Source organism: Kitasatospora sp. NPDC005751 (assembly GCF_040630835.1).
Taxonomy (GTDB): Bacteria; Actinomycetota; Actinomycetes; order Streptomycetales; family Streptomycetaceae; genus Kitasatospora.
In genome coordinates this window covers 1-57,075 of sequence record NZ_JBEXYC010000043.1, presented here as the reverse complement: position 1 = coordinate 57,075, position 57,075 = coordinate 1, and the positions used below count along the sequence as shown (strand labels likewise).

The 57,075-nt window shown below is 75.0% G+C and carries 47 protein-coding genes and 2 pseudogenes; 24 read left to right on the top strand and 25 right to left on the bottom strand.

The window, feature by feature from the left end; all coding sequences use genetic code 11:
* The 3 genes from ABZ497_RS27820 to thrS all read left to right on the top strand — a co-directional run.
* A partial coding sequence (locus tag ABZ497_RS27820; RefSeq protein WP_359809112.1) for a PhzF family phenazine biosynthesis protein occupies window positions 1-441 on the top strand: 441 nt, incomplete at its 5' end.
* Between the two features lie 46 nt (window positions 442-487).
* Window positions 488-1,210 (top strand): leucine-rich repeat domain-containing protein, encoded by a 723-nt coding sequence (locus ABZ497_RS27815; RefSeq protein WP_329485806.1) that lies wholly within the window; start codon window positions 488-490, stop codon window positions 1,208-1,210.
* A 263-nt stretch (window positions 1,211-1,473) separates the two neighbouring features.
* Window positions 1,474-2,730: a threonine--tRNA ligase gene (thrS, locus tag ABZ497_RS27810; protein WP_359809110.1), complete on the top strand. Its 1,257-nt coding sequence runs from the start codon at window positions 1,474-1,476 to the stop codon at window positions 2,728-2,730.
* Here the strand turns inward: thrS and ABZ497_RS27805 are convergent.
* Window positions 2,724-3,131, bottom strand: a complete 408-nt coding sequence (locus tag ABZ497_RS27805; protein WP_359809108.1) for a VOC family protein — start codon at window positions 3,129-3,131, stop codon at window positions 2,724-2,726. The genes thrS and ABZ497_RS27805 overlap by 7 nt on opposite strands.
* Window positions 3,132-3,219: 88 nt before the next feature.
* Between ABZ497_RS27805 and ABZ497_RS27800 the strand changes: the two genes are divergently transcribed.
* Complete coding sequence (locus tag ABZ497_RS27800) at window positions 3,220-3,672, top strand: MarR family winged helix-turn-helix transcriptional regulator (RefSeq protein WP_359809106.1); 453 nt, start codon at window positions 3,220-3,222, stop codon at window positions 3,670-3,672.
* 36 nt (window positions 3,673-3,708) lie between these two features.
* On the opposite strand, the gene ABZ497_RS27795 is transcribed toward ABZ497_RS27800, so the two are convergent.
* Window positions 3,709-4,308, bottom strand: a complete 600-nt coding sequence (locus tag ABZ497_RS27795) for an NlpC/P60 family protein (protein WP_359809104.1) — start codon at window positions 4,306-4,308, stop codon at window positions 3,709-3,711.
* Window positions 4,309-4,504: 196 nt separating this feature from the next.
* Here ABZ497_RS27795 and ABZ497_RS27790 point away from each other — a divergent pair, with 196 nt between their 5' ends.
* On the top strand, window positions 4,505-4,909 hold the full coding sequence (locus ABZ497_RS27790; protein ID WP_359809103.1) for a RidA family protein: 405 nt from the start codon (window positions 4,505-4,507) through the stop codon (window positions 4,907-4,909).
* A gap of 32 nt (window positions 4,910-4,941) precedes the next feature.
* On the opposite strand, the gene ABZ497_RS27785 is transcribed toward ABZ497_RS27790, so the two are convergent.
* The 3 genes from ABZ497_RS27785 to ABZ497_RS27775 all read right to left on the bottom strand — a co-directional run bounded on the left by ABZ497_RS27785 (window position 4,942) and on the right by ABZ497_RS27775 (window position 6,596).
* Window positions 4,942-5,460, bottom strand: a complete 519-nt coding sequence (locus tag ABZ497_RS27785) for an SRPBCC family protein (protein ID WP_359809101.1) — start codon at window positions 5,458-5,460, stop codon at window positions 4,942-4,944.
* Complete coding sequence (locus ABZ497_RS27780) at window positions 5,457-5,873, bottom strand: metalloregulator ArsR/SmtB family transcription factor (RefSeq protein ID WP_359809099.1); 417 nt, start codon at window positions 5,871-5,873, stop codon at window positions 5,457-5,459. Before ABZ497_RS27780 ends, ABZ497_RS27785 begins: the two co-directional genes overlap by 4 nt.
* A gap of 165 nt (window positions 5,874-6,038) precedes the next feature.
* Window positions 6,039-6,596 carry a YceI family protein gene (locus tag ABZ497_RS27775; protein ID WP_359809097.1) on the bottom strand — a complete coding sequence of 186 codons (558 nt, stop codon included), beginning with the start codon at window positions 6,594-6,596 and terminating at the stop codon, window positions 6,039-6,041.
* 453 nt (window positions 6,597-7,049) lie between these two features.
* Between ABZ497_RS27775 and ABZ497_RS27770 the strand changes: the two genes are divergently transcribed.
* From ABZ497_RS27770 to ABZ497_RS27735, 8 genes are all read left to right on the top strand, one after another.
* Window positions 7,050-8,564, top strand: a complete 1,515-nt coding sequence (locus tag ABZ497_RS27770) for a hypothetical protein (protein ID WP_359809095.1) — start codon at window positions 7,050-7,052, stop codon at window positions 8,562-8,564.
* A gap of 232 nt (window positions 8,565-8,796) precedes the next feature.
* Complete coding sequence (locus ABZ497_RS27765) at window positions 8,797-9,432, top strand: ScbR family autoregulator-binding transcription factor (protein WP_359809093.1); 636 nt, start codon at window positions 8,797-8,799, stop codon at window positions 9,430-9,432.
* A 459-nt stretch (window positions 9,433-9,891) separates the two neighbouring features.
* On the top strand, window positions 9,892-10,530 hold the full coding sequence (locus ABZ497_RS27760; RefSeq protein WP_359809091.1) for a ScbR family autoregulator-binding transcription factor: 639 nt from the start codon (window positions 9,892-9,894) through the stop codon (window positions 10,528-10,530).
* A gap of 168 nt (window positions 10,531-10,698) precedes the next feature.
* A complete protein-coding gene (gene ligA / locus ABZ497_RS27755) occupies window positions 10,699-12,753 on the top strand; it encodes an NAD-dependent DNA ligase LigA (protein ID WP_359809089.1) in 2,055 nt (684 codons plus the stop codon).
* 569 nt (window positions 12,754-13,322) lie between these two features.
* Window positions 13,323-14,078: a putative protein N(5)-glutamine methyltransferase gene (locus tag ABZ497_RS27750; RefSeq protein ID WP_359809087.1), complete on the top strand. Its 756-nt coding sequence runs from the start codon at window positions 13,323-13,325 to the stop codon at window positions 14,076-14,078.
* Window positions 14,079-14,218: 140 nt separating this feature from the next.
* Window positions 14,219-15,034, top strand: a complete 816-nt coding sequence (locus ABZ497_RS27745; protein WP_359809086.1) for a GNAT family N-acetyltransferase — start codon at window positions 14,219-14,221, stop codon at window positions 15,032-15,034.
* 177 nt (window positions 15,035-15,211) lie between these two features.
* Window positions 15,212-16,792, top strand: a complete 1,581-nt coding sequence (locus ABZ497_RS27740) for an MFS transporter (RefSeq protein ID WP_359809085.1) — start codon at window positions 15,212-15,214, stop codon at window positions 16,790-16,792.
* Between the two features lie 181 nt (window positions 16,793-16,973).
* Window positions 16,974-17,330: a hypothetical protein gene (locus ABZ497_RS27735; protein ID WP_329485788.1), complete on the top strand. Its 357-nt coding sequence runs from the start codon at window positions 16,974-16,976 to the stop codon at window positions 17,328-17,330.
* Window positions 17,331-17,354: 24 nt separating this feature from the next.
* Here ABZ497_RS27735 and ABZ497_RS27730 read toward each other — a convergent pair whose 3' ends face one another.
* The 3 genes from ABZ497_RS27730 to ABZ497_RS27720 all read right to left on the bottom strand — a co-directional run bounded on the left by ABZ497_RS27730 (window position 17,355) and on the right by ABZ497_RS27720 (window position 20,054).
* Window positions 17,355-17,855 (bottom strand): anthrone oxygenase family protein, encoded by a 501-nt coding sequence (locus ABZ497_RS27730; RefSeq protein WP_359809084.1) that lies wholly within the window; start codon window positions 17,853-17,855, stop codon window positions 17,355-17,357.
* A gap of 247 nt (window positions 17,856-18,102) precedes the next feature.
* Complete coding sequence (locus ABZ497_RS27725) at window positions 18,103-19,614, bottom strand: FAD-binding protein (protein ID WP_359809083.1); 1,512 nt, start codon at window positions 19,612-19,614, stop codon at window positions 18,103-18,105.
* Window positions 19,615-19,733: 119 nt separating this feature from the next.
* Entirely contained in the window at window positions 19,734-20,054 is a 321-nt protein-coding gene (locus ABZ497_RS27720) for a cupin domain-containing protein (protein ID WP_359809082.1), read from the bottom strand.
* A gap of 155 nt (window positions 20,055-20,209) precedes the next feature.
* Between ABZ497_RS27720 and ABZ497_RS27715 the strand changes: the two genes are divergently transcribed.
* Together ABZ497_RS27715 and ABZ497_RS27710 are read left to right on the top strand one after the other, a co-directional pair.
* A complete protein-coding gene (locus ABZ497_RS27715) occupies window positions 20,210-20,509 on the top strand; it encodes a YciI family protein (protein WP_329485784.1) in 300 nt (99 codons plus the stop codon).
* Between the two features lie 92 nt (window positions 20,510-20,601).
* Entirely contained in the window at window positions 20,602-20,925 is a 324-nt protein-coding gene (locus ABZ497_RS27710) for an alpha/beta hydrolase (RefSeq protein WP_359809080.1), read from the top strand.
* A 56-nt stretch (window positions 20,926-20,981) separates the two neighbouring features.
* Here ABZ497_RS27710 and ABZ497_RS27705 read toward each other — a convergent pair whose 3' ends face one another.
* The 3 genes from ABZ497_RS27705 to ABZ497_RS27695 form a co-directional block, all read right to left on the bottom strand.
* Window positions 20,982-22,463, bottom strand: a complete 1,482-nt coding sequence (locus tag ABZ497_RS27705) for a condensation domain-containing protein (RefSeq protein ID WP_359809078.1) — start codon at window positions 22,461-22,463, stop codon at window positions 20,982-20,984.
* A gap of 5 nt (window positions 22,464-22,468) precedes the next feature.
* Window positions 22,469-35,695 (bottom strand): MupA/Atu3671 family FMN-dependent luciferase-like monooxygenase, encoded by a 13,227-nt coding sequence (locus ABZ497_RS27700; RefSeq protein WP_359809076.1) that lies wholly within the window; start codon window positions 35,693-35,695, stop codon window positions 22,469-22,471.
* A gap of 160 nt (window positions 35,696-35,855) precedes the next feature.
* A complete protein-coding gene (locus tag ABZ497_RS27695; RefSeq protein ID WP_359809075.1) occupies window positions 35,856-37,136 on the bottom strand; it encodes an MFS transporter in 1,281 nt (426 codons plus the stop codon).
* Window positions 37,137-37,462: 326 nt separating this feature from the next.
* Here ABZ497_RS27695 and ABZ497_RS27690 point away from each other — a divergent pair, with 326 nt between their 5' ends.
* On the top strand, window positions 37,463-38,962 hold the full coding sequence (locus ABZ497_RS27690; RefSeq protein ID WP_359809115.1) for a glutamate synthase subunit beta: 1,500 nt from the start codon (window positions 37,463-37,465) through the stop codon (window positions 38,960-38,962).
* 88 nt (window positions 38,963-39,050) lie between these two features.
* Here the strand turns inward: ABZ497_RS27690 and ABZ497_RS27685 are convergent, their stop codons facing one another.
* A complete protein-coding gene (locus ABZ497_RS27685) occupies window positions 39,051-40,058 on the bottom strand; it encodes an NADP-dependent oxidoreductase (protein WP_329485779.1) in 1,008 nt (335 codons plus the stop codon).
* Window positions 40,059-40,304: 246 nt separating this feature from the next.
* Here ABZ497_RS27685 and ABZ497_RS27680 point away from each other — a divergent pair, with 246 nt between their 5' ends.
* The 4 genes from ABZ497_RS27680 to ABZ497_RS27665 all read left to right on the top strand — a co-directional run bounded on the left by ABZ497_RS27680 (window position 40,305) and on the right by ABZ497_RS27665 (window position 44,288).
* Entirely contained in the window at window positions 40,305-41,621 is a 1,317-nt protein-coding gene (locus ABZ497_RS27680; RefSeq protein ID WP_359809073.1) for a DUF3533 domain-containing protein, read from the top strand.
* Window positions 41,622-41,685: 64 nt separating this feature from the next.
* Window positions 41,686-42,339, top strand: a complete 654-nt coding sequence (locus ABZ497_RS27675) for a TetR family transcriptional regulator (protein ID WP_329485777.1) — start codon at window positions 41,686-41,688, stop codon at window positions 42,337-42,339.
* A 38-nt stretch (window positions 42,340-42,377) separates the two neighbouring features.
* Window positions 42,378-43,154 (top strand): SDR family NAD(P)-dependent oxidoreductase, encoded by a 777-nt coding sequence (locus tag ABZ497_RS27670; RefSeq protein WP_359809071.1) that lies wholly within the window; start codon window positions 42,378-42,380, stop codon window positions 43,152-43,154.
* 93 nt (window positions 43,155-43,247) lie between these two features.
* Entirely contained in the window at window positions 43,248-44,288 is a 1,041-nt protein-coding gene (locus ABZ497_RS27665) for an NAD(P)-dependent alcohol dehydrogenase (protein ID WP_359809069.1), read from the top strand.
* 105 nt (window positions 44,289-44,393) lie between these two features.
* On the opposite strand, the gene ABZ497_RS27660 is transcribed toward ABZ497_RS27665, so the two are convergent.
* A complete protein-coding gene (locus tag ABZ497_RS27660) occupies window positions 44,394-45,626 on the bottom strand; it encodes a serine hydrolase domain-containing protein (RefSeq protein ID WP_359809068.1) in 1,233 nt (410 codons plus the stop codon).
* A 405-nt stretch (window positions 45,627-46,031) separates the two neighbouring features.
* On the opposite strand from ABZ497_RS27660, the gene ABZ497_RS27655 reads away from it, so the two are divergent.
* Complete coding sequence (locus tag ABZ497_RS27655) at window positions 46,032-46,688, top strand: GPP34 family phosphoprotein (protein ID WP_359809066.1); 657 nt, start codon at window positions 46,032-46,034, stop codon at window positions 46,686-46,688.
* Between the two features lie 300 nt (window positions 46,689-46,988).
* The gene (locus ABZ497_RS27650; RefSeq protein WP_329485772.1) at window positions 46,989-47,621 is read left to right on the top strand and encodes an NAD(P)H-dependent oxidoreductase; all 633 of its coding nucleotides are present in this window, start codon (window positions 46,989-46,991) and stop codon (window positions 47,619-47,621) included.
* A 109-nt stretch (window positions 47,622-47,730) separates the two neighbouring features.
* On the opposite strand, the gene ABZ497_RS27645 is transcribed toward ABZ497_RS27650, so the two are convergent.
* Window positions 47,731-48,399, bottom strand: coding sequence for a hypothetical protein (locus ABZ497_RS27645; RefSeq protein WP_359809064.1), 669 nt, complete (start codon window positions 48,397-48,399; stop codon window positions 47,731-47,733).
* Between the two features lie 199 nt (window positions 48,400-48,598).
* Window positions 48,599-48,715, bottom strand: coding sequence for a dienelactone hydrolase family protein (locus ABZ497_RS27640; RefSeq protein WP_359809062.1), 117 nt, complete (start codon window positions 48,713-48,715; stop codon window positions 48,599-48,601).
* A gap of 331 nt (window positions 48,716-49,046) precedes the next feature.
* Between ABZ497_RS27640 and ABZ497_RS27635 the strand changes: the two are divergent.
* Window positions 49,047-49,613: pseudogene (locus ABZ497_RS27635) on the top strand (aminoglycoside phosphotransferase family protein); the annotation flags it as partial.
* Between the two features lie 18 nt (window positions 49,614-49,631).
* Here ABZ497_RS27635 and ABZ497_RS27630 read toward each other — a convergent pair.
* From ABZ497_RS27630 to ABZ497_RS27595, 8 genes are all read right to left on the bottom strand, one after another.
* Window positions 49,632-51,065, bottom strand: a complete 1,434-nt coding sequence (locus ABZ497_RS27630; protein WP_359809114.1) for an MFS transporter — start codon at window positions 51,063-51,065, stop codon at window positions 49,632-49,634.
* Window positions 51,066-51,109: 44 nt separating this feature from the next.
* The gene (locus ABZ497_RS27625; RefSeq protein WP_359809061.1) at window positions 51,110-53,077 is read right to left on the bottom strand and encodes a glycoside hydrolase family 15 protein; all 1,968 of its coding nucleotides are present in this window, start codon (window positions 53,075-53,077) and stop codon (window positions 51,110-51,112) included.
* Window positions 53,078-53,130: 53 nt separating this feature from the next.
* A complete protein-coding gene (locus ABZ497_RS27620) occupies window positions 53,131-53,331 on the bottom strand; it encodes a hypothetical protein (protein ID WP_359809059.1) in 201 nt (66 codons plus the stop codon).
* Window positions 53,332-53,563: 232 nt separating this feature from the next.
* Window positions 53,564-54,016, bottom strand: a complete 453-nt coding sequence (locus ABZ497_RS27615; protein WP_359809057.1) for a VOC family protein — start codon at window positions 54,014-54,016, stop codon at window positions 53,564-53,566.
* A 121-nt stretch (window positions 54,017-54,137) separates the two neighbouring features.
* Complete coding sequence (locus ABZ497_RS27610; protein ID WP_359809055.1) at window positions 54,138-54,548, bottom strand: VOC family protein; 411 nt, start codon at window positions 54,546-54,548, stop codon at window positions 54,138-54,140.
* Window positions 54,549-54,701: 153 nt separating this feature from the next.
* Entirely contained in the window at window positions 54,702-54,929 is a 228-nt protein-coding gene (locus ABZ497_RS27605; protein ID WP_359809054.1) for a DUF6296 family protein, read from the bottom strand.
* A complete protein-coding gene (locus tag ABZ497_RS27600; protein WP_359809052.1) occupies window positions 54,926-55,099 on the bottom strand; it encodes a hypothetical protein in 174 nt (57 codons plus the stop codon). Before ABZ497_RS27600 ends, ABZ497_RS27605 begins: the two co-directional genes overlap by 4 nt.
* Window positions 55,096-55,632, bottom strand: a complete 537-nt coding sequence (locus tag ABZ497_RS27595) for an STAS domain-containing protein (RefSeq protein WP_359809050.1) — start codon at window positions 55,630-55,632, stop codon at window positions 55,096-55,098. The genes ABZ497_RS27600 and ABZ497_RS27595 overlap by 4 nt, the downstream gene beginning before the upstream one ends.
* Window positions 55,633-55,767: 135 nt before the next feature.
* On the opposite strand from ABZ497_RS27595, the gene ABZ497_RS27590 reads away from it, so the two are divergent.
* Window positions 55,768-56,151, top strand: coding sequence for a helix-turn-helix domain-containing protein (locus ABZ497_RS27590; protein ID WP_359809049.1), 384 nt, complete (start codon window positions 55,768-55,770; stop codon window positions 56,149-56,151).
* A 95-nt stretch (window positions 56,152-56,246) separates the two neighbouring features.
* On the opposite strand, the gene ABZ497_RS27585 is transcribed toward ABZ497_RS27590, so the two are convergent.
* Both ABZ497_RS27585 and ABZ497_RS27580 read right to left on the bottom strand, forming a co-directional pair.
* The gene (locus tag ABZ497_RS27585; protein WP_329485761.1) at window positions 56,247-56,819 is read right to left on the bottom strand and encodes a dihydrofolate reductase family protein; all 573 of its coding nucleotides are present in this window, start codon (window positions 56,817-56,819) and stop codon (window positions 56,247-56,249) included.
* Window positions 56,807-57,075 (bottom strand): annotated as a pseudogene (locus ABZ497_RS27580) (hypothetical protein); the annotation flags it as partial. The pseudogene ABZ497_RS27580 and the gene ABZ497_RS27585, both read right to left, overlap by 13 nt.

Here is a 57,075-nt window from a genome sequence, read left to right as displayed (position 1 = left end):
TCCGCCGCCACCCTCTTCCCCCCCCCCCCGCTCGCCGCCGCGCGGGGGGGCCCCCCCCCCCCCCCGCCCGGCACCGGGCCAGGACGAGGCCGCCGTGCGCGACCTGACGCCCCGGCTGGACGCGCCGACCGCCCGACGCTCCGCGACGACCTGCGCGGCGTCATCGTCACGGCGCCCGCGGCCCGCGGCGACGCCGGGTACGACTTCGTCTCCCGCTTCTTCGCCCCGGCCCGAGGGATCCCGGAGGACCCGGTCACCGGCAGCGCCCACACCGCGCTCGCTCCGTACTGGACGGCCCGGCTGGGCCGTGACCGGCTCGCCGGCCTCCAGGTCTCCGCCCGCACCGGCCTGGTCCGGACGGCCCTCCACGGCGACCGCGTCCACCTCTCCGGCACCGCCGTCACCGTCCTCGACGGGACCCTCCACCTCCCGGGCGCGTAGCGGCCCCGGGCCTCGCCGGGGCGTCGCACCGGCGGAGAATGCCCGGGTGACAGACCTGACCCTCAACCTCTGGCGGCAGCCGCTCGGTGCGGTGCCGGAATCCGTCTGGGACCGCACCGACCTGACCGTCCTCATCCTGGCCGAGACCGGCCTGACCGAACTGCCGCCCGCCATCGGACGGTTGCGCCGTCTCCGGACCCTCGACCTCGGGCACAACGCGCTCACCGCCGTGCCGGAGGAACTCGGTGAACTCACCGCACTGCGCGACTTCCTCTACCTGCACGACAACGCGCTCACCCGGCTGCCGGACGCCCTCGGCCGGCTCGGCGCCCTGCGCTACCTCAACGTCGGCGAGAACCGGATCGGCGAACTGCCGGACGCCCTCGGTGGGATGACCGCCCTCGTGGAGCTCCGGGCCCAGCACAACCGGCTCACCCGCCTGCCGGACACCCTCGGCCGGCTCGGCGCCCTGCGCGAACTGTGGCTGCGCGGCAACGCGTTGACCGCTCTGCCGCCGTCCGCCGCCGGACTCGCCGCGCTGCGCGAGCTCGACCTGCGGGACAACGCCCTCACCGAGATCCCTCCGGTGCTCGCCGGGCTCCCGCTGCTGCGCCGGGTGGACCTGCGGAGCAATCGCATCACCGAACTGCCGCACTGGCTGGCCGGATTGCCGGCCCTGGAGAAGCTCGACCTGCGGTGGAACGACGTCACACCGCCGCCCCGGCTGCTCGCCGCCCTCGGCGAGCGGGGCTGCGCGGTGCTGTACTGAGGACGCCCGCTCCCGATCGGCTCCGGAGCGCGGGCGAGGACCGGAAACGGATCGCCGGGAGCGCCGCCGCCCTGTTACCGTGGGAGGCATGAAGCGCGCTGCAGCCGTCCTGACGACGACGCCGGAGAGAGTCCCGGTGCGCTGACTGCTGACCTAGTCCGAAGCCCCGGGGCCGAGTGCCCCGGGGCTTCGTCGTTCCCGCCCACTCGGCTCAGGAGCGCCGCCTGCGGAGAGCCCCCGCAGGTGCCACCCCGCAGACCCGAGTGGAGACCGCCACCATGCACGACCACCGCCGCCTCGGCCGTGAACTCGACCTCTTCGACACCGACCCGCTGATGGGCTCCGGCCTGCCGTACTGGCTGCCCGGCGGCGCCGCCGTCCGGCACACCCTGGAGGAGTTCGTCCGGGGGTACGAACAGCGGGCCGGCTACCGCCACGTGTACTCGCCGGTGCTCGGCAAACGCGAGCTGTACGAGATCTCCGGCCACTGGTCGCACTACCGCGACGACATGTTCCCGCCGATGGACCTGGGCGCCGAGCAGGTCGTGCTGCGCCCGAGCCTCTGCCCGCACCACGCCCTCATCTACCGCTCCCGGGCGCGCAGTTACCGCGAGCTCCCGCTGCGGATGGCCGAACTGGGCGGGATGTACCGGTCCGAACCATCGGGCGTGCTGGGCGGGCTCACCCGGGTCCGGGCGATCCAGCTGAACGACGCCCACATCTTCTGCACCCCCGAGCAGGCGGCCGACGAGGCGGTGGCCGCGCTGGAGCTGATCCGCGAGGCGCACCGCGCGCTCGGGATCCGCCCCGTCCGCTACCGGCTCTCGCTGCCCGGTGAGGGCGGGAAGTACGTGGCCGACCCGGCGCTCTGGGAGCGGGCCACCGCGCTGCTGACCGAGGTGCTGGAGCGGTCCGGCGTGCCCTTCGAGGCGGTCGAGGGGGAGGCGGCGTTCTACGGACCGAAGGTCGACGTCCAGATCGCCGACGGCGCCGGTCGCGAATCCACCCTCTCCACCGTGCAGATCGACTTCCACCAGCCGGAGCGGTTCGGCCTGCACTACATCGGCGCCGACGGGGCCAGGCACCGCCCGGTGATGGTGCACCGCAGTGTCATCGGCAGCGTCGAGCGGGTCGTCGCCCATCTGATCGAGCTGTACGGCGGCGCGTTCCCGGCCTGGCTGGCACCCACCCAGCTGGTCCTGCTGCCGGTCTCCGAGGGGGAGGCCGACCAGGCCGGGCGACTGCGGCAGCGCTGCCTCGACCAGGGGCTGCGGGCCGAGGTCGCCGGGCCCGAGCACGGCACCCTGGGCGCCCGGATCCGGGAGGCCCGGCTGGTCCCGTACCAGGCGGTGATCGGGCCGAGGGAGGCGGCCGACGGCCTGGTGGCCCTGCGCCTGCGCGACGGCCGCCGGCTCGCCCCGATCCCCGCCGACGAGGCCCTGGCCCGGATCCGGTCCCTGGTCGGGGCGGGCAGCCCCGACCTGTGGGAGCCCGCCCCGGCCGGGGGCGGCGGTCAGTAGGACTGCAGCTCGATCAGGTGGCCGTCCGGGTCACGGAGGTGGGCGGTGCGCAGGGTCGGGCCCCACGCGGGGCGGTCGGTGGCTTCGGCCGCCACGCGGGCGCCGTGGCGGAGGCAGAGGGCGAGCGCCTCGTCCACGTCGGTGACGCGGACGGCCAGCATCGCGGAGTCCTGGGCGGCCGGCGGGCGGGGCGGGAGCCGCTCGGTGCCCACGGCGGCGGCCATCATCGCGCGGTCGTACAGCGCGAGCACGGTCCGGCCGTCGGCCTCCCAGTTGGCGTACGGGCCCGCCGCGTCGCCCTTGACCAGGGCGGCGCCGGTGAGCGGGGGCAGGACGGCGCGGTAGAAGGCGAAGCACTCGGCGAAGCGGGAGACGAGCAGGCGGGTGTACAGGGCATCCACGTCGGGACTCCTGGGCTCGGGGCGGCGGGCGGCCCACCGCAATTAGTAGGTGCTGACCCACTATAGGGCCGGACCCTAGACTGATGGGGTGACCCCCGAGAGCTCCACCCCGCCCACCCTGCTGGACCTCAGCACCTACCTGCTCTCCCGGACCGGCAGGGCCGCACGGAGCCGGCTGGCCGAGCGGCTGGCCGGGCGCGGCCTGCGGCTCTGGGACATGGCGGTGCTCGCCGCACTGGCCGACTTCGGGCCGCACGCCCAGCGCGACCTGGTCCGGCGGCTCGGCGTGGACCCCAGCGACATGGCCAAGGTCGCCGACCGGCTGGCCGCCGCCGACTGCGTCGAGCGCATCCGTGACACGGCGGACCGCCGGCGCGTCTCGGTGAGCATCACCGGGACGGGCCGGGCGGTCCTGGCCGAACTGGAGGCCGAGGCCCGCGCGGTGCAGGACGAGATCCTCGCCCCGCTCGACCCGCGGGAGCGCCGCACCCTGCACGACCTGCTGCGCCGGATCCACCACGACCTACCGGGGGCGCTCTGAGAGCGGGCCGGCGGGCTCCCGGTCGCTTCCGCTCGCTCAGCCGAGCGGCAGCGGGCGCCGGGCGCCGGCGAACTCGGCCGCCCAGCGCGGGTTTTCGAAGACGCCGGGCAGACGGGTGACCAGGGTGCCGGTACGTTCGGCGTGGATCATCGCGCCGTCGCCCGCGTGGACGCCGACGTGGTGCAGCGGCGCGTCCGCGCGCGAGAAGAACAGCAGGTCGCCGGGGAGCAGGTCGGCCCGGGCGACCGGCTCGGAGCGGTGGTACTGCGCGACGGTGTAGTGGGCGAGGTCGACGGCGCCCCCGCTGGCCCGGTACCAGCTGTAGAGGGACAGCCCGCTGCAGTCGAAGCCGACGGTGTGCTCGCCGAGGCACCGGCCGTCGAGGTAGCCGTTCTCCTCGTCGCAGAACCCGATGCCCGCGCCCAGCCGGTCGCCGCCGCCCCAGGCGTACGGCACGCCGATCTGCGCGGCCGCCACCTCGGCGACCCGGCGGCCCAGGGCGGCCGGTGGCAGCGGCGCCGCGGCCGGTGTCGCCCGGGCCGCGACGGTCGCGAGGACGGGTACGGCGCTCGCGCCCAGGGCGAGCCCCAGGATCCGGCGGCGGCCGACACCGCGGCCGGGCAGTCGAAGCACCATCGCGGAACCCCTTCGTTCGGTGGGGCACCAGGATCGCCGTCCGGCGGGACGACCCGCCATCACCCGCACCGGTGAACCGGGAGTGCGGGGGCGCGGGGGCGCGGCGGGAGGAGCGGGCGGCGGTTAATGGTTTGACCGGCGATCAGGCGGCTGTCGAGGATGGGGAGCAGACATCCGTTCGACCTTCGGAGCCCCCATGAGCGGTACGGTCCGGCTGATCCGCAACCACCGGCTCACCCAGGCGGTGGACTACGCCTACGCCGCCTCCGTGGACGCGCCGGTGCGCTCGCTCTGGCTGGCGGGCGCCTGTCCGCTCGACGCGGAGGGGCGGACGGTCGCGGTGGGCGACTTCGGGGCCCAGGCCCACCAGGTCATGCGCAACCTGATCACCGTGCTGGAGGACGAGGGCGCCGCCCTGACCGACCTCGTCCGGACCACCGTGTACGTGGCCTCCTCCCGGCAGGAGGACCTCGTGACGGCGTGGGAGGTCTACCGCTCCTACCTGGGGAGCCACGACGTGCCCAGCACCCTGCTCGGCGTCACCGTGCTGGGCTACACCGACCAGCTCGTCGAGGTCGAGGCGGTCGCCGTGCTGTCCTGAGCGACCGCCCCCGTGGCGGCGGCGCGCCGGGGTCAGCCGGCGGCGAGGAGCTCGTCCAACTGCTCGTAGCCCTCGATCACGCCGCGGTCCATCCCGCTCGCCATGATCGCGTCGCGGGTGGCCAGGCTGTCGACGAGGGAGAGCGAGCTGACCCGGGTGCGGCCTTCGCCGACCGGCTCGAAGACCACGGTCTCCAGTGAGACGCCGTCCGGTACGCCCTCGAAGGTGAAGGTCTGGACGAGCCGGCTGTCCCGGCGGACTTCGTGGAACGAGCCGTAGAAGGAGGCGATCACCTCACTCGCCGGCCCGGCCCCGGCCCCGGCCCCGTCCCCGGCCAGTGCGGAGTAGCGGTAGCTGCCGCCGGTGCGGGCGTCCCAGGTGTCGATCTTCATGACCCGGTCCCTGGGGCCGAGCCACCGCGCCACCAGCTCGGGCTCGGTCCAGGCGCGGAACACCCGGGACGGTGGGGCGTCGAACTCGCGGACGATGCGGATGACGGGGAGTGCCGGGTCCGCCTCGATCGTGGCCCGGCGGTCGTCGCTGGAGGTCATGACGCTGCTCCTTCGTGCTCTTCTTGTCCTTCGTGCTCTTCGTGCACTTCGGGGGATTCCGGGGCCGGGACGGCCGCTCCGGGCTCGTCGCCGTCCTCCATGGCGGCGAGGACGGCGTCCAGCCGACCGAACCGCTCCTCGGCCTGCCGGCGGTACCGCTCGATCCAGACCGTCATCAGATCGAGCACCTGGGGCTCCAGGTGGCACGGCCGGCGCTGGGCGTCGCGACTTCGGCTCACCAGCCCCGCCTCCTCCAGCACCTTGAGGTGCTTGGAGACGGCCTGCATCGACATGGCGTAGGACTCCGCGAGTTCGCCGACCCCGGCGTCGCGGACGGAGAGCCGGGCGACGATGTCGCGCCGGGTCGGGTCGGCCAGAGCGACGAACGCCCTGGACAGCGGATCGGTGGCCATCAGCGCACCTCTGCTTCTCTTCGCAACCGTTTGGTTGAATACGAGGCTACTCCGCGCCGCGCGCTTGTTCAACCAGTGGGTTGAGTAACCGCGCGGCGCGCCCCGGAACGCGCCGAGGGCCTGTGGCGGTCTCCGCCACAGGCCCTCGGGTACACCCGGGCCGGGTCACTCCTGCTTGATCGCCGAGATGTCGAACTCCAGCACCACCTTGTCGCCGACCAGGACGCCGCCGCCTTCGAGGGCGGCGTTCCAGGTGATGCCGTAGTCCTTGCGGCTGATGGCGACCGATCCCTCAAGGCCGACCCGGAGGTTGCCGTACGGGTCCCGGGCGTTGCCGGTGTACTCGAAGTCGATGGTGATCGGGCGGGTGGTCTCCTTGATGGTCAGCTCACCGCTGACCCGGTACTCGGCGCTGTTCAGCTGCTCGACGCCCGTCGAGGTGAAGGTGACCCTCGGGTGGTTCGGGGCGTCGAGGAAGTCGTTGGTGCGCAGGTGCCCGTCGCGCTGCTCGTTGCCGGTGTCGATGCTCTCGGCGCTGATCGACACCCGGGCGGTGGAGCGGCTCGGGTCGGTGCCGTCCAGGTGGGCGCTGCCTTCGAAGGTCTGGAACGCGCCGCGCACCTTCGTCACCATGGCGTGGCGTGCCACGAAGCCGATCCGGGTGTGCGCCGGGTCCAGGACGTAGTCGCCGGTGAGATCGGCCAGCGGGGTCGTCGTGGTCACGGGGATCTCCTGAGGGGAACGGGGGCGGAGCCGGAGGGTCGGACCCCGCGGCGCCGGTCGCGCCCGTCCGGGGAGGGCGGCGGGCCGGGCGGGGTGCCCCGGGCCACGCTAGGCGTTCCGCCCCGGTGCCGCATGCGCTGTTCACCCGGACGGGCGGACCGGCCCGGAGGGTCCGGCGGTGCCCGATGCCGAACTCCGGGCCGGTGCGACGGTTCACTACGGGTGGGTCCGGCGGCTCACTCCGAAGCGGTCCGGCGACTCCCGGAGGTCGCGCGGGGGAGCAGGGTGCCGTGTCCTGCCGTGCACCGTCAGATTGGCCAGAACGCGTGTCCCGCAACGTGGTTGACGCGGGTAGCATCCCTGCACCGGCGCTGTCGACCGGTCCGTCCGGCCCCGTCGCCGGCCGGTGGCACCGGCGACGCCGTCCGGACGCGCAGCGAGTGGGGTGACCTCTTGGACGAGGCCGCGGAGCACCGCGCGGACAGCGCCGCGCCGTCCGTGCCGGGCGTCGCCGGGCCGGATGCGCGGGACGTGCCGGACGTGCCGGACGTGGCGGACGCTGCCACGCCGGACATGCCGGGCGTGGTCCGCAACGAACTCTCCGTCGGGACGGCGGTGTCGATGTCGGTGGTCCAGGCCGGGCTCGTCATGGGCGGGGTCCACTACCACGTGACGTTCCCGGGCGACCCCTCCATCGCGCCGCGACTGCCGCCGCCGCCCGACCCGTTCGCCCTGCCGGAAGGGCTGCTCACCGAGGAGCAGGCCCGGGAGGCCTACGAAGCCGCCTGCCTCCTGGAGTTGGAGTGGAGCGGCGGGGACGGGACGCAGAACCTGCCGAGGATCGAGCAGCTCCACCGGCTGGCCGCCGGGGCCGGGAACGCCGACGCGATGGCCCGGTTGGGGCTGATCGTCGAGGGCCGGATGCGGGCCAGGCTGCGCGGGGAGCTGCCGGAGGAGCCGTCGGCCGCCGACGCCGAGCTGGCCATGCACTGGTACCGGAGGTCCGCGCAGCTCGGCAGCGCCTTCGGCGCGCTATTCCTGGGGACCCTCTACGAGGAGTGGCTCGGCAACCCGAGCGAAGCGCTGCGCTGGTACGAGAAGGCGGCCGACGCCGGTCACCAGATCGCCCGGTCCCGGTACGACGGCCTGCAGAAGCGACTCACGCTCGGGCTCGGCGCGCTGGCCGGCCGCAGGCGTTTCGACGACGGGGAACCGCGGAGCACCGATCGACAGGACCGAGAGGGAGGGCAGCCGGTGAACAACGGGTCGGCTTTCGAGCACTGGCTGGAGCGGGAGTGGCGGGGCAGCGAGGCGATGGCCGTCGCGGCCTGCCTGTCCGCGCTCGCGGACGCGTGCGGCGGCCCGCACGGTGAGTGGGGAACGCTGGACGAGCAGGAACACGGCGTCGTGCTGGCGCACTTCAGTACCCTGCAGCCCACCCGGGTCACCCTCCCGGCCGTCGCCCGTGAGTACCAGGGGAACATCGGGGACGGGAACCTCAGGGCACTGGCCACCCTCCTGCGCAGGAATCCGCGCTCGGCCCCGTCCGCCCGGGAGCTGGCCCCGGTCTGGTGTCAGAAGGTGCGTGAGAACCGGGTGGAGACAAGCGAGTTCACCTATCTCGTCGAGCTGGACTACCACGACTACGACCGGATGAAGGCGCTGCTCGACCTGCTCGCCGAGCGGCTGCGGGCGGCCCCGCCCGAGGGGGACCGGCTCGCCGAGTACCTGCTCGACCTCCGGATGATCTCGGACGAACTGGCCCAGGCGCGCAACCGTGCCGTCCCGGCCTACAGCGGGCCCGACCGGTGGGAGTTCTCGGTCATCCTCACCCCGGAGTACCTGGAGGTGCTGAAGGCGCACTCCGCCCAGTACGCCGCCGACCGGGCGGCTCCCGCGGACTTCCGGGCCTTCTGGAAGCGGGTCGACGACGCCCTGAACGCGGCTCCCGCTACGCCGTTCCCGTAAATCCGGCGGGATCCCGACGCCTCGCGGTGGGCCAGGAGCGCGCCGCGGACCTCCCGATATAGCGGCTCTCGATATACCGCACGGTCGGTTTCCTGACCCCCGAAGCGACCGCCGGGCTGGAGAAAACCGCAGGTTCGGTACGGGATTGCCTGCCGGTTAAGATACGGGCTGTCTGGTTTTGTTCGATCGGTGCGGTGGGCGGGGTGGTCGTGTGGTGCGGCAGGAGCGGGCGGTGCGGACGCGCCGGCTGATTCTGGAGGCGGCGGCATCGGTCTTCGACGAGTGCGGGTACGAGGCGGCGACGATCGGTGAGGTGGTGGCCCGCGCCGGCGTCACCCGGGGAGCGGTCTACTTCCACTTCGCGTCCAAGCGGGACCTCGCCCAGGGGGTGGTGGAGGAGCAGTTCGCCCACGACTCCGTGCCCGAACGCGCCTGCAGACTGCAGGAGTTCGTCGACACCGGCATGGTGGTGGCCCATCTGCTGCCGCGTGACACGGTGCTGAGCGCGGGCGCTCGGCTGTCGCTGGGCCAGGACGGCCTCGGGGACCTGGGCGGGGGCGCCGTCCCCGGGTGGATCGCCCGGTTCGAGGCGCTGCTGACGGCGGCGGGGGAGCGCGGCGAACTGCTCCCGCACGTGGTGCCGGCCGACACCGCCTGGCTGGTGACGGCGGCCTGGGCGGGTGTGCAGGTCCAGTCGCAGAAGCTCGCCGGCCGCGCGGACCTGGAGCGACGCGTCGCGGGCCTCTTCCAGCACCTGCTGCCGAGCGTGGCCGTGCCCGGGGTGCTGGCCTCCCTGGAGATGGATGCCGACCGGGGCGCCAGGGTGGTCGCCGAGGTCGCCGCCGCCCGTGCGGCCGCGGCCTGCTGAGGACCCGTCCGCTGGGGCCCTGGCCGTGTCACGCCGAACCGTACAGCGCGTCCGGTTTGGCGGCTGACAAACCGCTCGTCCCGTTTCTTGCGCTCCGATGCGGGGTCGACGCCGGTCCGGCGCGGGGCCGGACGCGGGGCCGCCACGGCCGTGCCCACCCTCCGGCGGCCGGCCGCCCGGCCGCCCGGCCGCCCGGGCAAACCAATGTGCCAAGGATGCGTCGGCAGATCACCGGAGGGGTTACCCGGTGACCATCAGTCACGGCATCGTCGACGCGCGGGAGTTCGGGCGACCGGTGGCGGTCGGCCGGGGTGTCGCGGTGGGGCGGGGACGTCCCACCGGCGGCGCGACGACGGTCCGGCGCGGACCTGGCCGGCTCCCGCGGAACGGGTGACGGACGGCGGCTGTCGCCGGGTCGGTCCCGGCGTGGTGCGGGCGGGCGGAATGGAGGGCCGGTTGGTGCAGGAGAGATCGGAGCGGACGCGCGGGCGTCTGGTCGCGGCGGGAGCGGAGCTGTTCGACCGGTCCGGCTACGCGGGCGCGACGCTCGCGGACATCGCCTCGGCGGCGGGGGTGACGAAGGGCGCGCTCTACTTCCACTTCAGCTCGAAGGAGGAGCTGGCGCGGGCCGTGGTGGAGCACGCCGAGCGGGCGCTGCGGGAGGCCTGCTGCGCGCTGCGGACGGAATCCACGTCCGTCCAGGCACTGATCGACGCGGGCTACTGGCTGGTGGCCTCGCTGGAGTCGGATCCGGTGGTCCGGGCGGCGTTCCGGCTGGGCCGCGAGGACGGGGCCTGGCAGGGCGAGGACGGGCCGGTCGCCGGGGTCCGCGGCTTCCAGGGCGTCTGGGCGGGCGCCGTCCGGGAGCTGCTGGCGGGCGCGCGCCGGGCGGGTGAGCTGCGCGAACGCGCGGGCGGGGTCGGTCCGGAGTCCCTGCTGGTGGCCGCCGCGTGCGGACTGGAGGTGCTGGGCGGCGCGGCGCGCGGCCGGGAGGAGCTGGCCGGCCGGCTGCAGGCGTTCTGGGACTGGCTGCTGCCCTGCCTCGTCCTCCCGGAGGCGGTCGACTCCTACCGGACCGCGGCGCCGCCGGTCGGCTGACCCCGGTCGCGGCGGACGCCGTCCCGACCCCGGTCGCCGGGGACGGAAAGCCCGACGGTCCGCGGGCCGGTGGGGCGGCCTGCCCGCCCCGGCCGTCCGGAGACACCCGCGCCAGGCGGTCGAACGGCCCTGCGGTCGCATGTCAGTGCCGGGAGCCATGATGGCGGTATGAAGGACGCAGCCACCATGGCCTCTCCCGCTGCCCTGGCCTCCCCGGACGCCTACGCCGACGCCGTCTCCACGGCGGTGCGGGCCGCTGCGGCGTACTACGCCGACGGCGCCACCCCGCTCGGCGACGACGAGTACGACGCCCTGGTGCGAGCCATCGAGGCGTACGAGCGCGAGCACCCGCAGGAGGTGCTCCCCGACTCCCCGACCGGCAAGGTGGCCGGCGGCGCGGTCGTCGGGGACGTCCCGCACTCGGTGCCGATGCTCTCGCTCGACAACGTGTTCTCCGCCGAGGAGCTGGTCTCCTGGGCCGAGGGTCTGGAGCGCAGGCTGGGCCGGCCGGTGGCCGGCTGGTGCGTCGAGCCGAAGCTGGACGGCCTGGCGATCGCGGCCCGCTACCGGGCAGGTCGCCTCGCCCAGGTGCTGACCCGCGGCGACGGCCTCGCGGGCGAGGACATCACCCACGCCGCCGACGCGGTGCTCGGCCTGCCCGCCCGGCTCGGCGAACCCCTGGACATCGAGCTGCGCGGCGAAGTCCTGCTCACCCAGGAGCAGTTCGACCACGCCAACGCCGTCCGCACCGAGCACGGCGCCACCCCGTTCGCGCACCCCCGCAGCGGCGCGGCCGGCACCCTGCGGGCCAAGGACCGCGCCTACCGCGTCGAGCTCACCTTCTTCGCCTACGGCGCCATCGGGCTGCCCGACCTCGGGCACGGCGAGCTGCTGGAGCGCCTCGCCGCTCTCGGCGCCAACACCGCCGCCAGCACGGCGGCCCACCCGCAGCGCTGCGCCACGATCGAGGAGGTCGGGCAGCGCGTGGACGAGATCGCCGCGCTGCGCGCCGCCCTGCCGTTCGGCATCGACGGCGTCGTGGTCAAGGCGGACTCCGCCGCCGACCAGGAGCAGGCCGGCTCCGGCTCGCGCGCCCCGCGCTGGGCGGTGGCCCGCAAGCTGCAGGCCCAGCACAAGGTCACCCGGCTGCTGGGGGTGGAGTGGAACGTCGGCCGGACGGGCATCATCGCGCCGCGCGCCGTCCTGGAGCCGGTGGTCATCGACGGTGTCACCGTCACCTACGCCACCCTGCACAACCCGGCCGACATCGAGCGCCGGGGCCTGATGATCGGCGACCAGGTGTTCGTCTACCGGGCGGGGGACGTCATCCCGCGCGTCGAGGCCCCCCTGGTGGACCAGCGCACCGGTGCCGAGCAGCCGATCGCCTTCCCCGAGACCTGCCCGCGCTGCGGTGACGCCATCGACACCACCGAGCAGCGCTGGCGCTGCGTGCGCGGCCGGGCCTGCCAGGCCGTCGCCTCGATCATCTACGCCGCCGGGCGCGACCAGCTCGACGTGGAGGGCCTCGGCGGCACCCGCGCCGTCCAGCTCGTCGAGGCGGGGCTGGTCGCCGATCTCGCCGACCTCTTCACGCTCACCAAGGAGCAACTGCTCACCCTGGAGCGGATGGGCGACACCAGCGCCGACAACCTGCTCGCCGCCATCGAGACCGCCCGCACCCAGCCGCTCAACCGGGTGTTCTGCGCCCTCGGGATCCGCGGCACGGGCCGGACGATGTCGCGCCGGATCGCCGCACACTTCGGCAGTATGGCGGCGATCCGCGCCGCCGACGCCGAGGCGCTGGCCGGGGTGGACGGCATCGGCGCCGAGAAGGCCGCCGTCATCGTCACCGAACTCGCCGAGGTGGCACCGCTGTTGGACCGGCTGGCCGCCCTGGGGGTGGGCACCGCCGTCACCACCCCGACCGCGCCCGTCGCGTCCGCCGACGGCGCGGAGGGGGAGGCGGTGGCCGGCCCGCTGACCGGTGAGAGCGTCGTCGTCACCGGAGCCATGACCGGTCCGCTGGCCGAGCTCTCGCGCAACGCGGTCAACGAGCTGATCGAGCGGGCCGGCGGCAAGGCCTCCTCGTCCGTCTCCAAGCGGACCACCCTGCTGGTCGCGGGGGAGAAGGCCGGTTCCAAGCGGGCCAAGGCGGAGGAGCTCGGCATCCGGATCCTCGCCCCGGAGGAGTTCGCCACCCTGGTCGCCGACCACCTCGCCTGAGGCCCGGTCACCCCGCCCGAGGCCTGAGGCCCGAGGCCCGCGCCCCGGCCGACGGTCCACCGGCCCGGGGCGCGCGGGCCGTCGAACAGCGGGGCGAGCGCCCGGCGCAGGTCCTCGGGCCCGCGGTGGAGCAGCCCCGTCATCCCCAGCCCGGCGGCGTGTTCGAGGCGGGTCACCTCGTGCTGGTCGAAGAAGCGGACCACGCCGTCGATGTCGCACAGCACAGCACGGCGTCGAACGGCGGCTTGTCAGGTGTGGCGGAGGAGCGCATCGGACCTGGATGCCACCGGGTGAGGGCCCTCGCCACGATCCCTTCCGGGTGCGGAGCGTGCGGTAGGGTGGCGGCGCCGAACAGAACCACGACCTCGGGAGGTGAGACCCATTACCGGTACGACGGAGCGGGTGCTCCCCGGGAACAGCTGTGAAGACGTGGCACCGAGCGCGTAGTGGCGCTCTGCCGGTTCGGCGGCGGTCCCTCTCGGGGAGTCCTGGCGGATTGATCTTTCGCCTGTGTCTTTGATGGGGTTCTTCTGTTGTCTGTCTTCTCTTCCGCACTGTTGCGTTCCTCGGTGACCTCCCGCCTCCGGGCGGCCGGCTGTGTCTTCGCCGAGGACGAGGCGCGCATCCTGCTCGACGCCGCCGCCACTCCCGCCGAACTCGCGGCGATGGTCCGCTCCCGCGCCCAGGGCCGCCCGCTGGAGCACGTGGTCGGCTGGGCGGAGTTCGGGGGTCTGCGGATCGCCGTCGACGCGGGCGTCTTCGTGCCCCGGCGCCGCAGCGAGTTCCTGGTCGAGACGGCGCTCGGGCTGACGCCCGCGCACGCCCTGGTGGTGGACCTCTGCTGCGGGAGCGGCGCGCTGGCCGCCGCCCTCGCGGCGATGGCCGCCCACCCGGTCGAGGTGTACGCGGCGGACGTCGACGCGGCCGCCGTCCGGTGCGCCCGCCGCAACCTGGCGGGCGCCGGCGGCCGGGTGTTCGAGGGCGACCTGTTCGATCCGCTGCCCGTCGAACTACGCGGCCGGGTCGACGTGTTGCTGGCGAACGTGCCCTACGTACCGACCGCCGACATCGCGCTGCTCCCCGCCGAGGCCCGGGTGCACGAGGCGCGCCCGGCCCTGGACGGCGGCGCGGACGGGCTGGACGTGCTGCGCCGGGTGGCGGGGGAGGCGCCGCACTGGCTGGCCCCGGGCGGGGCGCTGTTCTTCGAGACCAGTGAGCGCCAGGTGCCCGCGGCCCTCGCCGTGGTCGGCGCGGCCGGACTGGACGGCGCGGTCGCCTCGTGCGAGGACCGCGACGCGACCGTGGTGACCGCGACCCGGCGCTGACCGCGGCCCGGCGCTGACCGAGGGCGGCCGGGCGGCCGGGGCGAGGAGAGCCGACCCCGGCCGTCCACCGTCCACCGGCCACCGGCCACCCACCGGAATTCCGATTGCCCCGCAGCTCACCGGGATGATGGAGTGCCCGGATGACTACCGATCACGACACCTTGCTGGCCCTCGTCGACTCCCGGATGCGCCGAGGCATCTCGCGCGAGACCCCGGCCGCGCGCATCGAGCGGTCCCCGGGGATCGTGCGCCAGAGCGGTCCCGAGAGCGTCTGGAACGGCATCGTCTGGTCCGACCTCGATCCCACCGGCGCCGACGCCGTGATCGCCGAGCAGGTCCGCCACTACGCCGGTCTCGGCCAGGACTTCGAGTGGACCGTGTACGGCCACGACCGCCCGGCCGACCTCGGCGAGCGCCTCACCGCCGCCGGCTTCACCCCGGAGGAGCCGGAGACCCTGATGGTCGCCGAGCTCGGCGACCTCACCCGCCGGATGGCGGACACGGCGGAGCCGGCCGGCATCGAGCTGCGCGAGGTCACCGACGAGGCGGGCGTGGCCCAGGTGGTCGCCGTCCACGAGGAGGCCTTCGGCACCGACGGCACCCGGCTCGGCCGCCGCATCCTGGCCCAGCTCACCGCGAGCCCGGACACCTTGAAGGTGCACCTCGCGATCGCCCACCACGAGGGCCGGGAGGTTCCGGTGTGCGCGTCCCGGATGGAGCTGTACCCCGGAACGGGCTTCGCGGGGCTCTGGGGCGGCGGGACGCTGGCGGCCTGGCGCGGCCGCGGCGTCTACCGCGCGCTGGTGGCGCACCGGGCCCGGATCGCCGCCGGTCTCGGCTACGAGTACCTGCGGGTCGACGCCTCCGACCAGAGCCGCCCGATCCTGGAGCGGCTCGGCTTCGCCGTCCTGACCACCATGACGCCCTACCAGTACGAGCACCGGGCCCGGGGCTGACCGCGCCCCTCGGGGCCGGGCCACGGTGACGGGGCTGACCGCGCCCCTCGGGGCAGGGCCGGGCCGACGGGGCCGTTCAGGGGATGCGCGGCGTGTGCCACCGGCCCGGTGCCGGGCGGGCCCGGATAGTGGGCAGGTCCGTTCGGCACGGGGCCGGGCGCAGGAGGGAGCGGACCCATGGCCGGAACGTCCGGGGAGCCGGACGGCGGGTACTCCCCGCAGCGGTGGACCGCGATGACCGGGATGTGCGTCGCGGCCGGCATGGTCTGGCTGTCGTTCGCCGACTTCGGGGTCGCGGTGCCGACGATCTCGGACGAACTGTCGGTCTCGCTGCCCGCCCTGCAGTGGGCCAACAACGCCTTCAGCCTCTCCACCGGTGCGCTGGTGCTCGCGGCCGGGAAGCTGGGCGACGTGTTCGGGCGCAAGCGCATGCTGGAGGCCGGCCTGGTGCTGCTGGGCGTGGTCTCCTTGCTGACGGCGTTCACGCCGGGGGTGACCGGGATGATCGCCGGGCGGGCCGCGATGGGCTTCGGCGCCGCGCTGATCCTGCCCGCGACGCTGGCGCTGATCCCGCCGATGTTCCCGGTGAGCGAGCAGCCCCGGGCGTTCGGGGCCTGGATGGCGGTGGCCTGGGTCGGCCAGGCCGCCGGGCCGGCCGTCGGCGGCGTGCTGACCGGCCTGGCCGGCTGGCGGTCGACCTTCTGGATCAACGCCCCGCTGGCGGTGATCGCCTGGTGGCTGGTGCGCCGGTCTGCCGTGGAGTCCACCGACCCGAACGCCACCCGGCACATCGACTTCACCGGCCTGGTGATCAGCGCCGCGGCCGCGTTCTGCCTGCTCTACGGGTGCACGGCCGGTCAGGAGGACGGCTTCACCGACCCGGTGATCATCACTTTGCTGGTCGCGTCGGTCCTGCTCGCGGCGCTGTTCGTGCTGGTGGAGCGGCGGGTCCGGGATCCGCTGCTCGACCTGCGGCTGTTCGCCTCCCGGCCGTTCGACGGGGCGCTCGCGGCGAACTCCGTGATGAACATCGTCTTCGCCGGGGTGAGCTTCCTGCTCACGCTCTACCTCCAGGAGGTCCGCGGCTACGGTCCGGTCGCGGCCGGGCTGCTGTTGCTGCCGTCCACCGTGACCATCCTGCTGTTCAACCCGTTCGGCGGCCGGGTGGCGGCCCGGCGGGGGGCACGGCTCCCAGTGGTCGTCGGCCTGTTCCTGCTGGGCATCGGCACCCTGGTGACCGCCGTGATCGGCGACACCTACCACTACGCCGTCCTGGCCACCGGGCTGCTGGTGCTCGGCGCCGGTCTCGGGCTGATGTCCGTCCCGCTGTCCGACACCGCGGTCGCCGGGCCGCCGGAGGAGCTGGCCGGCACGGCCTCCGGGATGTTCAAGGTCACCAGCATGCTGGGCGGCGCCTTCGGGGTGGCCGTGACGGTCGCGGTCCAGCAGGCGGTGGAGACCGACCAGGCGATCAGCCGGGCGCGGGCGGCCGGGCTCTCGGAGGACGACGCCCAGCAACTGGGCAACGCGGTCACGGACTCCAAGCTCGCCGACCAGATCCTCTCCTCGGTCGACCAGGCCACGGCGGACGCCATCACCGCGGCCTTCCGCGACGTCCAGGCGATCGGCGCCGGCCGCGCGATCGGCCTGGCCGGCCTGCTCGCGGTCGTGGCGGCGCCGGCCCTGCCGCTGCTGTGGCGGCAGCGGGCGGGACGCCGGGAGCCCGCGACGGCGCGGAAGGAGCACGAGACGCGGTAGCCGGCGGACCGCACCGCGCAGGCGGCTCGCCGCCCCTCCACCGTTGTGCGCTCCTGCGCCCCCTCGTGCTGTCTGGCCAAGTCCGTTGTGATGCCGGTGACTTGGACTCCAAGGACGGTTCTAGAATCATGTCGGCAACGGCAGGAGTCCAGCGAACACCGGGGAAGAGGCGACAGCCAGCGTGGATCCCGTACTGCGACCGTTCCGTGTCGAGGGGAAGGCCGTCCAGCTCGCCAAGTACCTCGCGGAGGAGGAGATCGGCGATCTGGTCGGCTGTTCCTGCATCGGCAACGACGTCACCATCGACCTGTCCGACATCCACTTCCTGATCAGCCTGGTCGACCTGGGCGGCGGGCTGCGGCTGAACTTCCACATGGCGCACGACGGCCCGGCCCGGGCCCGCTCCTGGAGCCGGCGGCTGCCGGCCGAGGCGGGTCCGCGCGACATCGCCCGGCGGATAGCGATGGATGTCGCCACGCTGGACCGCGAGATCGCTCCGCTGCGCAACAACCCGCCGAGGCCGCCGGCCGCGCGCTGAGCCCCGCCCGGCGCCGGGCGGGGCTCAGCCGCTCGCGTTGCCGTGCAGCACCAGCGCCCAGCAGAGGCATCCGAGGGCCGCCGTGCAGAGCAGCGCCCGGGCGATGTTCCAGTGCACCCAGCGCGCCTCGAACCGCTCGCGCACCGCGGCGGGCTCCGGGATCCGCCCGGGCTCCCCGGCGGCGGCCAGCGCGTCGTTCAGCGGGATGTTGATCTTCCGGGTCACCGCGAGCGCCGCGGTGTAGCAGGCCAGGGCCGCGACGGCGGCCGGCAGGACGTCGTGACCGTCCGACGGCAGGTGCAGTGCCACCGCCACCGCCGTGCAGACCAGCGCACCGACGAACCCGACCAGGAACCAGCCGTTGAGGATGGCCACGTTGATGCGCTGCATCACGTCGATGAACGTACGGTCCTCCGTCGTGCGCAGCCCCGGCATCACCGAGCAGGCGTAGGCGTAGAACAGCCCCGCGCTCAGTCCGGTGGTGATCGTCGCGGCCACGAGGGCGATCACGCGTGCAGCTTCCATCGGGTTCGTCCCTCGTTCCGTCCACCGGTGTCGCCGCCTCGGCCGACCGGCTGTCGGCCCGGGCCGGCCGCGGCGCTCCGTCCGCCCACGACTCGCTCGGGTGACGCGCCGTCAGGCCGCGTCCACGCGCTCGCACTCCTTCCCCGTCGACACTCTCACGGGCGCACGCCGATCCGAACCGGTTTTCACCGTGCCTCCCCACGGGCCTGCCCCGCCCGCCGCGGGGGCGGGGCGGCCCCGCGGCGGATCAGGTGTGGATGCCCTGGCCGGGGGTGAGGATGCCGGCCGGGTCGTAGCGGCGCTTCGCCGCGACGGCGGCCGCCCAGCGGGAGCCGTAGTGACGGCGCCAGTCGGTCGGCGTCATGCCGGGGACGGCGCCGATCAGGTAGCGCTTGCCGCCCAGGGCGACGGCCCGGTCGTAGAGGCGACGGTTGCGGCGGAGCATGGCGGCGGTGTCGGCGCCGGGGGCGGGGAAGGAGAGCAGGTCGAAGTGCCAGCCGACCGGTGCGTCCGGCATCACGGCCATCGGGCGGGTCAGGGCGGCGGTGCGGTAGGGGTAGAGCAGGAGGAGCCCGGCGCCGAGGTCCGCGGGGGTGAGCGACGCGGTGGCCTCACGGACGAAGGCGGCCGCGGTGGAGGCGGGCAGGAAGACGCTGAGCCAGGCCTTGGGCTGGGTCCAGAGGCCGGCGGCCTTGAGGTAGCCGGCGAAGCCGTCGACCCGGAAGGCGTAGTCGCGGGCGCTCTGGTCGACGACGGTGGTCTCGCCCGGGAGGCAGCGCAGCCCGCGCAGCAGGGCGTCCCGGTCCGGGGGCGTGGCGCCGTCGTAGTGGGCGACCGTCTCGATCTTGTACCGCCACGTGCCGGCCGCGGCGTCGAGCACCGCCTCACCCGCCTGGAGGTCGAAGCGGCGCTCGGCCATCAGCCGCTCCTGGTCACCGAGGTAGGCGGCGAGGTCGTCGTAGAACAGGCTGAACACCAGGGCGCGCTCGCGGGCCGGGACGAGCCGCAGCGTGGCGCGGACGATGATCCCGGCCTGTCCGCCGCCGGCCAGGACCGCCTCGAACAGCTGACGGTTGGTGGTGGCGGAGGCGGTCAGCAGCCGGCCGGTACCGGTGACCACGTCGACCGACTCGACGGTGTCCACCTGCAGGCCGTGGCGCTGCACGGCGGAGCCGATCCCGCCCACGCTGAGCGTGCCGCCGACGGAGAGGTGCAGGTAGTCCGTCAGACAGGGCGGCATCCAGCCCTGGGCGAGGGCGGCGTCGGTGAGCTGCGCCCAGGTGACGCCGGCCTCCACCACGGCCCGGCCGGGGGTGAGGGAGAGGATCCGGTCCAGGCCCCGCGCGTCGACGGCGATGCCGCCGGGTGCGGTGGCCTGGCCGTAGCCGGAGTGCGACTCCAGCTCCGCGGGGTCGCCGCCGCCGCTCTGGCCGTTCATGGCGACCGGGATCCGGTGGCGGTGGGCGAAGCCGACGACCTCGGTGATGTCGCGCACCGAGCCCGGCCGAAGTACGGCCCGGGGCGCGGCGGTCACCAGGTGCCCGAAGTCACCGGTGAACCGGGTGAGCGTGGCGGGGTCGGTGACCAGGCTGCCGTCCAGCCGGGGCAGTGCGGCCACCGCGTCCGCCGTGGCCGGGCCGTCGGTGGGGGCGCCCTGGCCGGCGGCGACGGCCCAGCTGCGGCCGGCGGTGTTCCAGCCGATGACCGTGGCCGCCGCGCCGACGAGCAGACCGCGGCGGGGCAGAGCTGACTTGCTCATGGCAGATATCTCCGATCAATCGTCATATCAGCGCAGTTGTACCGCAGTCGGCCCGTCTCCGGGCAGTCCCCTGCGCCGTCGACGGCGTGAACGGGGCGCGGGCCGTCCGGACGGCGGGCTCAGGCCGGTCCGGCGCCGTCGTCGTCCACCTCGACGATCACCAGCGTGCCCCGGCTGCCCGGGGCCACCGCGTGCGGGACGCCGGCCGCCACCACGTACAGCTCCCCGGGGCCGAGCGGGACGGCCGTGCCGGCGACCAGCAGGTCCAGCCGGCCGTCCAGGACGAGCAGCGCCTCGGCGTGCGGGTGCCGCTCCTCGGCCAGCGGCAGCTCGTCCATCCGCAGCACCTTGACGGCGGCCGTGCCGATCCGGCCGAGGACGCGCGAGCGCCAGGCCCCGGGCAGTGCGGCGGCGGTCGCGGGGACGTCGATCCGGTTCATGGCACACCTCTTCCGGCGCGGTCCGGCCGCGCCCGTGATCACTGGGATGCCCGCACGCTATCCGGGACGCGGGGCGCGTTGGTCGACCGTTCGGCAAAATCTCCGGACCGCCGCCCCGCTGACACCCCGTCGGGAGGGAGGACTAGCCTGGACGCATGTTCGTTCTGGAGTTGACCTACACCGCGCCCCTGGACCGTATCGACGCCGTGCTCCCGCGGCACGTGGAGTGGCTGAAGGAGCACTACGAGGCCGGGACCTTCCTCGCCTCGGGCCGCAAGGAGCCCCGCGACGGCGGCGTGATCATCGCCGTGGCCCCGGACCGGGCGGTCGTCGAGGAGATCGTCCGGACCGACCCGTTCAGCCTGGCCGGTCTGGCGGAGTACACCGTCACGGAGTTCCTCGCCACCACCACCGCGCCCGCACTGGACGCCTACCGCCAGCAGCTGCCCGCCTGAGGACCCCGCGGGGGCCGCTGGAGGGTGACGCGTACGACCTGTTCCACCAGGCCCCGCGGCAGGCCGCCAACCGGCGGGCCATCCTGGACCTGGTGACCGGGCACCGCGCCTGCGGCCGCTGGCTGGACGCGATGACGGCCCGCTCGGTGGCCGGCTCCAGCCCGGAGGCCGTCGCCGGCTACCTCGACGACTGGACCACCCAGGACTTCGCGGCGCGGATCGCCGGCAGCACCCTGCCGGTCAAGGTCTTCGTCGGTGAGCACGACCTCGCGCTGTCCGCGGAGTTGATGCGCGGCACCCGGCTGGCGCACTACCCGAACGCGGACCTGGAGGTCCTGGCCAACTCCGGGCACTACCCGATGCACGAGGTGCCGGTGGCGCTGGCGACCGCCCTGGAGGCCTTCCTGCGCGCCTGACGGGCGCTGGGGGTCGGCTCCGGGGTCGGCCTCCGGGGGTCCGACCCGGGGGAATGTCACGCCAGCGGCGGCACCTGCTCGGCCAGCCGTCGCACCAGCCGGTCCAGCCAGCCCCGGACGGTGGCCTCGTCGAAGAGGTCGGCGTCGTACTCGGCCAGGCCCGTCAGGCCGTTCCCCTCGGGGGTGAGCATCAGCAGCAGGTCCGAGCGGGCGCCGCTGCCCGGAACGTCCTCGACCACGACGTCCAGGCCGGTCAGCTCCAGGACCGGCGCCGGGGTGGTCTGCACGGCCAGCAGCACCTGGGGGAAGGACGGCGGGAGCGCCAGCCCGCGCGCCCGCAGCTCCTCCGTGACCAGGCCGAACGGAACGTCCGCCTGGTCGAGCGTGGTGGCCAGGGCCTCGCCGGCCCGGTCGACCAGCCCGGCGAACCCGCCCGGCGCGCGGCTCGGCAGCCGGACCGGCAGGTTGGTGGTGAGCAGCCCGACCAGCCGCTCGTGCTCGCGGCGCCGCCGGTTGGCGGTCGAGAGCATCACCAAGGTCTCGTCCGCGCCGGTGAGTTCGCCCAGCAGATCGCCCACGGCGGCCAGCACCACGGCCGCCGGGGTGGTGGAGCGGCGGGCCGCGCACCGGTTCAGTGCCGCGGTGAGCTCGGGGGTGAGCGTGAAGGGCAGCACGCCGCCGTGCCCGGAGCGCCGTTCGGGCCGGGGCCGGTCGGTGGGCAGCGGCACCGTGAGCGGCAGTCCGGCCAGCCGCTCGGCGTACCGGGCGGTGGCCCGGCGCACCGCCTCCCGGGTCACCACCGTCCGTTCCCAGCAGGCGTGTTCGATCATCGATCCCGGCTCGGGCAGGTCGGCCCGGTGGTCCCCGTACAGCGTGCCGAGATCGGCCAGCAGGGTGGCCAGGGACCAGCCGTCCAGGACGATGTGATGGAACGTCAGCAGCAGGACGTGGTGCTCGGGGCCCAGCCGGAGCAACCGGGCCCGGAGCAGGGGCGGGGCGGCGAGGTCGAACGGGGTGGCGGCCTCCTCACGGGTGGCGGCGGCCACCGCCTCCGCGCCGCCGCCCACCGCGGCGACCGGCAGCGGCAGGCCGTCGGGCGCGGGCAGGACCTGCTGGAGCAGCCCGAGGTCGGAGGGCGCGTAGCGGGTGCGCACGCTGCGGTGGCGGGCGGTCAGCGCGGTCAGGGCCCGTTGCAGGCGGGCGGGGTCGAGCGGCCCGCGCAGGGTGATCCGCTGGGTGATGTTCCACAGGCTCGGGTCGGCCACCCGGCCGTGGCTGCGGTGCATCCGGGCCTGGGCGATGCCGGCCGGGGCGGCGGCCTCGGCGGCGCCGCCGCCGGTCAGGGTGGCGAGCAGCCGGGGCCGTTCGGCCTTCACGAGGGCGACGAGCGGGGCGTCCATCGCTCCGGGCGGGGCGAGGTAGTCGAGCCGGCCGCCCTCGGTGGAGAGGACGATCTCCCGCTCGTCCAGCAGCCGGACGAGCCGCTGCCAGTCCTCGGTCGGCGCGGGCACGGCGGGCGCGGTCGGTCCGGTGGGCACGGCGGTCACAGCGTCCCTCGCTCGAAGGTCTCGGCCGGTGCGGCGGCGCGGGCGCGGTCGGCCATGCCGCGGATGGTGGGCCGGCGGAAGAAGTCGAGGATGCCGATCTCCAGGCCGGTCTCCTCGCGGACCAGGTTGAGCAGCCGGGTGGCGGCCAGCGAGTGCCCGCCCAGATCGAAGAACGAGGTCTCCACGCCCGGGGCGGGGACGTCCAGCTCCTTCGCCCAGAGCTGTTGGAGGCGCTGCTCCAGCTCGGTGGCGGGGGCGGTGTCCGCGTCGGCGCCGATCGGCACGGCCGGGGGCAGTGCGGCGCGGTCCAGCTTGCCGTTGCGGGTCAGCGGCACGTGGGTGACGCGGGCCCAGAGCCGGGGCACCATGTGCTCGGGCAGCCGGTCGGCGAGCTCGTCGCGCACCCGGGCGAGGGCGGCGGCCGCGTCGGGAGCTGCCGGAGCTGGCAGAGCTGCCGGAGCCTCGGGGTCTTCGGGGGCTTCGGCGGCTTCGGGGACGAGCACGACGTACGCGGCGAGCGCGGTGCCCTGCGGGCCGTGGTGCGCGGCGACGGCGGCCTGCCGCACCCCGGGGACGGCGCGCAGCACGTTCTCCACCTCCCCGGGTTCGATCCGGTAGCCGCGGATCTTCACCTGCTCGTCGATCCGGCCGAGGAGCTCCAGCGTGCCGTCGGGCCGCAGCCGGCCGAGGTCGCCGGTGCGGTAGCGCAGGCCCTGCGGGGTGCGGACGAAGGCGGCGGCGGTCTCCTCGGGGCGGTTCAGGTAGCCGAGGCCGACCTGGTCGCCGAGCACGTGGATCTCGCCGACCGCGCCCTCCGGCACCGGCCGGCCGTGCGGGTCGAGCAGCTGGACGCGGCTGCCGGGGACGGGGCGGCCGACCGGGGCGTGGTCGGGGCCGTCGGCGGAGAGTTCGACGCTGGTCATCGCATGGGTCTCGGTCGGCCCGTAGTGGTTGAACAGCCGGCACCGCGGGTTCTCCCGCAGGAAGGCGCGCAGCGCCGGGGTGAGCAGCAGCTGCTCGCCGCCGGAGACGATTTCCCGCAGGTCGGGCACCGGGGCCTCGGCCAGGGCGCCGAGCAGGCCGGTCAGGGTGGTGTGCGGGAGGTGGATGCGTTCGGTGCGGGAGTGCCGGAGGTGGTCGGCCAGTGCCCGGGCGTCGTAGCGGGTCGCCTCGTCGACGAGGACGAGGGTGCCGCCGCCGGCGAGGGCGGTGAGGGTCTCCTGGACGCAGACGTCGAACCCGCAGGAGGCGTACTGCAGGGTGCGCAGTGGGCCGTGCTGGTCGGTGTTCCAGTCGACCAGGGACCGCAGGCCGCGGTAGGGCATCACGACGCCCTTGGGCCGGCCGGTGGTGCCGGAGGTGTAGAGGCAGTAGGCGGGTGACTCGGGATCGGGGTCGACGGCGGCGGGTGCCGGCGGCACCGCGCTCTCGTCGTCGGCCAGGACGGCGGGCAGGGCGATGCCGAGCCGGTCGGTGCCGGTGCGGGTGAGCAGGACGGGCGCGCCGCTGTCGGCGGCGATCAGCCGGCAGCGCTCGGCGCCGTGCACCGGGTCGATCGGTACGTGGACGGCGCCCAGGCGGACGACCGCGAGCAGCGCGGCGACCTGGTCGGCGGAGCGCGGCAGCAGGGTGGCGACGGGGGTGCCGGCGGTGACCCCGGCGGCGGCCAGCAGCGCCGCCAGCCGCTCGGCCCGGTCGGTGATCTCGCGGTAGGTGACCGGGGTGCCGTCCGGGGTGAGGACGGCGGTGCGGTCGGCGTGCGCGGCCGCCGTGCGGGCCAGCCGTTCGCGCAGCGACGGGGTGCCGGGCAGGGCCGGGGTGGCCACCTCGCGGCCGCCGGGCAGCAGCTCGGCCACCGGGCGGGCGGGGTCGGCGACGGCGGCGGCCAGCAGCTGCTCGAAGGCGGTCAGCAGGCGCTCGACGCTCTCCCGGTCGAAGAGCGCGGTGGCGTACTCGACGTGGCAGCGGATGCCCTCCGGCAGGTTGGTGAGGAACAGGGTGAGGTCGAAGCCGGACTTGTCGACGACGTCGTCCAGCGGCCGGGCCTCGATGCCGGGCAGGTCGAGCTCGAACAGTGCGTGGTTCTCGAACTCCACCATCACCTGGAAGAGCGGGTTGCGGCTGGTGTCGCGGGCCGGGTTCAGCTCCTGCACCAGGACTTCGAACGGGAGCCGCTGGTGCTCGTAGGCGTCCAGTGCGGTGGTCCGCACGCGGGCGAGCAGCCGTTCGAAGTCGGGCTCCCCGGACAGGTCGAGGCGCAGGGCGAGCGTGTTGACGAAGAAGCCGACCAGGTCCTCGGTGCCCTCCTCGCGGTTGGCGACGGGGGTGCCGAGCACGAGTTCGTCCTGGCCGCTGAAGCGGTGCAGCACGCCGGCGAACGCGGTGAGCAGCACCATGAACAGGGTGGAGCGCCGGGAGCGGGCCAGCTCCCTTACCCGGGCGGAGAGTCCGCCGTCGAGCAGGCGGACGAAGGCGCGGCCCCGGCCGTCCGGCAGGGCCGGGCGCGGCCGGTCGGTGGGCAGCGCCAGCACCGGCAGCTCGCCGCCGAGGACCTCGCGCCAGTGCGCCAGGCTCGCGGCGTGCGCGCCCTCGGCCACCAGGGCCCGCTCCCGGGCCGCGAAGGCGGCGTAGTCGGTGGGCAGGTGCGGCAGTTCGGGGCGGCGGCCCGACTGCGCGGCCCGGTAGAGCTCGCCCAGCTCGCGGGTGATCACCACGGCGGAGAGGGTGTCGATGACGATGTGGTGCATGGCGAGGACGAGCACATGGCGCTCCTCGGCCAGACGCAGCAGCCGGGTGCGCAGCAGCGGGCCGGTGGCCAGGTCGAAGCGGTGGGCGCCCTCCTCGGCGACCAGCGCGCGGACGGCCTCCTCCCGGTCCCGCCCCGGCGGGGCGTCCTCGACCGGGAGCGGCGCACCGGTGGCGGGCAGCACCACCTGGTACGGCTCGCCGTCCTGCTCGCGGAAGACGGTGCGCAGCGCCGGGTGCCGTTCGGTCAGGGCGTGCAGGGCGCCGGCCAGCGCGCGGTGGTCGAGCGGCCCGTCCAGGGCGATGGCCTTGACCTCGTTGTACCGGGAGCTGTCGGGCAGCATCCGGTGCAGGAACCACATCCGCTGCTGGGCGTACGACAGCGGCGCGCGCCGCTCGCGGGGCCGCTGGGCGGTGCGGCGCAGCTCGTCCAGGTACGGCAGGCCGGCGGCGACGAGCTCGGGCGAGAGGCCGAAGTCGACGAAGGCGGCGATCTCGTCGGCGCCGGCGGCGCGCAGCGAGTCCAGGACGGTCCGCACGCTCTCCGGGGTGCCGATCAGCGCGCGCGAGGCGCAGTACCGCTCGTAGGCGCGCTCCAGGACGAACTCCAGGTCCTCCTCCGGGGTGTTCTCGTAGTCCAGGGTGAGGCCGAGGCTGTTGGCGACCTGCCCGAAGAGCGAGAGCGAGGAGCGCAGGTAGCCGCAGAACGGGCGGTAGGCCTGCTCGCGGGCGGTGGCGAGGTCGGCGCCGAGGTAGCTGTGCACCAGCACCACCACGCGCCCGGCCTCGGGGTCCAGGCCGTGCTCGGCCCGGGTGCGCCGGTAGAGGGCGACGTTGGCGGCCAGCTCCTCGACGCTCTGGGTCATCAGGTTGGTGATCACGCCGAGGTCGTGGCGGGCGGCCTCGCGGAAGCTGTCCGGGTTGCCGACGATCGCCGTGTACATCGGCGGCAGCTCCTGGAGCGGGCGCGGGTGCAGGTGCACCTCGATCTCCTCGCCGCTGCCGTTGCGGCCCCGGTAGGGCTCGCCGCGCCACAGCGCCCGGATGGTGTCGACCTGCCGGTGCATCAGCTCCTTGTGGGTGCCGTAGCGGTCGGGGAAGAACAGGAAGTCGTTGGGGTGCCAGCCGCTGGCGCAGCCCAGGCCGACCCGCCCGCCGGACAGGTTGTCGACCACCGACCACTCCTCGGCGACCCGGACGGGGTGGTGCAGCGGCAGCACGGCGCAGCCCGCGTTCAGTCGGACGCGCTCGGTCTCCCGGGCCAGCGCGGCGGCCAGCACCGAGGGGTTGGGGAAGATGCCGCCGAAGGAGTGGAAGTGCCGCTCGGGCAGCCAGACGGCGTGGAAGCCGTTGCGGTCGGCGAACCGGGCGCTCTCCAGGACGATCCGGTAGCGGTCCTCGGGCCGGGTGTCGAGCGGGTAGTCGCCGAAGAAGGAGAGGCTGAAGTCGACCTCGCGGTCCGGGTCGCCGGCGGGCGCGGGGACGGGGACCGGCGCAGGGACGGGCGCGGGGACGGGGGTGGGCGCGGGCAGTTCGAGGCGCGGGGCGGGTACGGACGGCACGGCCACCCCGCGCGTCGAGGGGAAGAAGCCGCCGCGCCGCATGTCCCGCAGGGAGGAGCGGACGGCGTCGGCCACGAACTCCACGTCGCCGTCGGAGTGCGCGGTGGAGAGGAAGAAGTTGCGCCACTCCCAGACGTAGACCCCCTTCACCAGCAGGTGGTGGAAGAGCAGCTCCATGTCGGCACGCGGCTCGAAGCGGAAGAGCGAGCCGAAGTGCGCCAGCCGGAGCGGGAACTCCTCCTCCTCGAAGAAGCCGTTGAGGGTGGTTGCCAGCTCCCCGGTCCGGGCGTTCAGCCGCTCCTGAAGGCCCGGCCCCTGCTCCTTGAAGTGCCGCAGCACGGCACGGCAGGCGGCCATCGACAGCGGATGCTGGATGTAGGTGCCGCCGAAGAAGGTGGTGTCGTTCGGCGGGTGGCTGGCGTCCCCGTACTGCCAGAAGCCGCCGTCGATGCCGTCCATCACGGCCGCCCGCCCGGCGATGGCGCCGATCGGGAAGCCGCCGCCGAGGACCTTGCCGTACGTCGAGAGGTCGGGCTCGACGCCCCAGAACCCGCGGGCGCCGCGCAGGTGCGGCCGGAAGCCGGTGAGCATCTCGTCGAAGAGCAGCACGATGCCGCGGCGGGCGGTCAGCTCGCGCAGCCCCCGGACGAACTCGGCGGGCTGGCGGGACGGGTGGCGGCTCTGCACCGGTTCGACGAGCACGGCGGCGATCCGGTCACCCAGCTCGTCGATGACCCGCAGGCTCTCCGGCTCCCCGTACGGCAGCACGACCAGGTCGGCGACCGCGCTGCCGGGGATGCCGATCGACACCGGGACCGTCTCGCGCTCGGTCCCGTGGCCCACCGGGCGGCCCAGCGTGTGGTCGAAGTGCCCGTGGTACGAGCCCTCGAACATCACGATGGTGTCCCGCCCGGTGTACGCCCGGGCCAGCCGGATCGCCCCCGCGTTGGCCTCCGTCCCGGAGTTGGCGAACGCGACCCGCTCGGTGCCGGTCAGCTCCGCGAGCAGTTCGGCGGCCTCGCCGGTCTCCGCGCCGCGCGGACCCAGCCGCAGGCCGCCGGCCAGGTGCTCGCGGACGGCCTCCTGGACGAAGGCGGGCTCGTGGCCGAAGAGCAGCACGCCGAAACCCATCGTGATGTCGACGTAGGAGTTGCCGTCGACATCTTCCAGCCGGGAGCCCTGCGCCCGGCGGGCGGCGAGCGGGTAGAGCATCTCCTTGGTGGCCGAGCGGAAGCCGACCACGGCCCGGCTGTCCGCGAGCACCCGGCGGTGGCGCTGGGTGAGCGCCTTGGAGGCGGCGGTACGGGCGGTGAAACGTTCGACCAACTCGTCGAGGTGGCACCGCTGTTCGCCGGTCAGGCCGCCCCCGGCCATCCCGGAGTCCCGGGCGACCGTGACGCGCGGGCCGTGCACCTGTGCTTGCGATGGGGTGGCCGGTTGGGCCGGTGTGGCGGGGAGTTCCGGTGCGACCGTGACGGCGGCGGCTGCGGCGGTGGGCAAAGCGGTCGCGGTCGGCGTGGCGGGCGTGACGGGGGCGCCGGCGAGCAGGGCGAGCTGGTCGGCCATCAGCTGGGAGAACTGGCCCATCAGGGCGAGCTGGCGTTCGACCACCGCGCCGGCCCCGTCGGGAGCGGCGGCCGCCACCGGGGTGACGGGAGCCGCAGCGACGGGGGCCGCAGCGACGGGGGCCGGGGTGGCGGGGGCCGGGGTGGGCGCCGGCTGTCCGGGCGTCGGCGCGGGCGCGGCCGGTGCCACCGCCACGGGCGCCGGTGCCGGCGCGGGCACCGCTTCGGGAGCCGCCGCCGTCGGCGCGGGCACCAGGCCGGCCAGCGCCTCGGCGCTCATCCGCCCGGCGATCAGCCCGGCCAGCCGCGCCGGGGTGTCCGCGTCCTCGAACAGCTCGCGCATCGGGACCCGCACCCCGAAGGCGCGCTCCAGGTCCCGGATCATGTTGATCATCGACAGCGAGTCGGCCCCGAGGTCGAAGAAGGGGTCCTCGGTGCCCACCGCCTCCTCCGCCACGCCGAGCTGACGCGCGGTCTGCGCGACGACCCGGCCCAGGACCAGGGCGGCCGCCTGCTCCAGCGGGTCCGGCGCGGGGGTGTCGGTCATGACGGGCTCCTCCAGGACGGTGCGTTCGGCTACGGGCGGGGCCGCCGGCCCGGGACGGGCCCCGGCCATGGTCAGCGGTACGGAACCCGACAGCGGTGCGGGCCCCGGCGCCGGTACGGTCCGGGTCGCGGTCGCGGGCGGCGATGCGGTCGAGGCCTCGGCCGTGTCTCCGGCGCCGGGCGCGGAGAACCAGTGGTAGGTACGGTGGAACGGCCGGCCCGGCAGCGGGACGCGCCGCGCGGGCCCGTCCGGCCACCGCCGGGCGGCGGCGGCCGCCGCCCAGTCCACCGGCACCCCGTGGGTCCACAGCGTGCCCAGTGCGGTGAGCAGTTGGCGCTCCGGGCCGCGACCGCGGCGTCCGCTCGGCACGAACACCGCCCCCGCGAGTTCGCGCCGGCCCAGCCCGCTCAGGGTGTGGTGCGGACCGACCTCCAGGAAGAGCCCGTGGCCGAGCCCGTCGAGCGTCGCGAGCACCCGGTCGAAGCGCGCGGTCTCCCGGGTCTGGCGGACGAAGTGGTCGGGGCCGGGCACCGTGCCCGGTGCCAGCGGCACGCCGTCCAGATTGCTCACCAGCGGGACCCGCAGCGGCCGGAGGGTGATCTGCTCCAGCCGGCGCCGGAACGCCTCCAGCATCGGCTCCATCAGCCGGGAGTGGAACGCCCGGTCGGCGGTGAGCCGTTCGGTTCCGACACCCTCCAGGGCGAGCACCGCCTCCGCTCCCGCGATGTCCCCGGGCCGCCCCGCCAGGACGCACTGCCCGGCGCCGTTCACCACGGCCAGGTCCACCCCGGGCAGCCACTCGGCGAGCGCGCCGAGGCGTTCGGCGGACGCGGTGGCCACCGTCATCGCCCCCGGCTCCGTCGAACGGTGCATCAGCCGCCCGCGCACCCCGGCCAGGAAGAGGCCGTCGGCCAGCGAGAAGGCCCCGGCCGCGTAGGCCGCCGCGTACTCGCCCGCGCTGTGCCCCGCCACCGCCGCCGGCCGCAGCCCGAACTCCTCCCAGAGCGCGGTGTACGCGGCCTGCACCGCGAACAGCGCGGGCTGCGCGGCCTCGGTGGTCCACGGCTGCTCCTCGCCGTCGGGACCGGGCTCCAGCAGCAGGGGCAGCAGCGACTCCCCCCAGGTCTCGCGGTGCAGCCGGTCACAGGTGTCCAGCACCTCCCGGAACACCGGGTACGCCCGGTACAGCCCGGCGGCCATGCCCCGGTACTGCGCGCCCTGTCCGGTGTAGAGCAGGACGGGGGCCGGTGTGCCGCGCCCGGCGTCCCGCGCCGAGTGCGCCGGGCCGGAGGGCCGCCCGGCGACGAACCCGGCGAGCGCGTCGGCGAGTTCGGCGGGCCCGGTGCCGGTGACGGCGAGCCGGTGGCGCAGCGGGCGGCGGCCCGCGCCGAGGGTGAGCAGCAGGTCGGCCGGGCGGGGCGGGTGTTCGGCGCGCAGCCGGTCGAGCACGGTGGCCGCGAGGTCGCTGAGCGCCTGCGGGCTGCGGGCCGACAGCGGCAGCAGGGCGACCGGCGGTTCGCTGTCGGGGGCGGCGGGGGCGTCCGCGGGGGCGCCGGCCGGCGCCTCCTCCAGGATCAGGTGGGCGTTGGTGCCGCCGACGCCCAGCGCGCTGACCCCGGCCCGGCGCGGGGCATCCCCGGTGGGCCAGTGCGATGCCTCGGTCGGGAGCGTGAAGGGGCTGCCGGCCAGCCCGAGAGCCGGATTGGGCCTGGTCAGGTGGGTCACCGGCGGGATCGCCCGGTGGCGCAGCGCGAGGACGGCCTTGATCAGACCCGCCATCCCGGCGCAGGTGTCCAGGTGGCCGATGTTCGGCTTGACCGAGCCGAGGGCGCAGAAGCCGACCGCCCCCGTACGGGCCCGGTAGGCACGGGTGAGCGCCTGGACCTCGATCGGGTCGCCGAGCGGGGTGCCGGTGCCGTGCGCCTCGACGTAGCCGATGCTGTCGGCCGGCACGCCCGCCACGTCCAGTGCCCGGCCGACCACGGCGGCCTGGCCGTCCAGGCCGGGCGCGGTGTAACCGACCTTGCCCGCACCGTCGTTGTTGACGGCGGAGCCGAGGATCACCGCGTGCACGGTGTCGCCGTCGGCCAGCGCCCGGTCGAGGCGCTTGAGCAGGACGGCGGCGACGCCGTTGCCGCCCACCGTTCCGGCGGCCCGCTCGTCGAAGGCCCGGCAGACGCCGTCGGGCGCCAGGATCGAGCCCTCCTGGTAGCGGTAGCCGGCGGCCTGCGGGACGTGCAGGGCGGCGGCGCCCGCGAGGGCGAGGTCGCTGTCACCGGTCAGCAGCGACTGGACGGCCAGGTGGACGGCGACCAGCGAGGTGGAGCAGGCGGTCTGCACGCCGACGGCGGGCCCGGTGAGGCCGAGCCGGTAGGCGACCCGGGTGGCCGCGAAGTCGGCCTGGTTGCCGATCGCCACCTGCAGCGCCTCGACCGGCCGGGCCGGGTCGGCGGCCGTGCCGATGGCGTGCTGGAGGTAGCCGCGCAGCGAGTACAGCGTCATGCCGGTGCCGGCGAAGACCCCGACCCGGGTGTCCGGCGCGGTGTCGCCGTAGCCGCCGTCGTCCAGGGCCCGGGCACAGGTCTCCAGCAGCAGCCGCTGCTGGGGGTCCATCAGGGCGGCCTCGGCGGCGCTGATGCCGAAGGCCTCGGCGTCGAAGTGGCCGATGTCGGCGATCGGCGCGGTGACCGGGACGAAGTCGGGGTGGCTGTACTCCTCGGCCCGGATGCCGGCGGCGGCGAGCTGCTCGGGGGTGTACCGGGTGGTGCTGACCACGCCGTCGACGATGTTGCGCCAGTACTCCTCGGGGGTGTCCGCGCCGGGCAGCCGCAGTGCCAGGCCGATCACCGCCACCCGCCGGTCGGCGGGCACCTCCGGCGCGGGCGCGGCGGAGGTCGGTGCCGGCTCCGGCGCACCGCCGGCCAGCCGGGCCGCCAGCGCGTCCACGGTGGGGTGCCGGAACAGCGCGGTCGGCTCCAGCCCGGGCGCCGGGCCCGCCGCCAGCGCGGCCTGGACTCGCATCAACTGCACCGATCCGAGGCCGAGTTCGTGGAAGGGTCGGCCTGGGTCGACCGGTTCGCCGAGGACGGCCTCGAAGGTGTCCAGCACGGCGCGGCGCAGCTCGGCCGGGGCGGGCGCCGCCACCACCGGGCGCGCCGGACCGGCGGCGGGCGGCTGCGGGGCGTCGGCGACCAGCCGCGGCTCACCCGCCAGCAGTCGGCGCCGGGCGGCGGGGCGGGTGCCGTCGGGACCGGCGTAGTAGTGACCGGGCGGGGCCGCGAGCAGCGCGGTGGCCAGCCGCCGGCCCTCGGCGGCGTCGAGCACGGCGATCCCGCGCTCGGCGGCGGCCGCGTCGTGGGAGGCCTCCCGGTTCATCCCGACACCCCGCCACAGGCCCCAGGAGACCGTCCAGGCCGCGACCCGGTGCTCCCGGCGCAGCCGCTCGACCGCCGCCTCCAGGGAGCGGTTGGCCGCCGCGTACCCCGCCGAGCCGACCGCCTCCTGGAACCCGATCATCGAGGAGTAGCCGACGAACTGGGCACCGGGGCGGGCCGCCACCAGCTCGGCCAGCGCGTCGGTGCCCGCGGTCTTGGCCCGGACGGCCTCCTGCCACCGCTCGGGTCCGAGCTCCTCCAGCAGGCCGATCCGGTACTCGCCGGCCAGGTGCAGGACGCCCTCCAGCGGCGCGCCCCAGGCCTGTTCGGCCTCGGCGACGGCGGCCGCCAGGGCCCGGCGGTCCGTCACGTCGGCCGTCCGGTACTCGACCCGGCCGCCGGCCCGCACCAGGCGCTCCAGCGCGGCGCGGCGCGCGGCCGCCGCCGGACCGCCCGCGGCCGGGTCGGTGCGCCCGACCAGCAGCAGGTGCGGGCCGTACCGGCGGAGCAGTTCCGGGAGCAGTTCCCCGGCGAGGCCGCCCAGCCCGCCGGTCACCAGCCAGCGGGCGCCGGGGGAGAGCAGCGTGCAGGCCGGTGCGGCGGCGGCCTCCGGCGCGGTGAGCGGGGCGAGCGGGCCGAGCCGGGGTACGTAGGGGCGCCCGTCACGCCAGGCGGCCTCGGGCTCGCGCCGCGGGTCGGCGAGGAAGGCCAGCACGGCCCGCGGGTCCGCCGGGGCGTCGGCGGGCAGGTCGAGGTGGCGGGCCCCGGCGAGCAACCGCTCGGCCCGGGCCCCGGCGGTCAGGGCCGCCGTCGGCGCGGCGACCGGCCGCGGCAGCTCGCCGTCGGCGAGCGCGTGCAACCCGGCGCTGACAGTGACGAGTTCGACCCCGTCCGGACCACCGCCGTACCGGTGGGCCAGCGCCCGGGTCAGTCCGAGCAGGGCCTCGCCGCACAGCACCTCGTCCGGCTCGGCAACCTGCGCCCACAGGTGCAGCACCCGGTGCGGGCGGCGGCCGGCCGCCTCCAGCTCGTCCAGCAGCCGCGGCCAGCTCCCGGCCCGCCGCTGGTCGAGCGCGTAGCCGTCGCCCAGCCGGGCGAAGGACTCGGCCTGGGACGCCTGGACGGTGTCCGGCAGCAGGGCGGCGAGTGCGTCCGACAGCGTGCCCGGTCCGACCGGCCCGAGCAGTAGGACGGTCCCCGGCGGTGGCACCGGCGCGGCGTCCGGCGCGGGCCGGGGCTCCCAGGCCGCACGGCGGACGACGTCCGGCACGGTGCGGGCGTTGCCCTCGGCGAGGTCGAGGCGGGTGATCAGCGCGTCCAGGCCGCCGTCCAGCAGCCGGGCGCGGATCGCGGTGCGCTGGATCTTGCCGCTGGTGGTGCGGGGGAAGTCGGCGGCCGGGACGGGCAGCACCAGCGCGGCCGACAGCCCGAACCGCTCGGCCAGCGCGGCCCGTACGGCGCCCGCCGTCCGGTGCGGCTCGCCCGCCTCCGGGGCGGCCACGAAGAAGACCGCCAACTGCTCGCTGCCGCTGCGCTCGTCGGGCACCCCGCACGCGGCGACGTGACCGGAGAGCACCCCGTCGACGGCGGACACCACGTCCTCCAGGTCGTGGCAGAAGTGGTGGACGCCGTTGATGATGATGATCTCCTTGCGCCGACCGGTGAGGATCACCTCCCCGTCGCGCAGGTAGGCGAGGTCCCCGGTGTCGAACCAGCCATCGGCGGTGGCGGATTCGCGGTCGGCCCGCGGATTGTTCAGGTAGCCGGGAGTGACCCGGCCGGAGGAGACCTGGAGCCGTCCGATCCGCAGCTCGGGCAGGACGGCGCCCCGGTCGTCGGCGACCCGCAGCCGCGCGCCGGCGGCCGGGCGGCCCATCGAGAGGAAACGGGTGGCCGCCTCGTCCGAGCCCTCCGGCAGCGGCCGCAGCGCTCCGGTCAGCGAGTCGGTGGCCAGGACCTGGACGGCGCCGGGTTCGCCGTAGCGCTTGTAGGTGATGACGGTGCAGGTCTCGGCCATGCCCCAGGCGAGCAGCAGGTGGTCGGGCCGCAGCCCGGAGGGGGCCAGCCTGGCCAGGAACTCCTCGGCGACGCCCTCGGTGCACTGCTCGCCCGCGTTGATCAGGGACTTGACGGCCGAGAGGTCCCAGCGCCGCTCGGGGGCGGCCCGCAGCGCCTCGGCGACCAGGCGGTAGCCGAAGTTCGGCGACCAGGAGTGCGCGGCGCCCCGGCGCTCCAGCGTGTCCAGCCACAACAGCGGGTCGGCGAGGACGAGTTCGGTGGGGATGTGGGTCTGGTCGCAGGCCGCCACGACGTCCCGCAGGTGGAACATCAGCAGGCCCGCGACATGGTCGAGCGGCAGCCAGTTGACGGTCGGGTCGCCGGGCGCGAAGCCCTGCTCGCATGCGCCCGCCACGTACTCCAGGATGCTGCGGTGGCTGATCCGGATCGCCTTGGAGCGCCCGGTGGAGCCGGAGGACAGCTGGAGGATCGCGACATCGCCGCCGGCGCCGTGCGGCGCCGCGGGCGGCTGCGCGGCGGAGCGGTCGACCGGGATGACCCGCAGACCGGCGGCCCGCGGGTCGAGCCGGCCGATGCCCGCGAGCCCGGCGACGGCCTCACCGGCGGCCAGCACCGGCGGGTGCTCCAGCGTCTCCCAGGCGTTGACCAGCTTCTCCAGGACGGGGCCCGGGCGGTCGTAGCCCGGCGGGCGGGCCACCGTGACGGGCAGGACGCCGCCCAGCAGACAGGCCCAGAGCGCGGGGAAGTAGTGCTCCAGGTCGGGGACTTGGAGGATCGCGCGGTCGCCCGGGCCGAGGCCCGCGGCGGTGAGGGTGCCGAGCACGCGCAGCGCCCGGTCCAGCAGCTCGGGGTAGCGCAGGGTGGTGGCGCCGCCGTCGGCGCGCACCAGGTGCAGGCCGCGTTCGGGGTGCAGCCGGGCGGCGCGCAGCAGCGCGTCGGGCAGGTCGGCGGGGCCGTCGGGCAGCGCCGTCAGGACGGGTCCGACGGCGACGGCGGGCTCGCCGGCCGCGGGCTCGGGCTCCGCCGGCGGCTCCGGTGCGGCCGGCGCGGCGGCGCCGAACGGGCGCCAGCGGCCGGTGAGTTCGCTCAGGTGCCGGCGGGCGGGGCGGGGGTGCTCGCGCGGGTCGCGGGCGGCGGCCAGGGCGGCGGCGTCGGCCGCCCCGTCGGCGGTCCGGGGGATGCCGTCCACCAGGCGGATCTCCGCGTCGGGGGCGTCCTCCAGCAGGTGGGCGGCGGCCCAGCGGCGCAGTCCGGCGTGGTCCCGGTCGTCGGCCGGCACCAGGTAGACGATCGGCTCGGCGCCGCCCGGGGAACCGCCGGGGACGAGGGCGCAGTCGGCCAGGCCGGTGTGGCGCAGCAGCCGGCCCTCCACCACGTCGGCTCTGGGGCGGTCGGGGCCGGGGACGCTCATGCGGGTCGTACCTTCCTGGGCTCTGCGACAAGGGCGGGCGGGGCGCGGTACGGCGGGGTGACGGCGGGCGGCGGCCGGGGCGGCCGGTACGGCGGTCGGGCGGGTACGGCGGGCGGTCGCCCGGCGCTCGGCCGCCCGGTGGGGGAGGGCCGGTACGCGGCTAGTGGTCGGCGGGGACGGGCCGCGCGGCGGGCGCGCGCCGCCGACGGGCGCCGACCCCCACCATCAGCAGGAACCCGGCGGCCAGCGCGATCGGCACGGCGTGCGAGAAGCCGACCACCGTGAGCGGGCTGAACCGCTCCATCAGCCCGGCGCTGAGCAGCATCCCGACGCCCATGCCGAGGCTCTCGGCGCTCGCCACCAACCCGAACGCCTGGCCGCGCCGGTCGTCGTCGACGGCCTGGATCCGGGTGGTGTAGGAGATCTCAGTGAAGCCGTCGGCGAGCCCGGCGCCGAGCGCGACGACGAGGAAGAGCGGGGTCGGCAGCCCGGTGAAGGCGAGGATGAAGCAGGTGGACATCAGTGCGGTGCCGACCGCGAAGGCCCGCTCGCCCGGCTCCCGGCCGCGTTTGACGAGCAGTCGGGAGACCAGCTGGTGGGCGCCCAGGCTGCCGACCGCCCAGGTGGCCCAGAACAGGCCCAGCACGGCAGCCGGGTTCTCCGGGGACGTCCGGGTCGCGAACACCGGCAGGCCGATGTTGTGCGCGGCGGAGCCGAAGGCGTCGACCAGCCGGATGGCGACCATCGCGCCGATCACCGGCAGGGTGCGCAGCAGCACCAGCCCGGCGAACCGGCCGCCCGGCTCGGCCGCCGGGCGCGCCGTCGCTCCGTCGCGCTCGGCCCGGGTGCGCAGCGGCAGTCGCAGCACGACCGTGCTGAACACGACGAAGCTGGCGGCGTCGGTGAGCAGCGCGGCCTGGAACCCGGCCCAGGCCACCAGCACGCCGGCCGAGGCGAACCCGAGCACCATCGCCGTCGAACGCCCGGTCACCAGCACCCCGTTGGCGCGGGCCCGGTGCTCCGGGCCGACCATCTCGGGCACGCTGCTGCGCAGCGCGACGGCGCTGAGCGTGCCGGCCGCGCCGAAGAGCAGGGCCAGTGGGTAGAGCACCGGGATCCGCAGGTGGTCGGGGACGATCGCGAGCGCCACCAGGCCGGTGGCCTGGGTGAAGGCGCAGCCGACCATCAGCAGCCGGCGGTCGAGGCGGGCGACGACGCGCCCGGCGAGCACGCCGGCGCCGAAGCCGCCGAGCAGACGCAGCGTCAGGTAGCCGGCGGTGCCGAGGGCGTTGCCCGCGGCCTCGTAGGCGAAGAGGCTGAGCGCGACCATGTTGAGCTGGCTGCCGTAGCTGGAGACGGCGTCCCCGACGGCGAGCCGGTAGAACGGCCTGGGCAGGGCGCTCGTGGCGGTACCCCGGCTCGGAACGGTGTGATCCCCCACGACGGCTCCATTGCCATGTGACATTTCATCTGGATCCTAGGGCGGCGCCGTCGGCGGGATCAAGGGGTTCGACCGCTCACGGCGCTAAGACCATACGACGGTACGCCGTCAATTCGGACCGGAACGTTCACTTCCGGCCAGCCGGCGCCCGAGCATGGCCGACCGAGGCGCCCTGGCGACGGCCGGCCGCTGTCGCCGGGCGGTTCGCGGGCGTACGGTGGCGACACGGTGGTGCGCAGTGCGGTCGCGCGCCCGTCGGGGCGCGGGACGGCGGCGCCACCGCCCCACGATGGCACGCCCCGCCGGAGACCGCGATGGCTGATCCCCTGGCCGACCGCATGGCCTTCTTCACCACGCCCCGGCACCCCCGTGAGCGCCGGGACCCGCAGGAGCGGCTGGGGGACTGGCGCGAGGTCTACCGGGAGGGCGCGACGCTGCCGGTCGCCGGTGACCAGGCCGCCCGCTGCATGGACTGCGGTCTGCCCTTCTGCCACCACGCCTGCCCGCTCGGAAACCTCGTCCCGGACTGGAACACCCTGGTCGCCCACGACGACTGGCGCGCGGCCGCCGCGCGTCTGCTGGCCACCAACAACTTCCCCGAGTTCACCGGCCGGCTCTGCCCCGCCCCGTGCGAGAGCGCCTGCGTACTGGCGATCGACGCGGAGGCCGTGACGATCAAGAACATCGAGCTGGCGATCGCCGACCGGGCCCTGGAGAGCGGCTACGACCTGCCGCAGCCGCCCGAGCGGCTGACCGGCCTGCGGGTGGCCGTGGTCGGTTCGGGCCCCGCCGGGCTGGCCGCCGCCCAGCAGCTGACCCGGGCCGGCCACACCACGACCGTCTACGAACGCGCCGACCGGATCGGCGGCCTGCTGCGCTACGGCATCCCGGCGTTCCGGCTGGAGAAGCACCGGCTGGACCGGCGGATCGACCAGATGCGGGCCGAGGGCACGGTCTTCCGCACCGGCGTCGCGGTCGGCCGCGACCTGCCCGCCGACGAACTGCGCGCCCGCAGCGACGCCCTGGTGGTGGCGGTCGGCGCGACCCGCTGCCGCGACCTCCCGGTACCCGGCAGCGAGCTGGCCGGCGTGCACCAGGCCATCAGCTACCTGACCCTCGCCAACCGGGTCGACGAGGGCGACTACCCCGTCTCGCCGGTCTCCGCCGAGGGACGCCACGTAGTGATCGTCGGCGGCGGCGACACCGCCGCCGACTGCCTGGGCACCGCGCTGCGCCAGCGGGCCGCGACGGTCACCCAGTTCGACATCAACCCCCGCCCGCCCGGGCGCCGCGCCTCCGGCCAGCCCTGGCCCGTGCACCCCAAGGTCTACCGGGTGACCACCTCGCACGAGGAGGCCGGCGGCCCGGCCGCCGAGCCCCGGGTGTTCGCGGCGGCCACGGTGGGGTTCGAGGCGGGCCCGGACGGCCGGCTGGCGGCCGTCCGCTTCGCCGAGGCGCGGCGGGGAGACCGCAGCCCCCGGCCCGGGACCGAACGCACCCTCCCGGCGGACCTCGCCCTGCTGGCCCTCGGCTTCGCCGGCCCGGGCTTCCCCGGTGCCGGCTTCTCCGGGCCCGGCCGGGACGGCGGGCTGGTCGGCCAACTCGGCCTCGCCGTCGGCCCGCGGGGCACCCTCGTCCGCGACGAGGAGTTCGCCGGCGGGGCGGACGGGGTGTTCGTCGCGGGCGACGCCGGGCGCGGCCAGTCGCTGATCGTCTGGGCGATCGCCGAGGGCCGGGCGGTGGCCGCCGCCGTCGACCGCCACCTGCGCGGGCGCACCGAACTGCCCGCACCGGTCTCGCCGTCCGACGGCCCGCTCACCGTCTGAGCGCCCGCCGCGTCGCGGTCCGTCGCGCCGCCGCGCGCCGCCCGTCGCGCCGCCGCGCGGGCCCTCACCGCGGCGCCGCCCGGGCCGGTCAGACGAGTTCGAGCACCAGCTTGCCGGTGTTCTCGCCCCGGAAGAGCATCTGCAGGGTCTGCGGGAAGTCGTCCACCGTGCCCCGGACCACGTGCTCCAGCACCTTGATCCGCCCCTCGGCGATCCAGCCGCCGAGTTCCCGCGCGGCCTCCTTGTAGCGCGGCGCGTAGTCGAACACCACGAAGCCCTCCATCCGGGCCCGGCGCACCAGCAGCGACAGGTAGTTCGACGGCCCCTGGACGTCGGTGGCGTTGTACTGGCTGATCGCGCCGCAGACGACCACCCGGGCGCGCATCGCCAGGCAGGCCAGGGCGGCGTCCAGGATCTCCCCGCCGACGTTGTCGAAGTACACGTCGATGCCGTCCGGCACCAGGGTGCGCAGCGCCTTCCGGACGTTCCCGGCGCGGTAGTCGACCGCCGCGTCGAAGCCGAGCTCGTCCGTCAGCACGGCGCACTTCTCGGCGCCGCCGGCGATGCCGACGACCCGGCAGCCCTTCGCCTTGGCGATCTGGCCGACCATGCTGCCCACGGCGCCCGCGGCGCCGGAGACCACCACCGTCTCGCCCTCCTTCAGCGCGCCGACGTCCAGCAGGCCGAAGTACGCCGTCATGCCCGGGCTGCCGAGCGCGCCGAGGAAGGTCGACGGCGAGGCGAGCGCGGGGTCGATCCGCACGGCGCCCTTCCCGTCGGAGACCACGTGCTCCTGGACGCCGAAGAGGCCCGCGACCAGGTCGCCGATGGCGAAGCCGGGGTGGTTGGACTCGGTGACCTCGACGACCGACCCGGCCCGCATCACCTCGCCGATCCCGACCGGCGGCAGGTAGGAGGGGCGGTCGTCCAGCCAGCCGCGCATCGCCGGGTCCAGCGAGAGGTAGCGGGTGCGGCCGGCGAACCGGCCCTCGCCCGGCGCCGCGGCCGGCTCGGTGACGTGTTCCCAGTCCTCTGGGCCGATCTCGCCCACCGGCCGGCGGGCGAGGCGGATCTGACGGTTCTCTGCGGACAACATGGCGGCTCCCGGTGGCTGGACTGAGCTGGAGCGCGGTACGGCGGACCTCCCGCGACGAGGGAGAGTCTAAGCAAGCGCTTAGTCAGTGCGCCAGGGCGGGACCGGCGGTCCCGCCTCCGACCCGGTCCGGATGCTGCCGACCGGGTCGGCCTGCGGGCTGTTCGGGCGAGGCGCGCCGGTCGGACGGAGGTCGGCCGCTACCTTCTGGCGGGGGCGGGACGACCGGACGACGCGCACGGGAGAGCCATGACTTCGAAGCGGCCCGAGGGCGGGGTGGCGGTGGTACGGGTACGGGCCTCGCAGGTGCTCCGCAACCCCAAGGTCTGGATGGTTCCGACCGTCATCGTCGGCACGGTGGCCTTCCTGCTGTCGCTGCTCTACCTGGGCGGCATCATCAACCCCCGGGCGGACCTGCACCGGTTGCCGATCGGCCTGGTCAACGCCGACCAGGGGGCCGTCGTGGCGGGCCAGCCGCAGAACCTCGGCGCGCAGATCACGGCCGGCATCGCGGCCGCGCCGGACCCGCAGGGGCAGGTCTCCTGGCGGCTGCTCGACCAGGCCGCCGCCGACGACCAGCTGGCCTCGGGCAAGCTCGCGGGCGCGCTGGAGGTCCCGGCCGGCTTCACCGCCGCCGTGGCCGCGCTGGGCGCGCCCGCGCAGCCGATGCCGCCGCGGCCCACGCTGACGGTGCTGACCAACCCCGGGGTGGGCAGTCTCGCGTCCTCGCTGGCCTCCTCGATCACCCAGGCGGCCGCGCAACAGGCCTCGACGCAGCTCGGCAAGACCCTGACGGCGCAGGCGCAGGCCCAGCCGGCGGCCGGCGGCGGTGCGGCGATCAACGCGACGCTGCTCCAGCTGGCCGACCCGGCGGCCGTCGAGGTCAAGGTCGGCCACCCCATCGGCCCGCACAGCGGGCTGGGCCTGACGGCGTTCTACTACACGCTGCTCCTCGTGCTGGCCGGCTTCCTGGGCGCGAACGTGATCAGCAACGGTGTGGACGTGGCGCTCGGCTACGCGGCCAGCGAGCTGGGACCGCTGCGGATGCAGCACCCGCTGGTGCCGATCAGCCGCACCCAGACGCTGACCGTCACCTGCGTGATGTCCGTCTGCCTCTCGGTGCTGACCTCCAGTCTGGTGATGCTGGCGACCGTGGTGGTGCTCGGGATGGACGCCTCGCACCTGCCGCTGCTCTGGGTCTTCTCGGTCTGCGCCAGCGCGGCGGTCGGGCTCGGCGCGCAGGCCCTGATCGCCGCGTTCGGCGGGATCGGGCAGCTGATCAGCATGTTCGTCTTCATCGCCCTTTCACTGCCGTCCTCCGGGGCGACCATCCCGCTCCAGGCGCTGCCGACCTTCTACCGGGGGCTGGCGGTGTTCGAGCCGATGCGCCAGCTCAGCGACGGCGTCCGGGCCATCCTCTACTTCGACGCGCAGGCCGACGCCGGGCTGGCGCGGGCCTGGGTGATGATCGCGATCGGCACGGTCGCGGCCCTGGTCTTCGGCTTCGCGATGACCACCTACTACGACCGCAAGGGCCTGCACCGGTTCCATCCCGAACCGAGCTGACCTGCCGGATGTCCCGCCGGGACTCATGTCCCAGTGGGACATTTCCGGGTGTACGGTGGACGACGTGAGCATCGAAGAGGCAGCGGGAGCGGCCCCCGAGGGCCGGCGCGAACGCAAGGCACGCCGAACCCGGGAGTCGCTGGCCGCCGCGGCCCTGCGGCTGGTCCTGGAGCGGGGCCTGGCCGCCGTCTCCGTGGAGGACGTCACCGACCTGGCCGACGTCTCCCGGCGCACCTTCAGCCGGTACTTCCCCTCCCGGGAGGACGCCGTACTGGACTGCCTGCGGGCCGACTTCGCCCGGATCAACGCGGCCCTGGCCGAGCGCCCCGCCGCCGAGACCCCGCTGACCGCGTACCGCGCGGCCCTGCGGGTCTGGCTGCGGGACGACCTCGACCCGGCCTGGCACCGGCGCCCCGGCGTCCGCGAGCTGTTCGGCCTGATCGCCGCGGAACCCGCACTGACCGCCGCCTACCGGCGGATCTGCGTCGACGAGGAGGAGGCGTCCATCCGGATCGCCGCCGCCCGGCTCGGCCTGGACGCCGAGCACGACCTGCGCCCGGCCGTCGCCATCGGCCTCGGCGTCGCGGCCCTCCAGGCCGCCTCCCGCGCCTGGGTCCGGCACCCCGCGACCGGCGCGGCCCCCGACCTGCCCGACCTGCTGGAGCAGGCCTTCGAGCTGCTCACCGCCGAACCGCCACCCGACGGCACGGCGGTGTGAACGAGCGCGCCCACCCGGCGCGCACCGGTACGAAAGGAATGACCGCCATGACCGGCATCGACTACACCCAGGAGTTCACCGGCCGGACCGCGCTGGTCACCGGAGGCGCCTCCGGCATCGGCCTCGCGGTGGCCCGGCGACTGGCGGCCGGCGGCGCCGCCGTCGCGATCGCCGACTTCGACCCGGCGGGCGCCCGCGAGGCCGCCGCCGAGCTGTCGGCCGCCGGAGCCCGCGCCCTGGCCGTCGACGTGGACGTCACCGACCCGGAGTCGGTGCGCGCCGCCGTCCGGGCCACCGTCGACGGGCTCGGCGCCCTCCACCTGGCCGTCAACAACGCCGGCATCGCCGGGGCGGCCGCCCCCACCGGCGCCTACGAGCCCGAGGACTGGCGGCGGGTGCTGGCCACCAACCTGGACGGCGTCTTCTACTCGCTGCGCTACGAGATCCCCGCCATCCTCGCGGCCGGCGGCGGCGCCGTCGTCAACATGGCCTCGATCCTCGGGACCAACGGCTTCGCCGGCTCGCCCGCCTACGCCGCCGCGAAGCACGGCGTGGTCGGCCTCACCAAGACGGCCGCCCTGGAGTACGCCGCCCAGGGCGTGCGGATCAACGCCGTCGGCCCGGGCTTCATCGACACGCCGCTGCTGCGCGACGCCGACGCCGCCGCCCGCGACGCGCTGGTCGCGCTGCACCCGGCCGGCCGGCTCGGCCGCGCGGAGGAGGTCGCCGAGCTGACCGCCTTCCTGCTGTCCGACCGGGCCTCCTTCGTCCACGGCAGCTACCACCTGGTCGACGGCGCCTACGCGGCCCGCTGACCCGGCCGATTCCGGGGGGGAGGGGGAACACCGCACGCCGCGCGCACCGGACGCCCGTCCCGAACGCGCCCGCACCGAAGGAGAGTCACGACGATGAAGGCAGTCCAGTACCGCACGGCCGGCGCCGCCCCCGAGGTGGTCACCGTCCCCGATCCGGAGCCCGGCCCCGGGCAGGTCCTGCTGAAGGTCACCGCAGCGGGCGTGTGCCACTCCGACATCGCCGTGATGAGCCTGCCCGCCGAGCAGCTGTCCTTCCCGCTGCCGCTGACCCTCGGCCACGAGGGCGTCGGCACCGTCGCGGCGCTCGGCGCCGGAGTGACCGGCGTCACCGAGGGCGACCCGGTCGCCGTGTACGGGCCCTGGGGCTGCGGCAGCTGCGCCAAATGCGCGGAGGGCAAGGAGAACTACTGCCTGCGCGCCGCCGAGCTCGGCATCCGCCCGCCGGGCCTGGGCGCCCCGGGCGCGATGGCGGAGTACATGATCGTCGACGACCCGCGGCACCTGGTGCCGCTCGGCGGTCTCGACCCGGTGCGGGCCGTCCCGCTGACCGACGCCGGTCTGACGCCCTATCACGCGATCAAGCGCTCGCTGGGCAAGCTGGTGCCGGGCAGCACCGCCGTGGTGATCGGCACCGGCGGCCTCGGCCATGTCGCGATCCAGCTGCTGCGCGCGATGACGGCGGCCCGGGTGGTCGCCCTGGACGTGACGGAGGAGAAGCTGGCCCTGGCCCGGGCGGTGGGCGCGCACGAGGCGGTGCTCTCGGACGCCTCGGCACCGGCGGCGGTCCGCGCCCTCACCGGCGGCGTCGGCGCCCAGGTGGTGCTGGACTTCGTCGGCGCCCCGCCGACGGTGGCCTCGGCCGGCGCGATGGCGGCGGTGGAGGGCGACGTGACGATCGTCGGCCTCGGCGGCGGCTCCCTGCCGGTCGGCTTCGGCACCCTCCCGTACGAGGTGTCGGTGGCCTCCCCGTACTGGGGCACCCGCTCCGAGCTGATCGAGGTGCTGGACCTCGCCCGGGCCGGCGCGGTCGAGGTGCACGTCGAGACCTACGGCATCGACGACGCCCCGCTGGCGTACGAGCGCCTGCACGCCGGGCTGATCAACGGCCGCGCGGTGATCCTGCCGAACGGCTGAGCGCGGGAGCGGCCCGGACCGCCCCGGCCCGTCCGGACCGTCCCGGCGCGGCCCCCGGACCGGCACCGCGGCGGTCCGAAGGCCGCGCCGGGGTCAGCGCCGGGGTCAGCGGCCGGGCGGGGTGGCGGAGGCCGTGGGCGCGGCGGCGCCGCCGCAGGTGGCCGTGTCGATCAACGCCTGGAAGGTGCGGCCGGTCGCCTCGCTCAGCTCGTAGGGATTCAGCGAGATCGCCAGCTGCCGGCGCCCGGCGGCGTCGCCCATCACGATCGTGCCGTAGCCCGCGATCCCGCCGCTGAGCCCCCAGTAGTCGCCGCAGGCGGTCGGGTACCGCACCAGCCCGAGCCCGTAGCCGCCCCCGGTGTCCGTGGTGACCTGCTGCTTCATCTCGGCCAGCTCGGCCGGGCCCAGCAACCTGCCGCCGAGCAGCGCGGCATTGAAGCGGGTGAGGTCGGCGGTGGTCGAGATCCCGGCGCCCGCCGGCCCGAAGGCGGAGGGGTTCTGCAGGGTGATGTCGACCGGGCCGTCGGCCCGCGGGAGGTACCCGTGGGCGTGCGGCCCGGGGACGAAGGGCGAGGAGCCGGGCATCGACGTCCCGTACAGGCCCAGCGGGCGGATGATGCGGCGCTCGACCTCGTCCGCCCAGGAGTGCCCGGTCGTCCGCTGGACGATCATCCCGAGCAGCACGTAGTTGGTGTTGGAGTAGTGCCACGGGCCGGGCTCCGAGTACGGCGGGTGGGCGTTGGCGAGGTCGACGACGTCCTGCGGCCGGTAGGTGGTCCAGCGCCCGACCCGCAGCCAGCGGTCGGCCGCCTCGCCCTCGGTGCTGAACCGGGCGTCGTCCGTGAAGTTGTAGAGACCGCTGGTGTGGTTCAGCAGCCGGCGCACGGTGATCGCGCCGCCGTTCGGTACGACCCCGGGCAGGTACCGCTCGACCGGGGCGTCCAGAGCGATCCTCCCCTCCGCGACCAGCTGGAGCACCACGGTGGCGGCGAGGGTCTTGGTGACGCTGCCGATCCGGAACCGGGCGTCCTCGGGCACCGGCGCCCCGCTGCGCAGGTCGGCGACGCCCGCCGCGCCCCGCCACACCCGGCGGCCGTCCTCGCGCACCTCGGCCTGCACGGCGCTGGAGCCGCCCTCCGACACCACGGCCCGGATCGCCCGGTCCAGCGCGGCGGCGTCGGTCGCGGGCCGCGCCGGGGCGGTTGCCACGACGCCACCGGGCGTCGCCGCGAGGGCCGCCGGCGCCGCGGTGCCCAGGAGGCCGGCCGTGGCCAGGGCGGCGATCGCGGCCCCGACGGCCGAGCGGCGGAGCCTTGACGGTGACGTGCTGACGGTCATGACGGTGTCCCTCCCGAGAAGCGCCGGATTCCCTTCCGGCTGATGCCAGCCTGGCCCCGGCCCGCCGGGGCGGGCGTCCGCCCGAGGTCGCGACGGCCTCCCCCGGGGGTGTCGTGCGGGCTCCGCCGGAAGGAGGAGGAGCCCGCCTGTCGACCGGGGCCGTCCGTCCCGTCGACGCGGTTCGGCTCGACGGTTTCGACTCGACGGGGTTCGACGAGCCCCAGCAGCCAGAAGTCGGCGCAGGGGCCGGCGCTGGTGACGGTCGGGTCCCCGGGCCGGCCAGCGCGGCCGGGGCCGGGCAGCTCCCCGGTCCGGGTGCGTGCCGCGGGGTACGCCGCAGGTGGGAGGCCGATGCCCTCCTGCGGGCGGATGGCGGCCGGGGCGGTGCGCCGTATCGTCGGCGGTATGAGCCGACCGCTGCACCTGGCCACCTACCTGATGGCCTACGACACCCGGGCCCAGGCCCTCCAGGACCGCACCCGGGCCGGGTTCCTGCTGCGCGCCGCCGCGCTGGCCGAGCTGGCCCAGCGCGGCGACCTCGTCGAGGACGGCCGGGGCCGGGTGCTGGTGGCGCCCGGCGCCGGCCCCGCCGGGGACCCGGTGCTGGACGCCGTCCTGGCCGAGGTGGCCGCACGGCGGCGCGGCTGGAAGTCGTGGATCAAACGCGGCCGCGAGGAGACGCTGGACGCCGTCGAGCAGCGGCTGGCCGTCCTCGGCGTGCTGACGGTCCGGGACCGTGACCCCTACGGCCCCGTCGTGCCGCGGCGGCCGGTGGCGATGCCCGACCCCCGGGAGGCGCTGGACCGGCAGCTCCGGGTGGCCGAACTGGTCCGTGGCGAGGAGCCGGTGGGCGAGGTGGCGTTCGCGGACGCGGTGCTGGCGGCGCTGGCCGCGCACGGGCAGGTGCGGCTGGTGCTGTCGCGCCAGGAGCAGCGGACGCACGCCGGGCGCATCGCGGCCCTCACCGCGCGGCTGGGGGAGCGGGCGCCCGGGCTGGCCAAGGCGGTCGACGGGCTGGGGACGACCATGGTGGCCGCGCAGGGCGGGATGGGCGGCGGCTGAGCACGGGGCGCCGGCCGCACAGGTGGGGGAGCGGCGGAGCAGGGCGCCGCGGAGCCGGTTCGTCGACGCAGCGAGTGGGCAGGAGTGGTGAAGCGCTTGCTTTGACGTCGGCGTCAATGTCTACCGTCGACATCGCGTACCGGCGCCGAACGGGCGGCGGAGACGCGTCCGGGGGCCTGGCCGGGTGTCCGGCCATGACCACCCGTGGTTCGACGGCACCGGAGACCGCGTCACACCGCTGACGCGGCCGACCGGTGGCGATGCTTTGATTCGCCCCTGATACAACCCGAGGTCGCCTTCATGCCTTCCCTGCTGCACATCGACGCGAGCATTCGTCACGACGGCTCCGTGTCCCGCGAGTTGTCCGCCTACTTCGCCACCCAGTGGCGCGAGAACCACCCCGACGGCGGTTACGTCTACCGCGACCTGGGTGCCGAGCCCGTCCCGCACATCACGCACGCCGTCCGCGAGGCCCTGCTCGACCCGAGCGGCGAGCACGGCGAGACCCCGGAGGAGCGGGCGCTCAGCGAGGCGGTCACCGCCGAGGTGCGCGAGGCGACCACGCTGATCATCGGCGCCCCGATGTACAACTACACCATCCCGTCGACGCTCAAGGCGTGGGTGGACCGTCTCGTCACCCCGGCCCACATGGTGGCTCCCGGCGGCGACCCGGGCCTGCTCAGCGGCAAGTCCGTCGTGGTGGTCACCGCCCGGGGCGGCTCCTACGCCCCCGGCACCCCCCGTGAGGGCTGGGACTACCAGGAGCCGTACCTGCGCGCCGTCCTGGGCGCGATCGGCCTGGCGGACGACCTGACCTTCGTCCACGCCGAGCTGACCCTGGCCGCGATCGTGCCGCAGATGGCCGCGCTCAAGCCGCTGGCGGAGAAGTCCCGGGACACCGCGTTCGAGACGCTCAAGACGCTGGCCGCCTGAGGGTCCGTCACGCGGTAGTCCTGTCGGTGGGTCGCGGGGTCGCGGCCGGGTGGTTCCCGGCGGCGGCCCCGCTCACGTCTCACGTCGGCCGTGGCCCCGGCCGGGGCGATCAGCCGCGCCCGGCGGGCCGGGTGATCCCGGCCCGCTCGGCGACGTCCAGCGCCGGCTTCAGCAGGAGCGGACGGCGGTCCTCGTGCTCCGGACCGGCCGCCGCCAGCAGGTCCGCCACCACCGCGGCGTCCACGGTGCGCGCCTCGGCGTGCCGGACGAACCGGGCGAGCGCATCGGTGAACGCCGCCGCGTCCGCGGGCCGGACGGCGGCGAGCTCGGCCGCCTCGTCGGCGAACTCCGCCTCCGAGCCCAACCACCCGGCGGCGCCGGACAGTCCGTCGTCGTCGAGCGACTCCGGGTACGGGATGCGGTGCCAGGCCCCGGCCTGCCACCAGTAGACGAAGCCGAACAGGTTCCCCTCGGCGTCCTCGCGCAGTGCCTCCCAGGGCAGCCACGACGGACCGCCGGCGAGGAAGTCGATCTGCCGGCCGTCGACGTGGGTCCGGCTGCCGTCGGAGTCCTGCCCGCAGAAGACGACGCCGCCGCCCTCGCACCGCGTGACGCGCCACCAGTAGGAGCCGCCCGTCGCGTCGCACCACACCCCGTGCTCGTCCAGCCAGTAGCCCTCGGGGTTGCCGTGGGCGGCCTCCAGGAGGGCGAAGGCGACGGCCCTCGCCCACACCCGGTCACCGCGGTCCAGATCCTCGGGCCGGCTCGGCCTGTGCATGATGCTGCTCCTCCTCAGGTGGGTCGAGCCCAGCCTGGCACACGCCACCGACAACGCGAGGAGCGGGCTCGCGCTCCTGCCGGAGGCGCCGCGCGGCGAGGTCATGGCGCAGGAGACGTCTACGGCACCGGCCGGTTCCGGTCCGGCGGCCGCACACGCCCCCGCCTGCCGGCGTCCGCGCGCGGAGGCCGGCAGGCGGTCACACACCCTTCAAGAACGCCCCCGCCCTGCGCCACGAGTCCTCGGCGGACTCCTTGTCGTACGGCGGGTGGCCCGGGAAGAAGAAGGCGTGCTGCGCCTCGGGGTAGACGACCACCGGTGCAGCACGAGCTGCTGGGCCGGTGCGGGAGTCGCCGGTACGGGGCTGGCCGGCGCGGCCGCGGCGGTCCCGGCCGACCCGGCCGCGAGGGCCGCGGCCGCGGTGGTGAGCGCGATGGCACTGCTGAGCGTTCGCATGGTCAATCCCCAATGGGGAGAGCGGAGTCGGGCCGTTCCGGACTGCCTCCAACCTCCCAGCCCGCCCCCCGTCACACCTCCGCCGCAGGAAGGTACCGGCTCCCCCCCGCCGGGGGAGCCGCTGCTCCTCCCCGGCTCACCGCGTGGCGTGGCGCGTCGCATTCGAGACCGATCCCGGTCGTGCCGAGGGCGTCCTGGACGACCTGGCCCGCACGCTCGACCTGATGCAGCGACACCGCGCGCCCCGCTACGGCCGGGTGGACGTAGTGGAGCTGGGTGGCGTCGCCCTCGGAAGCTCCTGCGAGCAGCTGGTGTTCGCCGGGCCCTGCGGAACCTCGGGGAGGCGGCGGGCCGCGACCCGAGGATCGTGCGGTGCACGGCCGGCTGGACGACCGTCTGCGGGAGCTGGCGGCCCTGGTGGCGCCGCGCGCCGAGTACGGACCGATCCACGGGGAACTGGGCCCGGACCACGTCCTGGTGAGCGCCGAAGGCCGTGCCGTCCTCATCGACATCGAGGGCCTGATGCACTTCGACGCCGAGTGGGAGCACGTCTTCCTCCGCCTGCGCTTCCACGAGCGCCACGCGGCCCTCGCCCGACCCGGCCTCGACCCGCGGCGCCCGGACCTCTACCTGCTGGCCATGCGCCTCTCCCTGGTGGCCGGCCCCTGCGACTGCTCGACGGCGACTTCCCCGACCGGGAGTTCATGCAGGGCATCGCCGAACACAACCTCCAGGAGGCGCTGGCCCTGCTCCCGTAGGGCCGCAGCCCCGCCGCGTCACGGCCGGGGCCGGGCGGCGGCCGGGGGTGGGGCGGTGGGGCCGGTGCGGGGGAGGCGGGTGGCGGCGGCGAGGCCGATGAGGGCGGCGACGGCGAGGGTGGCCATCGCGGCGGCGTAGGCGTTCTTGGTGAGGTTCGCGATCAGGATGGTGCCGGCGATGGCGGTGCCGAAGGAGGAGCCGAGGTTGGAGACGCTCCGGGACAGGCCGGAGATCTCGCCCTGTTGGTCCTCCGGGAAGGCGGACTGGACCACGTTCACGGAGGGGGTGAGCATGACGCCGAGGCCCAGGCCGATCAGCAGCAGGCCGGGGGCGAACGCCCAGGCGCTGGGGCTGCCGGCGACCAGGGCGAGCAGGACGGCGATGCCGCAGACGGCGAGGGCGAACCCGGTGATGATGAGGGTCCGCTGCGCGAAGCGCTCGGCGAGGCGTTCGGCGGCGAGCGAGGTGGCGAGCACCCCCACGGTGGCGGCGGTGAAGATGACGCCGGTCTCGATGGCGTCGTAGCCGCGGACCACCTGGAGGTAGGTGGCGACGGTGAACGAGGTTCCCATGAGCAGCAGCCACTGGGCGTTCTGCGTGACGAGGCCGAGGTTCGAGGTGCGGTCGCGGAAGAGGGCGGTCGACAGCAGCGGTTCCACGCCGGCGCGTTCCTCGCTGCGGATCCAGTGCAGGAACCAGGCCAGGACGAGGGCTCCGGCGGCGATCAGGCCGCCGGCGAGCCACAGGTTGTTGTCGGCGGCCAGGATGCCCATGACGATCAGGACCAGCCCGCCGGCGGACAGCACGGCGCCCCGGACATCGAAGTGGCGGTCGGGGGCGGGGGGCAGCGGGTCGACGAGGGTGCGGCTCAGCAGGATGATCAGCGCGATCACCACGGCCTGGAAGACGAACGCCGCGCGCCAGCTGATCGCGGAGGTGATCAGGCCGCCGATCAGCGGGCCCGCTGCCGCCCCGACGCCGCCGGCGGCCATGATGACCCCGAACGCGCGGGCACGGGAGGTCAGATCGGGGTACAGCAGGGTGGTCAGGATGTAGACCGGGGGGATGAGCAGGGCCGTGCCGACGCCTTCGAGGACGGAGTTGCCGAGGATCAGCACGCCCAGCCCCGGGGACACCGCGCTGAGGATCGCGCCGACCCCGTAGACGGCGAGGCCGGCGAGGAAGCAGCGCTTGCGGCCGAACCGGTCGGTCGCCTTGCCGCCCGGAATCATCAGGGCGGCCATGACGAGCAGGAACACGGTGATCGCGACCTGCACGCCCTGGACGGTGGTGTCCAGGTCGCGGCTGATGTCGTTGATCATCACGTTCATGTTGGAGCCGGCGAAGCTGCAGATGAACTGCGCCAGCGCGAGCGGCGCCAGCATGCGGGACCCGGCGCCCGGCCGGGCCGGACGGCGCTGTTCGCCGGCTGCGGGATCCTCGGTCACGATCGGCCTCTTCTCACGGCGGTCGGCCTCTTCTCACGGCGGGAGGATCAGGCGCCCGGCTGCTGTTCGGCGCGGTCGAGCTCCTTGTCGAGGGCGATGGCCGCTGCCACCAGCGCGAGATGGGTGAACGCCTGCGGGAAGTTGCCGAGTTGCTCGCCGGACGGGCCGATCTCCTCGGCGAACAGGCCGACGTGGTTGGCGTAGGTGAGCATCTTGTCGAAGGCGTAGCGGGCCTGGTGGACGCGGCCGGAGCGGGCGAGGGCCTCGACGTACAGGAAGCTGCACAGGCTGAAGGTGCCCTCCGACCCCTGGAGGCCGTCGGGCGAGGCCGCCGGGTCGTAGCGGTAGACCAGGCTGTCGCTGACGAGTTCGTCGGTCATCGCGTCCAGCGTGCTGAGCCAGTCCGGGTCGGTGGGCGACAAAAGTCCGACGCGGGGCATGAGGAGCAGGGAGGCGTCGAGCACCTCGCTGTCGTAGTGCTGGACGAAGGCCCGGCGTTTCTCGCTCCAGCCGCGCTCGGTGATCTGCCGGAAGACCGTGTCGCGGGCTTCGCGCCAGCGGGCGAGGTCGGCGGGACGGGAGTGCGTGGTGGCCAGTCGGATCGCCCGGTCGAAGGCGACCCAGGTCATCAGCCGGCTGTAGGTGAAGTTCTTCTGTCCGCCTCGGGTCTCCCAGATGCCCTCGTCCGGGCGGTCCCAGTGGCCGCACAGCCAGTCGATGAGATCGGCGAACACCTGCCAGCCGCGGATGCCGCCGATGTCCTCGCTCTGGGCCAGGGCGTAGGCCGCCTCGCCGTAGATGTCGAGCTGGATCTGGTCGGCCGCGGCGTTGCCGGCCCGCACGGGGGCGGAGCGCCGGTAGCCCTCCAGGTGGTCGAGGGCCTCCTCGGTCAGGTGGGGCTCCCCGTCGACGCGGTACATGATCTGCAGCGGCTCGCCGGAGGCGGTGCCGCCGGCCTCCAGCCGCTCGCGCATCCACCGCCGGAAGGCGTCGGCCTCGGCGGTGAAGCCGAGGTCGATCAGCGCGCGCACCGACAGTGACGCGTCCCGGACCCAGGTGTAGCGGTAGTCCCAGTTGCGCTCGCCGCCGATCTGCTCGGGCAGGCCCATGGTGGGCGCCGCGATCGGGGCACCCGTCGGCGCGTAGGTGAGCAGCTTGAGGGTGATCGCGGAGCGGACGACCATCTCGTGCCAGCGGCCCTTGTAACGGCAGGAGCGCAGCCAGCCGAGCCAGAAGTCCCGGCAGGCGTCGAACGCCGCGGTCACCTCCTCGACGGTCGGTGGTGGCCCGCCGGGGTGCCCGCCACGGGCGCCCGGCGCGCCGGTCTCGCTGGTGAGGACGACCGCGGCGCTCTCGCCCGCGTGCAGGGTGAAACGCGCGGAGACGTCATGGCCGTCGGCGTGGAGCGTGATCTGCTCGGTCGCCTGGACGTGCAGGTCGTCGTGGGGACCGTGGAAGACGGCGCTTCCGTCGTCGAGGCGGTCGAGGGTGTGCGAGGCGCGGCCGTAGTCGAAGCGGGGCCGGCAGATCAGCTCGAAGGGCAGGCTGCCGCGGACCACTCGGGCGACCCGGATCAGCCGGTGCCGTGCGGCCGGCTCGTCGGAGGTGATGGGTTCCATGAAGTCGATGACCTCGCCGACGCCCTGCTCGGCCAGGAACCGGGTGATGAGGATCGGCGTGTCCGGCAGGTAGAGCTGGCGCACCGTGGCGTCTTCTCCGAGGTCGGCGGCGAGGCGGCAGTGGCCGCCGCGGTCGCTGTCGAGCAGCGACGCGAACAGGCTGGGCGAGTCGAACCGGGGCGTGCACCACCAGTCCACGGTCCCGTCGGAGGCGATCAGCGCCGCGGTCTGCAGGTCTCCCACCAAGCCGTGGTTCGCGATCGGGGGGTAGTCGTTCATGGGCCACTCCTGCCGGGAGACGGCTTTCTCGGGACGTCGAGCCGCCGGACACTGCCGGCCCGGCGGCCTGCCTTGGTCAGGGCCGTTCCTCCATGCTGACCGCCGCCTCCCCGTCACCGCATCCCGGACCGGGCGGCCCCTCGGACGTCGGGGTCCGCTCCCGTCCCCCGTCAGTGGGTGGCCTGGACGGCGATGCCGACGAGCTGGAGGATCGCCTGCCCCCAGGCCGTGGTGGCGATCAGGACACCGAACACGACGGCGGTGAAGACGGTGAAGCCCTCGTCGACGCGGCTGCGGGAATGGGTGGGGCGCCGGAGCCGGACGAAGATGATGACCGCGAGGAACGCCGTCGCACTGATCGTGTACTGCACTGCCCACTCCGACCTGGGTAGACCCTGCGTGAGACGCCGGTCACCCGGAGTCCGATGATGTCGGGCCGAGCATGGCAGAGCGGCTCGGCCGGGCGGGTGGATTCCGGGAAATCCACCGCACTCGAACGATCGACCCGGATGGACAGGGCTGCGCCATACGGGTGGGGTGCCGGGGCGCCGGGGTGGCTATGGGGCAAGCAGCCGTGATCCCGCCCGCAGCCGGTCGGCGACCTCAGCCTCGCGTACGAAGGACCTGGAGATGGCTGCCGGACCCGGTCTCACCCTCACCTCGGCTCAGGGACCGACCTCGGCTCAGGGGCCGGCGTATTCGTACACGCCAACCGTGCGGGTGCCGCGGTACCGCGCGGTGACCGTTGGGGGTGGGTTGCGGCGGCATCACCACGGTGGCACCGGCCGCGCGTCCCTCCTCGACGGCTGCCGCCAGATCCGGGACGGCCAGGGTGGCGCTCACTCCGGCGAACGTCCGTACCGCGTCGTCCGGACCGCAGAACAGCAGGAAGGGCCCGACGCTCGCCAGCCGCACACCTGCGAAGGTGAAGCGGCTCGCGGTCCGGCCGGTCAGCCGTTCGTAGCAGGGGAGGGCCGCTTCCAGGTCGTCGACGCGCTGTCGTGCGATCACTGAGTCGATCTTCGAGTCGATGTTTGAGTCGATCTGCATCGGCATGCTGGAACACCTCCTCAGGTCGGGGTCCGCGGTCCATGCCTTGACCATGACCGCCGGCATCGGCTCGGGCCCGGTGGGGCCGGCGCCGGACCGCGCCGGCCCCACCGGGCCTTACGAAGGATCAGGCATCGCCCTCGCTCTGCCAGGTCGCCCGCTGGCGCAGCGAGATCCGGTTCCCGTCGGGATCCACGGCCTCGATCCGGATCCCGTACCCGTAGTCCTCCGGTTCGGGCTGGTCGAAGGTCACACCGCGCTCGCGGAGCACCTTGAAGTCCGCCCGCAGGTCGTCCGATTCGAGGAAGACCGGACCGGGCGTCGTGCCCGGCCGCAGCGCGGCCGGCTGCCCCGAGGCCGTGGCGTGCGGCCAGAGGATGATCTCCAACGGGCCGCCGGAGACACCTACGGTGAGGAAGCGCCCGTCAGGACCGGGGTAGTCGACGCGCTTCTCCAGGCCGAGCTGCTCCGTGTAGAACCTCAGCGCGCGGTCCTGGTCGGTGACATAGAGCGTTACGTACATGATGTTCGTCAGCACCGTGTGGTCCTTCCATCGGTCGGTCAGGCGGTCCGCCTCACTTCATCGACGGACCTCGCCGAAGGAACGTGACCGATGGACGGAGAAATCTTGACGGCCTGAGCGGGCCGGGCATCCGCGACGGCCCGGAGGGGGCCCCGCTGGTAGGGCGGGTCAGGGCATCGGAACGGCTTCCAGGCAGGGGCGGGCGGTGCCGTAGCCGGTGGGCAGGGCGAGGACTTCGGCGGTCGAGCCGTTGATCTGGAAGCGGAATCCGCCGGTGGTGTCCTCGTAGACGGGTTCGTGGGCCGGTCCGAGGCGGTCGGTGCGGTGCACGATGACGGTGCGTGTCGTGCCGTTCGGGCCGCGGACGGCGATGGCGTAGCGGGTGGCGTCCCTCACGGCGCACTGCCTCGCTGGTCGAAGCTGTTGTGCTGGCCGGCGAGGCCGGGCCGTTCGGCGACGGCCGGGAGCCGGCGTGCGGCTCCGGCGCGGATCCGTGCGGGGGCGGGCGCGGTGAGCCGGCGGACCACGCCGCGGGCGCGGCCGGTGGCCGGGGCCGGGGTGGTCATGGCAGGTGCTTCCCCTCGAGGATGGGGCTGGGGGTCTCGGCCGGGGTGTCGTTGAGGAGGCCGGTGGTGTGGACGGGTTTGGTGTGGAGGCCGGTTTTGGCGTCGGCGGGGCGGGTGCCGCCGGGCGGCGTGGCCCCGTCGGGGTGGCCGTCGAGGGTGAACAGGGCGGTGGTCTCGGTGAGGGCCAGGAGCCGCTCCAGGCGGGGGCCCGGGTCGGTGATCGTGAGGCGGCGTTTGGCGCGCAGGGCGGTCAGCCGCAGGCGCAGGAGCATGTTGAGGCCGTAGCTGTCGCAGAACGTGACGGCGGAGGTGTCGAGGTCGAGGCCGGTGCCGCTCTGGTGGAGCAGTTGTTCCAGGGTCTCGCGCATGCCGTCCGCGCTGTCCATGTCGATCTCCCCGGCCACCTGGACCAGGGTGCGGTGTGCTCCGGCGGTGACCGCGAGGTCCGGGCCGCCGGGCAGGCGCCGCGGTACGGACGGCGGCTGCACGGCGGAGCGCCCTGCGGCGCCGGTAGCGGACGGATCTTCGGTCATGGCCGGGTCCTCGGGGAGGTAAGGGGCGGGCTGAGACCCTTCCAGCGTGGCCCGCAGCCACATTCACGTCAAGAGATACCAGAAATTCGATTCAGGTGTAGCGAAATCTGAATCTTTCGTCTTACGGTAGGGGGCATGGCACACGAGGAACCCACGGCGAGAACAAGCTGGACGTTCGTGACCAACCACGCCCGCGTGCTGGCCGCGATCGCCCGCGACCCCGGCATCCGGCTGCGGGACATCGCCGTGGAGGTCCAACTGACCGAGCGCGCCGTACAGGCGATCGTGACCGACCTCGACCAGGGCGGCTACCTCACCCGCGACCGCGCCGGGCGACGCACCCACTACAGCATCGCCTCCGGCACCCTGCTCAGACACCCCGCCGAGGCCGGGCTCAGCATCAGCGCACTGCTCGACCTGCTCGCCCCCACCCGCAAGGACCGCGACCACGACGCCCCCACCGGCGACGGCGGTGCCCGCCGGGTGAACGGCACGTCGGCCGACCGGCCCCACCCCTGACCGCGCCACGCTTCGTCCACGGGATCGGGTGGTCGCCGCCCGGCCCGAACGGGGGCCGCGTACCTCGGCCCGCGAGCCCCGGTACCTCCCGCTGCTCAACGCCTCGTCTCGTACCTGGTCATGACCACGCCGCCGGGGAACGTCCGCGTCTCCACCAGGTTCAGGTCCACCCAGCTGTCCAGCGCGGTGAAGAACGGTGTCCCGCCGCCCACCAGGACCGGGTAGGTGGCGATCGCGTACTCGTCGATCAGCCCGGCGCGCATGGCCGCCCCGGCGAGCGTCGCGCCGCCGATGGTCATCGGGCCGCCGTCCTCGGCCTTGAGCCGGGTGATCTCGGCGATCGCGTCGCCGGTGACCAGGCGGGTGTTCCAGTCGACCTCCTCGGCCGTCATCGTCGAGGAGAACACCACCTTCGGTGTGTCCCGCCAGTTCCGCGCGAACGCGATCTCCCCCGGGGTGGCATCGGGCTGCTCGTCGCCGGTCGGCCAGTAAGAGCTCATCGTCTCCCACAGCTTGCGCCCGTACAGGGTCAGGCCACTCGCCCGCTCCTGGTCGAGCCACCACTGGAACAGCTCGTCGCTCGGCGGTCCGCTCCAGCCGATGTCGTCCCCGGCGGCGGTGACGTAGCCGTCCAGGGTCAGGTTCATGCCGTAGATCAGCTTCCGCATGGCCAGCCTTCCGTCGTGGGTGTCCGGCGTGGAGACCAGCGTGACGCGGGAAGCTCACCGGTGCGCGGTCCGACCCGCCGGTGTGGGCCGAGTCCGATCTGGCGTGGCCGGAGTCGCTCGGGCGGGCAGAGGTAGAACAGTTCGGGGTCCGCCTCGTCGAGGCCGTGGACCAGGCCGGCCGGGTGCCAGTCGAGCTGCTGCAACAGCAGCTGCATGGGATGGTTCGAGACGTTCGTCGAGGTGAACAGCTTCGGGG

What these genes read in the sequence shown, in the direction of transcription:
- ABZ497_RS27795 (WP_359809104.1), bottom strand. Translation starts at nt 4,308, where the DNA reads ATGGTGCTTCGACTGCCCGGCCGCGGTGTCGGCCGCCGCCGGATCCTG.
- ABZ497_RS27790 (WP_359809103.1), top strand. Translation starts at nt 4,505, where the DNA reads ATGAGCGGTACGGTCCGGCTGATCCGCAACCACCGGCTCACCCAGGCG.
- ABZ497_RS27785 (WP_359809101.1), bottom strand. Translation starts at nt 5,460, where the DNA reads ATGACCTCCAGCGACGACCGCCGGGCCACGATCGAGGCGGACCCGGCA.
- ABZ497_RS27780 (WP_359809099.1), bottom strand. Translation starts at nt 5,873, where the DNA reads ATGGCCACCGATCCGCTGTCCAGGGCGTTCGTCGCTCTGGCCGACCCG.
- ligA (WP_359809089.1), top strand. Translation starts at nt 10,699, where the DNA reads ATGAAGGACGCAGCCACCATGGCCTCTCCCGCTGCCCTGGCCTCCCCG.
- ABZ497_RS27745 (WP_359809086.1), top strand. Translation starts at nt 14,219, where the DNA reads ATGACTACCGATCACGACACCTTGCTGGCCCTCGTCGACTCCCGGATG.
- ABZ497_RS27740 (WP_359809085.1), top strand. Translation starts at nt 15,212, where the DNA reads ATGGCCGGAACGTCCGGGGAGCCGGACGGCGGGTACTCCCCGCAGCGG.
- ABZ497_RS27730 (WP_359809084.1), bottom strand. Translation starts at nt 17,855, where the DNA reads ATGGAAGCTGCACGCGTGATCGCCCTCGTGGCCGCGACGATCACCACC.
- ABZ497_RS27725 (WP_359809083.1), bottom strand. Translation starts at nt 19,614, where the DNA reads ATGAGCAAGTCAGCTCTGCCCCGCCGCGGTCTGCTCGTCGGCGCGGCG.
- ABZ497_RS27720 (WP_359809082.1), bottom strand. Translation starts at nt 20,054, where the DNA reads ATGAACCGGATCGACGTCCCCGCGACCGCCGCCGCACTGCCCGGGGCC.
- ABZ497_RS27715 (WP_329485784.1), top strand. Translation starts at nt 20,210, where the DNA reads ATGTTCGTTCTGGAGTTGACCTACACCGCGCCCCTGGACCGTATCGAC.
- ABZ497_RS27700 (WP_359809076.1), bottom strand. Translation starts at nt 35,695, where the DNA reads ATGAGCGTCCCCGGCCCCGACCGCCCCAGAGCCGACGTGGTGGAGGGC.
- ABZ497_RS27685 (WP_329485779.1), bottom strand. Translation starts at nt 40,058, where the DNA reads ATGTTGTCCGCAGAGAACCGTCAGATCCGCCTCGCCCGCCGGCCGGTG.
- ABZ497_RS27680 (WP_359809073.1), top strand. Translation starts at nt 40,305, where the DNA reads ATGACTTCGAAGCGGCCCGAGGGCGGGGTGGCGGTGGTACGGGTACGG.
- ABZ497_RS27670 (WP_359809071.1), top strand. Translation starts at nt 42,378, where the DNA reads ATGACCGCCATGACCGGCATCGACTACACCCAGGAGTTCACCGGCCGG.
- ABZ497_RS27665 (WP_359809069.1), top strand. Translation starts at nt 43,248, where the DNA reads ATGAAGGCAGTCCAGTACCGCACGGCCGGCGCCGCCCCCGAGGTGGTC.
- ABZ497_RS27660 (WP_359809068.1), bottom strand. Translation starts at nt 45,626, where the DNA reads ATGACCGTCAGCACGTCACCGTCAAGGCTCCGCCGCTCGGCCGTCGGG.
- ABZ497_RS27655 (WP_359809066.1), top strand. Translation starts at nt 46,032, where the DNA reads ATGAGCCGACCGCTGCACCTGGCCACCTACCTGATGGCCTACGACACC.
- ABZ497_RS27650 (WP_329485772.1), top strand. Translation starts at nt 46,989, where the DNA reads ATGCCTTCCCTGCTGCACATCGACGCGAGCATTCGTCACGACGGCTCC.
- ABZ497_RS27645 (WP_359809064.1), bottom strand. Translation starts at nt 48,399, where the DNA reads ATGCACAGGCCGAGCCGGCCCGAGGATCTGGACCGCGGTGACCGGGTG.
- ABZ497_RS27615 (WP_359809057.1), bottom strand. Translation starts at nt 54,016, where the DNA reads ATGCCGATGCAGATCGACTCAAACATCGACTCGAAGATCGACTCAGTG.
- ABZ497_RS27600 (WP_359809052.1), bottom strand. Translation starts at nt 55,099, where the DNA reads ATGACCACCCCGGCCCCGGCCACCGGCCGCGCCCGCGGCGTGGTCCGC.
- ABZ497_RS27595 (WP_359809050.1), bottom strand. Translation starts at nt 55,632, where the DNA reads ATGACCGAAGATCCGTCCGCTACCGGCGCCGCAGGGCGCTCCGCCGTG.
- ABZ497_RS27590 (WP_359809049.1), top strand. Translation starts at nt 55,768, where the DNA reads ATGGCACACGAGGAACCCACGGCGAGAACAAGCTGGACGTTCGTGACC.
- ABZ497_RS27585 (WP_329485761.1), bottom strand. Translation starts at nt 56,819, where the DNA reads ATGCGGAAGCTGATCTACGGCATGAACCTGACCCTGGACGGCTACGTC.